General features: G+C 72.1%; 54 protein-coding genes and 5 tRNA genes (1 of these 59 running past the window's edge). 39 read left to right on the forward strand and 20 right to left on the reverse strand.

Annotated features, from left to right (window positions below):
* Positions 1-153: 153 nt before the first annotated feature.
* From ACRWND_RS09720 to ACRWND_RS09775, 12 genes are all read right to left on the reverse strand, one after another.
* Positions 154-1809, reverse strand: a complete 1656-nt coding sequence (locus ACRWND_RS09720; protein WP_431948075.1) for a WD40 repeat domain-containing protein — start codon at positions 1807-1809, stop codon at positions 154-156.
* Positions 1806-2603, reverse strand: coding sequence for a nucleic acid/nucleotide deaminase domain-containing protein (locus tag ACRWND_RS09725; protein ID WP_431948077.1), 798 nt, complete (start codon positions 2601-2603; stop codon positions 1806-1808). The genes ACRWND_RS09720 and ACRWND_RS09725 overlap by 4 nt, the downstream gene beginning before the upstream one ends.
* Entirely contained in the window at positions 2600-3181 is a 582-nt protein-coding gene (locus ACRWND_RS09730; RefSeq protein ID WP_431948079.1) for an SUKH-4 family immunity protein, read from the reverse strand. Before ACRWND_RS09730 ends, ACRWND_RS09725 begins: the two co-directional genes overlap by 4 nt.
* A gap of 35 nt (positions 3182-3216) precedes the next feature.
* Positions 3217-5004, reverse strand: a complete 1788-nt coding sequence (locus ACRWND_RS09735; protein ID WP_431948081.1) for a nucleic acid/nucleotide deaminase domain-containing protein — start codon at positions 5002-5004, stop codon at positions 3217-3219.
* Positions 5005-5138: 134 nt separating this feature from the next.
* On the reverse strand, positions 5139-5717 hold the full coding sequence (locus ACRWND_RS09740) for a GTP-binding protein (protein ID WP_431948083.1): 579 nt from the start codon (positions 5715-5717) through the stop codon (positions 5139-5141).
* Positions 5698-6264, reverse strand: coding sequence for a DUF742 domain-containing protein (locus ACRWND_RS09745; RefSeq protein ID WP_431948085.1), 567 nt, complete (start codon positions 6262-6264; stop codon positions 5698-5700). The genes ACRWND_RS09740 and ACRWND_RS09745 overlap by 20 nt, the downstream gene beginning before the upstream one ends.
* Before the next feature lie 71 nt (positions 6265-6335).
* The gene (locus ACRWND_RS09750) at positions 6336-6749 is read right to left on the reverse strand and encodes a roadblock/LC7 domain-containing protein (RefSeq protein WP_018562059.1); all 414 of its coding nucleotides are present in this window, start codon (positions 6747-6749) and stop codon (positions 6336-6338) included.
* A gap of 9 nt (positions 6750-6758) precedes the next feature.
* Positions 6759-9899 carry a nitrate- and nitrite sensing domain-containing protein gene (locus ACRWND_RS09755; RefSeq protein WP_431948225.1) on the reverse strand — a complete coding sequence of 1047 codons (3141 nt, stop codon included), beginning with the start codon at positions 9897-9899 and terminating at the stop codon, positions 6759-6761.
* Positions 9900-10363: 464 nt separating this feature from the next.
* On the reverse strand, positions 10364-10972 hold the full coding sequence (locus tag ACRWND_RS09760; protein ID WP_431948087.1) for a GTP-binding protein: 609 nt from the start codon (positions 10970-10972) through the stop codon (positions 10364-10366).
* The gene (locus ACRWND_RS09765) at positions 10953-11360 is read right to left on the reverse strand and encodes a DUF742 domain-containing protein (protein WP_431948089.1); all 408 of its coding nucleotides are present in this window, start codon (positions 11358-11360) and stop codon (positions 10953-10955) included. The genes ACRWND_RS09760 and ACRWND_RS09765 overlap by 20 nt, the downstream gene beginning before the upstream one ends.
* Before the next feature lie 73 nt (positions 11361-11433).
* The gene (locus ACRWND_RS09770; protein WP_431948227.1) at positions 11434-11847 is read right to left on the reverse strand and encodes a roadblock/LC7 domain-containing protein; all 414 of its coding nucleotides are present in this window, start codon (positions 11845-11847) and stop codon (positions 11434-11436) included.
* A gap of 9 nt (positions 11848-11856) precedes the next feature.
* Positions 11857-15375, reverse strand: coding sequence for a nitrate- and nitrite sensing domain-containing protein (locus tag ACRWND_RS09775; protein ID WP_431948091.1), 3519 nt, complete (start codon positions 15373-15375; stop codon positions 11857-11859).
* A gap of 558 nt (positions 15376-15933) precedes the next feature.
* Between ACRWND_RS09775 and ACRWND_RS09780 the strand changes: the two genes are divergently transcribed.
* The 11 genes from ACRWND_RS09780 to ACRWND_RS09830 all read left to right on the forward strand — a co-directional run bounded on the left by ACRWND_RS09780 (position 15934) and on the right by ACRWND_RS09830 (position 21489).
* Positions 15934-16122 carry a hypothetical protein gene (locus tag ACRWND_RS09780; protein ID WP_431948093.1) on the forward strand — a complete coding sequence of 63 codons (189 nt, stop codon included), beginning with the start codon at positions 15934-15936 and terminating at the stop codon, positions 16120-16122.
* 104 nt (positions 16123-16226) lie between these two features.
* Positions 16227-17018: a fumarylacetoacetate hydrolase family protein gene (locus tag ACRWND_RS09785; protein ID WP_431948095.1), complete on the forward strand. Its 792-nt coding sequence runs from the start codon at positions 16227-16229 to the stop codon at positions 17016-17018.
* Positions 17011-18495 (forward strand): glutamate--tRNA ligase, encoded by a 1485-nt coding sequence (gene gltX, locus ACRWND_RS09790; RefSeq protein WP_431948097.1) that lies wholly within the window; start codon positions 17011-17013, stop codon positions 18493-18495. Before ACRWND_RS09785 ends, gltX begins: the two co-directional genes overlap by 8 nt.
* 65 nt (positions 18496-18560) lie before the next feature.
* Positions 18561-19520: a pseudouridine synthase gene (locus ACRWND_RS09795; protein ID WP_431948099.1), complete on the forward strand. Its 960-nt coding sequence runs from the start codon at positions 18561-18563 to the stop codon at positions 19518-19520.
* 9 nt (positions 19521-19529) lie between these two features.
* Entirely contained in the window at positions 19530-20249 is a 720-nt protein-coding gene (locus ACRWND_RS09800) for an HAD family hydrolase (RefSeq protein ID WP_431948101.1), read from the forward strand.
* A gap of 87 nt (positions 20250-20336) precedes the next feature.
* Positions 20337-20408: transfer RNA gene (locus tag ACRWND_RS09805), tRNA-Gln, on the forward strand.
* Positions 20409-20425: 17 nt separating this feature from the next.
* Positions 20426-20498: transfer RNA gene (locus ACRWND_RS09810), tRNA-Glu, on the forward strand.
* A 25-nt stretch (positions 20499-20523) separates the two neighbouring features.
* Positions 20524-20596 (forward strand) — tRNA-Glu (locus ACRWND_RS09815).
* A gap of 12 nt (positions 20597-20608) precedes the next feature.
* Positions 20609-20680 (forward strand) — tRNA-Gln (locus tag ACRWND_RS09820).
* 18 nt (positions 20681-20698) lie between these two features.
* Positions 20699-20771: transfer RNA gene (locus ACRWND_RS09825), tRNA-Glu, on the forward strand.
* A gap of 211 nt (positions 20772-20982) precedes the next feature.
* The gene (locus tag ACRWND_RS09830; protein ID WP_431948103.1) at positions 20983-21489 is read left to right on the forward strand and encodes a DUF4188 domain-containing protein; all 507 of its coding nucleotides are present in this window, start codon (positions 20983-20985) and stop codon (positions 21487-21489) included.
* Between the two features lie 16 nt (positions 21490-21505).
* Here the strand turns inward: ACRWND_RS09830 and ndgR are convergent, their stop codons facing one another.
* Positions 21506-22222 carry an IclR family transcriptional regulator NdgR gene (gene ndgR / locus ACRWND_RS09835; protein ID WP_431948105.1) on the reverse strand — a complete coding sequence of 239 codons (717 nt, stop codon included), beginning with the start codon at positions 22220-22222 and terminating at the stop codon, positions 21506-21508.
* 160 nt (positions 22223-22382) lie between these two features.
* Here ndgR and leuC point away from each other — a divergent pair, with 160 nt between their 5' ends.
* From leuC to ACRWND_RS09855, 4 genes are all read left to right on the forward strand, one after another.
* Positions 22383-23804 (forward strand): 3-isopropylmalate dehydratase large subunit, encoded by a 1422-nt coding sequence (gene leuC / locus ACRWND_RS09840; protein WP_431948107.1) that lies wholly within the window; start codon positions 22383-22385, stop codon positions 23802-23804.
* Between the two features lie 5 nt (positions 23805-23809).
* Complete coding sequence (gene leuD / locus ACRWND_RS09845) at positions 23810-24400, forward strand: 3-isopropylmalate dehydratase small subunit (protein WP_431948109.1); 591 nt, start codon at positions 23810-23812, stop codon at positions 24398-24400.
* A gap of 133 nt (positions 24401-24533) precedes the next feature.
* Positions 24534-24767 (forward strand): hypothetical protein, encoded by a 234-nt coding sequence (locus tag ACRWND_RS09850; protein ID WP_431948111.1) that lies wholly within the window; start codon positions 24534-24536, stop codon positions 24765-24767.
* A 123-nt stretch (positions 24768-24890) separates the two neighbouring features.
* Positions 24891-25478: an HU family DNA-binding protein gene (locus tag ACRWND_RS09855; RefSeq protein WP_431948113.1), complete on the forward strand. Its 588-nt coding sequence runs from the start codon at positions 24891-24893 to the stop codon at positions 25476-25478.
* A 66-nt stretch (positions 25479-25544) separates the two neighbouring features.
* On the opposite strand, the gene ACRWND_RS09860 is transcribed toward ACRWND_RS09855, so the two are convergent.
* Both ACRWND_RS09860 and cofC read right to left on the reverse strand, forming a co-directional pair.
* The gene (locus ACRWND_RS09860; RefSeq protein ID WP_431948115.1) at positions 25545-25772 is read right to left on the reverse strand and encodes a hypothetical protein; all 228 of its coding nucleotides are present in this window, start codon (positions 25770-25772) and stop codon (positions 25545-25547) included.
* Positions 25773-25782: 10 nt separating this feature from the next.
* The gene (gene cofC / locus ACRWND_RS09865; RefSeq protein ID WP_431948229.1) at positions 25783-26496 is read right to left on the reverse strand and encodes a 2-phospho-L-lactate guanylyltransferase; all 714 of its coding nucleotides are present in this window, start codon (positions 26494-26496) and stop codon (positions 25783-25785) included.
* 286 nt (positions 26497-26782) lie between these two features.
* Here cofC and ACRWND_RS09870 point away from each other — a divergent pair, with 286 nt between their 5' ends.
* From ACRWND_RS09870 to ACRWND_RS09880, 3 genes are read left to right on the forward strand one after another with little or no spacing between them, the layout of a single operon-like run.
* Positions 26783-27508 carry a lysophospholipid acyltransferase family protein gene (locus ACRWND_RS09870; protein ID WP_431948116.1) on the forward strand — a complete coding sequence of 242 codons (726 nt, stop codon included), beginning with the start codon at positions 26783-26785 and terminating at the stop codon, positions 27506-27508.
* Positions 27505-28506, forward strand: a complete 1002-nt coding sequence (locus tag ACRWND_RS09875; protein WP_431948118.1) for an NAD(P)H-dependent glycerol-3-phosphate dehydrogenase — start codon at positions 27505-27507, stop codon at positions 28504-28506. The genes ACRWND_RS09870 and ACRWND_RS09875 overlap by 4 nt, the downstream gene beginning before the upstream one ends.
* A 27-nt stretch (positions 28507-28533) precedes the next feature.
* Positions 28534-29670: a D-alanine--D-alanine ligase family protein gene (locus ACRWND_RS09880; RefSeq protein ID WP_431948120.1), complete on the forward strand. Its 1137-nt coding sequence runs from the start codon at positions 28534-28536 to the stop codon at positions 29668-29670.
* Between the two features lie 30 nt (positions 29671-29700).
* On the opposite strand, the gene ACRWND_RS09885 is transcribed toward ACRWND_RS09880, so the two are convergent.
* Positions 29701-30189 (reverse strand): DUF3515 domain-containing protein, encoded by a 489-nt coding sequence (locus ACRWND_RS09885; protein ID WP_431948231.1) that lies wholly within the window; start codon positions 30187-30189, stop codon positions 29701-29703.
* 23 nt (positions 30190-30212) lie between these two features.
* Positions 30213-30446 (reverse strand): Lrp/AsnC family transcriptional regulator, encoded by a 234-nt coding sequence (locus tag ACRWND_RS09890; protein WP_018562083.1) that lies wholly within the window; start codon positions 30444-30446, stop codon positions 30213-30215.
* 155 nt (positions 30447-30601) lie between these two features.
* Here ACRWND_RS09890 and ACRWND_RS09895 point away from each other — a divergent pair, with 155 nt between their 5' ends.
* Together ACRWND_RS09895 and thiD are read left to right on the forward strand one after the other, a co-directional pair.
* A complete protein-coding gene (locus ACRWND_RS09895; RefSeq protein ID WP_431948123.1) occupies positions 30602-31561 on the forward strand; it encodes a thiamine-phosphate kinase in 960 nt (319 codons plus the stop codon).
* Between the two features lie 22 nt (positions 31562-31583).
* Positions 31584-32372 carry a bifunctional hydroxymethylpyrimidine kinase/phosphomethylpyrimidine kinase gene (thiD, locus tag ACRWND_RS09900; protein ID WP_431948125.1) on the forward strand — a complete coding sequence of 263 codons (789 nt, stop codon included), beginning with the start codon at positions 31584-31586 and terminating at the stop codon, positions 32370-32372.
* A 127-nt stretch (positions 32373-32499) separates the two neighbouring features.
* On the opposite strand, the gene rpmB is transcribed toward thiD, so the two are convergent.
* Positions 32500-32685 (reverse strand): 50S ribosomal protein L28, encoded by a 186-nt coding sequence (rpmB, locus tag ACRWND_RS09905; RefSeq protein ID WP_014628431.1) that lies wholly within the window; start codon positions 32683-32685, stop codon positions 32500-32502.
* A gap of 267 nt (positions 32686-32952) precedes the next feature.
* On the opposite strand from rpmB, the gene ACRWND_RS09910 reads away from it, so the two are divergent.
* The 14 genes from ACRWND_RS09910 (at position 32953) to smc (ending at position 48321) form a co-directional block, all read left to right on the forward strand.
* Entirely contained in the window at positions 32953-34626 is a 1674-nt protein-coding gene (locus tag ACRWND_RS09910) for a DAK2 domain-containing protein (RefSeq protein WP_431948128.1), read from the forward strand.
* Between the two features lie 588 nt (positions 34627-35214).
* Complete coding sequence (gene recG, locus ACRWND_RS09915) at positions 35215-37413, forward strand: ATP-dependent DNA helicase RecG (protein ID WP_431948130.1); 2199 nt, start codon at positions 35215-35217, stop codon at positions 37411-37413.
* 94 nt (positions 37414-37507) lie between these two features.
* The gene (locus tag ACRWND_RS09920; RefSeq protein ID WP_431948233.1) at positions 37508-38050 is read left to right on the forward strand and encodes a hypothetical protein; all 543 of its coding nucleotides are present in this window, start codon (positions 37508-37510) and stop codon (positions 38048-38050) included.
* Between the two features lie 70 nt (positions 38051-38120).
* Entirely contained in the window at positions 38121-38702 is a 582-nt protein-coding gene (gene rsmD, locus ACRWND_RS09925; protein ID WP_431948132.1) for a 16S rRNA (guanine(966)-N(2))-methyltransferase RsmD, read from the forward strand.
* A gap of 35 nt (positions 38703-38737) precedes the next feature.
* Complete coding sequence (gene coaD, locus ACRWND_RS09930) at positions 38738-39217, forward strand: pantetheine-phosphate adenylyltransferase (RefSeq protein WP_431948235.1); 480 nt, start codon at positions 38738-38740, stop codon at positions 39215-39217.
* Between the two features lie 10 nt (positions 39218-39227).
* On the forward strand, positions 39228-40310 hold the full coding sequence (locus tag ACRWND_RS09935) for an ATP synthase F0 subunit B (protein ID WP_431948134.1): 1083 nt from the start codon (positions 39228-39230) through the stop codon (positions 40308-40310).
* 91 nt (positions 40311-40401) lie between these two features.
* On the forward strand, positions 40402-41025 hold the full coding sequence (locus ACRWND_RS09940; RefSeq protein WP_431948135.1) for a YceD family protein: 624 nt from the start codon (positions 40402-40404) through the stop codon (positions 41023-41025).
* A 2-nt stretch (positions 41026-41027) separates the two neighbouring features.
* Positions 41028-41201, forward strand: a complete 174-nt coding sequence (gene rpmF, locus ACRWND_RS09945) for a 50S ribosomal protein L32 (protein ID WP_026251550.1) — start codon at positions 41028-41030, stop codon at positions 41199-41201.
* Between the two features lie 19 nt (positions 41202-41220).
* Entirely contained in the window at positions 41221-41970 is a 750-nt protein-coding gene (rnc, locus tag ACRWND_RS09950) for a ribonuclease III (protein ID WP_431948138.1), read from the forward strand.
* A 93-nt stretch (positions 41971-42063) separates the two neighbouring features.
* Complete coding sequence (gene mutM / locus ACRWND_RS09955; RefSeq protein ID WP_431948140.1) at positions 42064-42963, forward strand: bifunctional DNA-formamidopyrimidine glycosylase/DNA-(apurinic or apyrimidinic site) lyase; 900 nt, start codon at positions 42064-42066, stop codon at positions 42961-42963.
* A gap of 236 nt (positions 42964-43199) precedes the next feature.
* Entirely contained in the window at positions 43200-43499 is a 300-nt protein-coding gene (locus ACRWND_RS09960) for a hypothetical protein (protein WP_431948142.1), read from the forward strand.
* Positions 43500-43703: 204 nt separating this feature from the next.
* On the forward strand, positions 43704-43985 hold the full coding sequence (locus tag ACRWND_RS09965; protein WP_431948144.1) for an acylphosphatase: 282 nt from the start codon (positions 43704-43706) through the stop codon (positions 43983-43985).
* Between the two features lie 410 nt (positions 43986-44395).
* On the forward strand, positions 44396-44584 hold the full coding sequence (locus tag ACRWND_RS09970; protein ID WP_431948146.1) for a hypothetical protein: 189 nt from the start codon (positions 44396-44398) through the stop codon (positions 44582-44584).
* A 179-nt stretch (positions 44585-44763) separates the two neighbouring features.
* On the forward strand, positions 44764-48321 hold the full coding sequence (gene smc, locus ACRWND_RS09975; protein ID WP_431948148.1) for a chromosome segregation protein SMC: 3558 nt from the start codon (positions 44764-44766) through the stop codon (positions 48319-48321).
* Positions 48322-48376: 55 nt separating this feature from the next.
* Here smc and ACRWND_RS09980 read toward each other — a convergent pair whose 3' ends face one another.
* Positions 48377-49366 (reverse strand): LLM class flavin-dependent oxidoreductase, encoded by a 990-nt coding sequence (locus ACRWND_RS09980; protein ID WP_431948150.1) that lies wholly within the window; start codon positions 49364-49366, stop codon positions 48377-48379.
* Between the two features lie 100 nt (positions 49367-49466).
* Here ACRWND_RS09980 and ftsY point away from each other — a divergent pair, with 100 nt between their 5' ends.
* Positions 49467-50693, forward strand: coding sequence for a signal recognition particle-docking protein FtsY (gene ftsY / locus ACRWND_RS09985; protein WP_431948152.1), 1227 nt, complete (start codon positions 49467-49469; stop codon positions 50691-50693).
* Positions 50694-50776: 83 nt separating this feature from the next.
* On the opposite strand, the gene ACRWND_RS09990 is transcribed toward ftsY, so the two are convergent.
* Positions 50777-51451: a bifunctional DNA primase/polymerase gene (locus tag ACRWND_RS09990; protein WP_431948154.1), complete on the reverse strand. Its 675-nt coding sequence runs from the start codon at positions 51449-51451 to the stop codon at positions 50777-50779.
* A 297-nt stretch (positions 51452-51748) separates the two neighbouring features.
* On the opposite strand from ACRWND_RS09990, the gene nsdA reads away from it, so the two are divergent.
* The 4 genes from nsdA to ACRWND_RS10010 all read left to right on the forward strand — a co-directional run.
* Entirely contained in the window at positions 51749-53197 is a 1449-nt protein-coding gene (nsdA, locus tag ACRWND_RS09995) for a transcriptional repressor NsdA (protein WP_431948156.1), read from the forward strand.
* Between the two features lie 452 nt (positions 53198-53649).
* Positions 53650-55008: an ammonium transporter gene (locus ACRWND_RS10000; RefSeq protein ID WP_431948158.1), complete on the forward strand. Its 1359-nt coding sequence runs from the start codon at positions 53650-53652 to the stop codon at positions 55006-55008.
* Positions 55005-55343: a P-II family nitrogen regulator gene (locus ACRWND_RS10005; protein WP_431948160.1), complete on the forward strand. Its 339-nt coding sequence runs from the start codon at positions 55005-55007 to the stop codon at positions 55341-55343. The genes ACRWND_RS10000 and ACRWND_RS10005 overlap by 4 nt, the downstream gene beginning before the upstream one ends.
* Before the next feature lie 91 nt (positions 55344-55434).
* Positions 55435-56141: the 5' portion of a [protein-PII] uridylyltransferase gene (locus tag ACRWND_RS10010; protein ID WP_431948162.1), read on the forward strand. The gene runs 1771 nt beyond the window's last position; the window shows 707 of its 2478 coding nt (coding positions 1-707); the start codon lies at positions 55435-55437; its stop codon lies off the right edge, out of view.

Genomic DNA, 56141 nt, shown 5'->3' on the forward strand with positions numbered 1-56141 from the left:
CCCCCCCCCCCCCCCCCCCCCCCCCCCCCCCCCCCCCCCCCCCCCCCCCCCGCCGTGTGAAGGGGCGGCACCGTCGCGGCGCGAGTGACGGGCGTCGTGAGGCGCTGCCCCGCGGGGCGGTGGGGCCGTGGGGCGGGAGTGGGGACCGTGCCGTTACGACGCCTCCTGTCGCGTGCGCAGCGCGGCGATCCCCGCCGTTCCGGCGACGAACAGCGTGCCGTCGCCGGCGAGGGCGAGCGCCGCGGCGCGGTGCGGCGGAGTGAGAACCCGGCGCGTCGCCTCGAACAGGTTCCACAGGTGCAGTTCACCGTCGGACCAGGCCGCGGCGACCACGGGTCCCGCGGGGGTGTCGCAGGCCGCGAGAGCGGTGACCACCGCCTCCCGCCGGTCGACGGGTTCGGGCATCGGGTCTGTCCCCGTCTCCCACAGGCGCAGTCTTCCGTCGGCTCCGCCGCTCAGACAGAAGCTCAGGTCGTGCGCGGGCACGTCCAGGAGAGCCAGAGCCGTGACCGGGGCGGGATGCAGTGTGCGACCCGAGGCGCCCCGGTCGGGGGCGTCCACGTCCCACAGATGGACCCGGCCCCCCGCGTCGCCCACGACGACGTGGCGGCCGCATGCGGCGAGGGCGGTGGGCGTGGCGGCGGCCGGGTTGTGGACGTGGGCGATCCGGGAGAAGGCGACTGAGAGGTCACCCGCAGGGTGCAGGAAGTCGTTGCCGTCCAGGAGGAGCATGCTCCCCTCACGCATGACCGCGGCGACCGGCCGCACGGCGGGATCGGCCGGGACGCCCCGGCGGACGCCGCCGGTCGCAGGGTCGAGGAGCCGCAGCCGGCCCACCGGGTCGGCGGTGAGCAACGCGTCGGCGCCCAGGGCCAACGCGGTGACCGGATCGGGTGATGCCCACCGCGCGGTCCAGGAGTGCTCGCGGGCCAGGGGCGCGAGGTAGGCGGCGAGCTTCGGGTCGCCGGCGAGCGCGGCCGCGTGCAGGACGGCGGCCCGTTCGGGGCCGGTGAGGCCCAGGCTGGTGAGGGCGGGAGCGGCGCGGCGCCACACGGCCCGCAGCCCCGGCGGGGCGGGGGTGCGGGGGTCCGCCAGCGCGGCCGTGATCGCGGGAGCGGAACCGTGGACGAGGAAGCCCGGGTCACTGGTGAGCCGGCCGGCGGTGCCCGTTGCCAGGGCGAGGGCGAGAGCCCGGGCACGCACCGCCTCCGGTGCCCGTTCCCAGTCGGGGCTGCCGGCGGGCGCGGCCGGTAGCGAGGCCGCCGGCCAAGCCGACCCCTCGCCGTCCCTCGCCGGTTCCGTCGCGGAGAGGGCGCCTGGGAGCGCCACCTCCCGGAACGGCGCGGGCCAGCCGACGGCGCCGGAGTCCGCCGCTTCCACGATCAACCGTACGTGGGGGAGGCCCAGCAGCGGTGCGAGGAGCCCGCTGACGATCTCCGCGGGAGCCGTCCCGGGCGCCTGGTGCAGGTCGGGGACCGCGAGCAGGACCGGCCGCGCGTCGCGGGCCAGCCTGCGCAGGATGCCCGGTGCGTCGAGCGGGCCGTACCCGAGTTGGCGGCCCATCTCCCAGGCGAAGACCTCGGCCGTGAGCCCCGCGGCGGGAACCAGTGCGTGTACGCGCACCGCGGGATGCGGACCGGAGCCGGTGACGTACCAGGCCAGGACCCTGCTCTTGCCGGTGCCGCGCCCACCGGTGACCAGACAGAGCCGGGGGGCCTCCCCGTCGGACGCCCAGTCGAGCAGCGCGCGCCCGGACGGCAGCAGCGCGTCGTCGAGCAGCGGCCGGGCCGAGTCGCCGGGCGTGGTCACGACTCCGCCTTCCCGCTCAGCCGGCGCAGGCCCTCCGCCCGGGACTCCGCGTCCTCGCCGTACGGGAAGGTGTGGGTGAGCCGCGCGTCCGGGAAGACGTCGCCGAGCCACATCGAGCAGTAGTGCCCGGGCAGGAAACACGCCTCCAGATCGGTGTGGATGGCCGTCACCTGTTCCGGCTCGACCCCGGCCGCCCGCAGGGACGCCCACAGCCGCTCCTCCGGGTGAACGCAGATGCCGCTCGCCTGGGTGAAGATCTTCTTCTCCCCGCCCGCGTCCACGACCTCCATCGCCGCGAACCACCGCACGCTCGCGGTGTCCCGGATGTCGTCGAGCACCAGCGGCCACCAGTTCTCCCGGTCGGCGAACGCCGCTTCGTCCAGCGCGTGCAGCCGCTCCTCCAGCCGGCCGAAGGCCGTCCGGGCCTCGGCGGGGTCGTCCGTCCCGGCGATCGCCCCCAGGGCCAGATCCAGTTCGAGGAGGCCCTCAGCGAAGGCGGCGGCCGAGCCGCCGACGAACCGGGTCGGTTCGTCGTAGCCGAGCAGGACCGCCCGCACGGCGCCCTGCGCGTCCACGCACAGTTCGTAGCCCCTGTCGTCGCCCAGCCGGGTCCAGGTCTCCTGACCGTCCCCCCGGACCTCCGCGCCGACGGCGCGCGCGAATTCGCCCAGCGGGACGGGATCGGCGGTACCGGTGCGGAAGTACGGCCCGACCTGCAAGGGCAGGACGAGCTCTCCCAGCCGGCGCACGCCCTCGGGCCCGAACCGCCCGGAGGCCCTTTCGCCCGTGCTCACCACATGCCTCCCGCGATGTCCTCGATCACCGTGTGCCACAGACCCTCGGAGCGGGCGAAGGGCAGCGGGTCGGCCTCGGAGACCTCCCGGCGCACCTGTGCGGCCGCGCGTCGTACGGCCTCCAGATCCTGGTTCGCGCCGCCCTTGGTGGTGAACTCCGGTCGCCGGGTGGCGAGGACCTGCATCGCGTACGCCATGCCCGCCAGGTCGGTGTGCACGGGCTCGGCCTCGCCGATCTCACCGTGCAGCGCGAGGACACGGCCGGACCCGCCGTCCAGGGCGAGGGCGCTCCAGGCGGCCTCGCCCAGGAAGAACCAGTGGCGCACGGCGTCCGGGCCGAGCCCGAACGCGGCGAGTTCCTCCTCGCCGTACTCGTCGAGCAGGGGGGTGAGCCCGCTGCCGAGGTCGTCGACGACCTCGAACAGAGCGCCTGCGACGAGCGGCAGGCCGATGTCCGCCAGGAAGGTGCGCGTGGGGGTGTGGGAGAGCTCCGGTGCCTGTGCCTGCTCCGGCAGGCGCACCACGGCGTCGGCGCCGAAGGTCCGCACGAGCGTGTCGTGGGTGACGGTGGTGATCATGTCTCCTCTGAGCGGCCGTCGCGGCGGCGGTGACGTCAGCGCCGGTGTCGGCCGAGCCGGTTGGTGTAGTCGTTGAGGGCGTCGTTCCCGCGGGCCTGAGAAGCCTCTCGCTGCTGCTTCAGAGCCTCGGGCGTCGCACCCGTCGCGTTCTCACCGTATTCGAAGCTGTGCGACACCTGGACATCCTCCGGGAGATGGCGTTGGAGCCATTCGCCGCAGTAGTACGGGTACGTCCGGCAGGGCGCGCGCTCGGTGTAGGCCTCGGTCACCCCGCCGCCTGTCCCGCCGCGTATGAGGGGGATGCCCAGCACGCGCTCCGAGTGCCGTGAGTCGGTGCTGTGGCCGACCAGGATGAACTCGTTGTCACCGTCCTTGATCCGGAACGCCGCGTAGTTGCGGTTGCCGTAGTCCCCGAGAGCGTGCCGCGCCATCTGCGTGGCACGGGACAGATCGGTGCTCCCGGCCTCCACCGGCTCGGAGCGCTTGCGGGGTCCCTCCTTGCCGGGGGGAGTGCGGCCCAGCGGGACCGACTTCTTGCGGTGCCCGGGGAGAGGGTTGCCCCCGTCGATGAGCCTGCCGACCAGCGGGTCGTTCGCCGAGTCCGCCTTGGTCCGGGAGATGCCGGTCGGATCGTGGTCGTCGAAGCCGAGCCGGTGCACGGTGCCGTGCTCGTCCACCAGGTACACGGGCGTCTTGTCACCGAGGTTCTGCAGTTGCCCGGCCGAATGGGTCTTGTGCAGGCCGATGAGGTCGGCGGCGGTGCGCTCGTCGTTGTCCTTGTGGTTGCTGTGCATCTGGCGCACGCCGCGCCGCATGTCCCCCGTGATGTGCGACGTCGCGTTGTCCAGGCCGTTGTGCACACCCGTGATGACGGTCTCGATGAACTGTTCGGCGGCCTGCGTCAGTTCCCCGCCCCTGCCCTTCGTCCTCGAGTGGTGCCCCCGGGCGCGGGCAATCTTGTCGCGGCCCCGGGACCTCATCTCCTCGCCGTGGTCGCCGACGGAGGCGTCGAAGTCGTCGTAAGCGCTCTCGTCGTGGCGGATCCGGCTGCCGCCTCCGCCGCCTCCGCCGCCTCCGCCCCCAGCGCCCCCGCCCCCGGCGCTGGCCAGCACGAAGCCGCCGTCCTTGCCGCCGGTCACCTGGTGCTCGGCGTCCTCCACGCCCTGCTGGAAGCCGTCCTTGCCCGCGTCGGCCGCACGGCCGAGGTCCACGCCGTGCTGGACGCCCAGCGCGTTGGCGCCGAGCTGGATGGCCAGGTCGCCCGCCATGTTCCCCAGCGCCGCGTACACCGGGCCCGTCGCCAGGCCGATGACCTGGTCGACCGCCTGCTGGGCGGCCTCCTTGAAGAGGCGCTTGACGATGATCCGGGTCGCCTGCGTGGCGCCCGCCGCGCCGAGTTCGGACAGGCCCAGGGTGAAGGGCGCGGCGGCCTGGGCGGCGATGAGCTCGGTCGCCAGGATGCCGAGCTGGACCACCGCCCCGATCTTGGCGCCCTCGATCACCAGGGCCACCCCGTCGAGCGCGGTCGCACCGAGCCGGCCGGCGTCGGCGAGGTTGCCCAGGTGCGAACCGACCTTGCTCCAGTGCGCGTCGAAGGCATCGATGGCCGGGCCTTCGGTCGCCCCGAGCAGGCCGGCCACGGCCTCGTGCAGACCGCCGCCGCCGTGGTCCACGTCATCGGCGAACTCCCGCAGGGCCGTCGCCATCTCGCGGTAGTCGTCCTCGTCGACGTTCGGCCACATGATGCCGATCAGGTCGAGGAACCAGGCCAGTTCGTCCGGCAGGACCACGCCCATGAGCAACCCCCGTCGACTCCGGCGCACAGAAGCTCTTCTTCCGCCTCCCTTTTATCAAACGCCTTACGGGTAGGGGTGGTTGCATCTCGAAGACGAAGGAAGCGCGAAGGCCCCGCACATGCCGTGCGGGGCCTTTCGCGTCGTATGGGAAGCGGGAACCGCTACCGCAGGCGCGCCATCAGGGCGTGTTCGACGAGCGTGATGAGCGCGCTCTTCGCCTCGGCGCGGTGCCGGGCGTCCGTGGTGAGGATGGGCGCCTCGGGACCGATCTGGAGGGCCTCGCGGACCTCGTCGGGCGTGTACGGCTGGTGGCCGTCGAAGCCGTTGAGGGCGATGACGAAGGGCAGGCCGCTGTTCTCGAAGTAGTCGACCGCGGGGAAGCAGTCGGCCAGTCGGCGGGTGTCGACGAGGACGACGGCGCCGATGGCGCCGCGGACCAGGTCGTCCCACATGAACCAGAAGCGGTCCTGACCCGGCGTACCGAACAGGTAGAGGATCAGGTCCTCGTCCAACGTGATACGGCCGAAGTCCATGGCCACGGTCGTCGTGGTCTTGTCCGGCGCGTGCGTCAGATCGTCGATCCCCGCGGACGCGGAGGTCATCACGGCTTCGGTACGCAGCGGGTTGATCTCCGATACGGCACCGACGAACGTGGTCTTGCCCACGCCGAAGCCGCCCGCCACCACGATCTTCGCCGAGGTGGTTGAGCGAGCTGGACCGCTAGAGCTTGCGAAGTCCACTGAGCACCCTTTCGAGCAGTGTCACGTCTGGCTGTCCGCCCGAGGCACTGTCGCCACCGGGCTGGTGAATGGCGACGAGCCCGGCCTCCGCCAGGTCGGCGACGAGGATTCGGGCGACGCCGAGGGGGATGGAGAGGAGCGCGGAGATCTCCGCGACCGACTTGATCTCCCGGCAGAGAATGCAGATCCGCTGGTGCTCCGGCAACTGGCCCCGCAGCTGCACCGGATCGGCTGTCGTACTGACCAGCGCCTCGATGGCGAGTTGGTAGCGCGGCCGGGTTCGGCCACCGGTCATGGCATAGGGGCGTACCAGACCGGACGGCTGCCTGGCCGGCCCGGTCTGCGCTGTCCGAGGCGGTGGCGCCTGCGGAGGTTCGTACGGCTGGATCCTCGGCTGCCGGTGCGGTGGCATGGGCCTGGGACCGTGATTCCCGCCGCCATGGGAGGCGGGCGGTTCCGGGCTCGGCGCCGAGGGGAAGTCAAACCGCTGGAAGGGCGGCTGCTGTTGGTGATTGCCGTACTGATCTCCGCCTGAGGGCGTTGCCACGGTTCCTCCTCCAGCTGGGTAACGCGTCTGAAAACCCTACGGGTCCCCAGACGCGCCCGCAGGCCTGTCGGTCAGTTGAGCAGGCTGCCCTGCAACTCCGCACGCAGATCAGGAGTCAGCACGTTGCCCGCCCGGTCGACCAACAGGGCCATCTCGTAGCCCACGAGGCCGATGTCGCACTCCGGGTGCGCCAGTACGGCCAGCGAGGAGCCGTCCGAGACGGACATGATGAAGAGGAAGCCGCGCTCCATCTCCACGACGGTCTGGTTCACGTGGCCGCCCTCGAAGATGCGCGAGGCACCCGCGGTCAGCGAGGTCAGACCGGAGGCCACCGCGGCCAGCTGGTCCGCACGGTCCCGCGGGAATCCTTCGGACATAGCCAGCAGCAGGCCGTCGGCAGAGACCACAACCGTATGGGAGACCCCTGGGGTCTGGTCCACGAAACTGGTGATCAACCAGTTCAGGTTCTGTGCCGCCTGGCTCATCGGACTCAACTAACGCTCCTGGTGCTTGGGGCCGAAGCCCTGGCCGTTCGTGTCAGTTCCCGCAGTGCGTCCCTGCTGGACGCCGCGCCGGAGATTGCTCAGCCGGCCGCGGACGTCCTCGGGTGCACGGGAGACCATCGGTCCGCCCTGCGGAGTCTGTTGTGCGGTCCCCGGGACCAGGTTGGCCTTGGGGACCCGCCGGGGCAGGCCGGAGGGGGTGACTCCGCCCGCCTTGGGCTTGCGGGCCTGTTCGGCCCGCTGCCAGTTGTCGTCGTTCGTGGAGTGCCACTCGGTTTCCCCGTCCGACGCCGGCGCGGAGGACGCCGGCTGCGCCGGGAAGCCGTCCGCCGGCTGGGGCTCCGGCTGTGCCGCCGCCCCCGGGCCGGACTGCTGCCGCCCGCGCTCCCGACGCGGCAGGCCCGCGTCGGTCATCGAGGAGTGCAGCGGGCCGGCGGCCGGACCCGGTCGGTCGAAGCCTACGCGCTCCGCGGCCTCGAAGGGGGCGGCAGTGGCGGAATCGGCCCCTCCCGGGGCGGGGAAGGTCTGCGGCCCGGGAGGCTGCGGCACGTCGTCGGCCGACGTCGTCCAGTGCTCCTGGGCATGGCCGTTCTGCTGCTGCCAGTCGCCCTGGGCGTAGCCGTTCTGCGGGGGGTACCCCAGCGCGGCGTAGGCGCCGTCACTGTGGACCTGCTCCTGGAAGCCGGGCCGGGTGCCGTAGCCCTGCTGCTCCTGGTACGGCTGGGCCTGCGGCTCCTGGTAACCCGGTCCGCCGTAGCCCTGCGCGGGGAAGCCTTCGCCCTGCGATCCGTCGCCCTGGAAGGTTCCGTCCCCCTGGAAGGATCCGTCCCCCTGGGAGGGGGTCTCCTGGAACGCCCCCTCGGCGCCCGGCTCCTGGTAGCCGTCCTGGAATCCCTGCTCGCGCGCTTCCCCCTCGAAGGCCGGGTGCTCCGCGGGGCGGTCGCCGGCCGCAGCCTCGAGTTGGGCGCGGCGCTGGTCACGACCGAGTGAGCGGCTGACGGGGTCGAGCGCGCGGGTGTCCTGCGGGGCCTGGGCCCGCTCGTAGCGCGAGTCGTCGAAACCGAGCTCCGCGGCGGTCGGCCCGTAGGCGGCCTCCTGCGGGGCCTCGAGCTCCGGCACGATACGGGAGACCGTGAAGTCGTTCTCCAGCGGCAGCTCCTCGCCGCCGCCTCCGTGGGTGATCGGTTCGGGAAGCATGACCAGCGAGGTCGTGCCGGCCTGCTCACCGGACGGGCGGAGCTGGACGCGGATGCCGTGCCGGTCGGCGAGGCGGCCGACCACGAACAGGCCCATGCGCTTGGAGACCGACGCGTCGACGATCGGCGGGTCGGCCAGCTTGTGGTTGATGTCCGCGAAGTCCTCGGCGGTGAGGCCGATGCCCTTGTCGTGGATCTCGACCATGACGCGGCCGTCGGGCAGCCGGGTGGCGGTGACCCGCACCCTGGTCTGCGGCGAGGAGAACGTGGTGGCGTTCTCCAGCAGCTCCGCCAGCAGGTGCACGAGGTCGGTCACGGCGGTGCCGTGGATCTCGCTCTCCGGGATGCCGACGAGCTCGATGCGCTCGTACGCCTCCACCTCGGAGGCGGCCGCGCGGAGCACGTCGACCAGCGGGACCGGCTGGTTCCAGCGGCGGCCGGGCTCCTCGCCCGCGAGGACGAGGAGGTTCTCGCCGTTGCGCCGCATACGGGTCGCCAGGTGGTCCAGCTGGAAGAGGTTCTGCAGCTGCTCCGGGTCCGCCTCGTTGTTCTCCAGGTCCGTGATCAGCGTCAGCTGGCGCTGGATCAGGCCCTGGTTGCGCCGGGAGAGGTTGGTGAAGATCGCGTTGACGTTGCCGCGGAGCAGGGCCTGCTCCGCCGCGAGCCGCACGGCCTCACGGTGGATCTGGTCGAAGGCGCGGGCGACCTCGCCGATCTCGTCGTTGGAGGTGATCGGGATCGCCTGCACGCGGGTGTCGACCTTGCCCGGGTCGGTGCGCGAGAGCTGGTCGACCAGGCCCGGCAGCCGCTGTTCGGCGACCTCGAAGGCCGAGGTGCGCAGGCGGCGCATGCTGTTGCTCATGGAGCGGGCGACCATCGCGGCCACGATGAAGGCGATGATCAGCGAGATCAGCACGACGGCGGAGTTGACGACGGCGTCGGTACGGGCGCCGGCGGCGATGTCGCTCGAGTCGGTGTACGCCTGGTCGGCCAGGTGCTGCCCGACGTTCTTGTACGCCTCGAAGGCGAGGGTGCTGGCGCCGAACCAGCTCTCCGGGGTCACGCCCTGGGCCTTGAGCTCCGCGGGGCTCTTGCCGGAGGCGATCTGCTTGATCATCTCCTCGAGGGCCGGCGGGGCCTTGAACGGCCGGTCGGCCCGCTTGGCCGCCTCGGCGGCCTGGGTGAGCTGCTCCTTGCCCTTCTGCTGGGCCGCCGCCAGCTCGTCCTGCAGCCGCTGGTGGTCCGCGGGGCTGCCACCGCCGCGGTACTCCTCGAGGGCGACCTGCTGGAGGTAGGCGTACGAGGTGAAGGCGGTGAGCTGGAGCTGCAGCTCACCGGGCGCCAGCTTGCTGCGGTCCTCGACCAGCAGGTGGGTGCCGATGGAGCGGGTCAGCGACTCGGCCGCCTTGGCCAGTTCCAGCGCGTAGAGCGTACGGCCGTAGGAGGCGACGCGGTTGGTGCCGAAGCCCAGCTCGTTCGTGAGCTCCATCAGCGGGTGCTGGACCTCGACGTACTTCTCCTCGGTCTGCACGCCGGGGAGCTGCCGGGTGAAGGCCGTCTCGCGCAGCTTCGACAAAATCTTCTCGCCCGCGCGGATGGTCGCCACGCGGCGCTGCAGCCGGTCGTTCACGGGCAGCTCGGCGACGGCCGCGTCGAACTTCGCGGCGGCCCGGTCGGTGGCGGCACGGGTGGCGACGACGTTCTTGTCCTCGGCGTCACCGGCCAGCAGGGGAACCACGCTGAGGTCGCGTTCATTGAGGACGGCGTTGGCGTAGTCCACGGCGGCGCGCACGGCGTCGGCGGTCCGCACCGCGTCGTCCGCCTGCTGCCATGTCTGGACGGAGCTCTGTACCCGGAAGCCGCCGAAGACCAGGGCGACCAGCACCGGTATGAGGAGGATGACGTTCAGGCGGGTGCCCACCCGCCAGTTGCGCATGGCGAAGCGGTTGCCCGTACTCGCCACCGGCGTCGGGGCGGTGGCGACCTCGGGAGCAGTGTCCTGCGTGTTGCCGTGTCGCGCGGGCGGCGTGAAATTGCCACGCGGATGGTCCGCGGGATCCGGCTCTGCTCGCCTCGTGTTCCTCACTCGACCAACAACCTCTCGGCGACGGCGCCGCGGCGGCACCGTTCCTACTCTCGGGTTTCGACAGATTCCAGCACGTCATGGGGGTGCTCCACAAACGTCCGGAGAGGACTGCGACCCCATGATCACGCGCCGCGTAAAACGGGCATAAGTGTAAAGCGATGGCAATTCACCGGTAAGTTGAGCGCGCAGTGAAGCCGAATGGGCGCGGGCGGTGTTCGGGTTGTTCTGATTCGCGGTCGAAACGTTATGAACAAAAGGACCGGCCATGTCGGAAGACACGGCCGGCCCCTACGCGAAGTGCCGAGCGGGAATGCCTACTTGAGACGAGCCAGCAGCGCGTGTTCGACGAGCGTGATGAGCGCGCTCTTCGCCTCGGCGCGGTGCCGGGCGTCCGTGGTGAGGATGGGCGCCTCGGGACCGATCTGGAGGGCCTCGCGGACCTCGTCGGGCGTGTACGGCTGGTGGCCGTCGAAGCCGTTGAGGGCGATGACGAAGGGCAGGCCGCTGTTCTCGAAGTAGTCGACCGCGGGGAAGCAGTCGGCCAGTCGGCGGGTGTCGACGAGGACGACGGCGCCGATGGCGCCGCGGACCAGGTCGTCCCACATGAACCAGAAGCGGTCCTGACCCGGCGTACCGAACAGGTAGAGGATCAGGTCGTCATCGAGCGTGATACGGCCGAAGTCCATGGCCACGGTGGTCGTGGTCTTGTCGGCCACGTGCGTCAGATCGTCCACACCCGCGGACGCCGAAGTCATCACGGCCTCCGTGCGGAGCGGGTTGATCTCCGAGACCGCTCCGACGAACGTGGTCTTGCCCACGCCGAAGCCACCCGCCACCACGATCTTCGCCGAGGTGGTGGACCGGGCCGCGGGCGGCGCACCGTACGCCGCCTGCTGCCCCGGCCTAGAGCTTGCGAAGTCCACTGAGCACCCTTTCGAGCAGTGTCACATCAGGCTGTCCGCCGGCCTCGCCGCTGCTCGGCTGGTGGATGGCGACCATACCGGCCTCGGCCAGGTCGGCCACCAGGATCCGGGCCACTCCCAGCGGGATCCCCAGCAGCGCCGAGATCTCGGCGACCGACTTGATCTCCATGCACAGGTGGCAGATGCGCTGGTGTTCGGGGAGCAGTCCCTGGAAGGCGCCCGGGTCCGCGGTGGTGCTGACCAGGGCCTCGATGGCGAGCTGGTAGCGCGGCCGGGTCCGACCACCGGTCATGGCGTACGGCCGCACCAGCGGCTGGTCGCCCTCGCTCCCGTACGGCGCGTGGTGAGACGCGCCGTACGGGCCGGGCGAGGCGGGCGGCGGGGTCATGAATCCTCCGGGTAAGAGCGGACGCGTGTCGCGAGTAGTCATGGGGCGTGCATTCGGCCGGGCTCCGCGGAGCTCAGCCCATCAGGCTGCCTTGGAGTTCTGCGCGCAGGTCGGGCGTGAGCACGGCACCCGCTCGGTCGACGAGCAGGGCCATCTCGTAGCCCACGAGGCCGATGTCGCACTCCGGGTGCGCCAGCACGGCCAGCGCGGACCCGTCGGAGATCGTCATCAGGAGGAGGAAGCCGCGCTCCATCTCCACGACGGTCTGGTTCACGTGGCCGCCCTCGAAGATGCGGGACGCGCCCGCGGTCAGCGAGGTCAGACCGGAGGCAACGGCTGCCAGCTGGTCGGCACGGTCCCGGGGGAACCCCTCGGACATGGCCAGCAGCAGGCCGTCGGCGGACACGACAACGGTGTGGGACACCCCGGGGGTGTTGTCCACGAAGTTGGTGATCAACCAGTTCAGATTCTGTGCCGCCTGGCTCATCTGACTCAACTAACGCTCCTGCTGGTGAGTGGTGCCAAAGCCGCGGCCGTCGGTCATTCCCGTACCGGCCTGACGGCCCTGCTGGATACCGCGACGGAGGTTGGTCAGGCGTCCGCGCACGTCGTCGGGGGCCCGGGAAACCTGCGGACCTCCCTGTGGGGCTTGCTGGGGAGCACCGGCTCCCGGGACGAGGTTGGCCTTGGGGACCCGCCGCGGCAGACCCGAAGGAGTGACCCCGCCGGCGGACGGCTCGCGAACCTGGCCGGCGCGCTCCCACACCTCGTCGTTCGGCGAGGACCGCCACGCCGCGGACTCGCGCCGCGGGGGCAGCGGCGGCTGCGCGGGCTGCGCCGACGGCGCGGGCTGCGCCGGCTGTGCGGGGTACTCGGCACGGGCCCGCTGCGGCTGCTGCGGGGCGGGGCGCTGCGGCGACCGGGTGGGCGCGGCGGCGCTCGGGACGTTGCCGTTGTTCTGCTGCGGGATGACCGGGGCGCCCTCGACGTGCACCTGCTGCATGCGCTCGGCACGGCCGGTACGGAACCAGTCCGACTCGAGCGAGTCGAAGATCGGGCTGGTCTCGTCGTTGCGCATCGGGGCCGGAGGCAGCGCCATCGGCTCGCTGGCGGCCGGCAGCGGCTGCCGCTCGCCCTGCGGGGCTGTGGGCCGCTGCCGCGGCGCGGCATCGGGTCCCTGGGCGTACGACCCGGAGTGCCGCGGGCCGGTCGGGGCCGCCGGAGCGGGCTGCCTCGGCTCCGGAGCCCGCGGGGCCTCCGCCGGCTGGGAGTACTGCGGGTACTGCGGGGCCTCCGCGGGCTGCGCGTACTGCGGTGCCTGCGGGTACTGCTGGGCCTGGGGGACATCCGCCGCCTGCGGGTACTGCTGCGCCGCGGGGCGCTGGAAGACGTCGCTGCGGGTGAACTGCTGCTGCGGCGCCTGGCCGCCGTGCTGCGGCATCTGCGGCGCGCCGTACGCCAGCGGGGTGGGCGGCATGGCGCCGAAGTCCGGGCGCTCGAACTGCGCCGTGGTCTCCAGCTCCTCGTGACCGCGCGGCATGTCGGCCTCGGGGCCGTGGGCGGCGCCCATCGGCTGCGGGGCCGCCGGGCGCTGCGGGGGAGCAGCCTGAGGCTGCTGCTGCTGCTGCGGCGGCTGCTGCGGGCGACCCTGGCCGCCGGAAGCCTGCTCGTTGGCCCAGCTCGGGCCCGAGTGCTGCGGGCCGGGGCCCGCGGGTGCGCCGGGGCCTGCCTGACGGCCGCCCTGCCGGCCCCCGCCGGGACCGGAGTTGAGCGCCGGACGCGCCGCGGCGCCGGGCACCTGGTTGCGCGGGCCGCCGCGGTGCATGCCGGCCAGGCCGGTACCGGCCCCGCCGCCCATGCCCGGTGCGGAACTGCCCGGAGCCGCGGCGGGGGCCCCGCCGGGCTGCTGGCCGCGGTTGCCCGCGCCGGGCTGCGGCTTGGCGCCGCCCTGGGTGACGTCCACCGGCAGCATGACCAGCGCGGTGGTGCCGCCCGAGTCGGACGGACGGAGCTGGATCCGGATGCCGTGGCGCAGGGACAGGCGGCCGACCACGAACAGACCCATGCGGCGGGAGACGGAGACGTCCACCGTCGGCGGGTTCGCGAGCCGCTCGTTGATGTCGGCGAGGTCCTCCGGGGAGAGGCCGATGCCGGTGTCGTGGATCTCGATCAGCACGCGGCCGTCGGGCAGCGCGTGGCCGGTGACCCGGACCTTGGTCTGCGGGGAGGAGAACGAGGTCGCGTTCTCCAGCAGCTCTGCGAGCAGGTGGACGAGGTCGTTGACGACGCGGCCGGTGACTTCGACCGCCGGTACCGATGTGAGCTCGATGCGCTCGTACTGCTCCACCTCGGATGCGGCGGCGCGCAGGACGTCGACCAGCGGAACCGGGCGGGTCCAGCGGCGGCCGGGCTCCTCGCCCGCGAGGACGAGGAGGTTTTCGCCGTTCCGGCGCATACGGGTCGCGAGGTGGTCGAGCTTGAAGAGGCTGGACAGCTGGTCCGGGTCGGCCTCGCGGGACTCCAGTTCGGAGATCAGGCTCAGCTGGCGCTGGATCAGGCCCTGGCTGCGGCGCGAGAGGTTGGTGAACATCGCGTTGACGTTCCCTCGCAGCAGCGCCTGCTCGGCGGCGAGACGGACGGCCTCGCTGTGGACCTCGTCGAACGCGCGGGCCACCTGCCCGATCTCGTCGCGGGTGTTGATACCGATCGACTCGACCGAGGTGTCGACGTCCTGCGGGTCGGACTCCGAGAGCTGCTTGACCAGTTCCGGCAGCCGCTTCTGGGCGACTTCCTGGGCGGTGTCCTGCAGCCGGCGCAGCGAGCGGACCATGGACCGGGCGACGACGAAGGCGCCGACGACCGAGATGCCGAGCACGAGGAGGATCAGCGCACCGCTGAGGATCGCTTCCTGCTGGGCCTCGTCACGCAGCGTCAGGGCCTTCTGCTGCATCTGCTGCAGCAGGGTCTGCTCGATCTGCCCCATGACCTGCAGCTTGGTCTTGGCGTCGTCATCCCAGTCCAGATAGGTGCCCTGGAAGTTCTGGATGCTCGACTCGGAGCCGATGATGCGGTCGGCCTGGTCGTCGAACTTGGTGACGATGTCGTTGCCGCCGGTGAGGCCCTTGAGGAGGTCCTTGGCGTTCGACCGGCCGTAGATCTGGGTGAACTGCTTGAGCTCCGTGCCCTCGGCGCGGTTGGCGCCCTGGAGGTAGCGGAAGTCGTTGGGGCTGAGGGTGCGGTCGTTGGCCAGGGCGGCGCTGACGACGGCGCGCTGGATGGAGTCGTACTCCTTGGCGGCCGAGAACGCCGCCAGCGCGCGGGTACTGGTGATCATCTCCGAGTTGCCGGTCGCCTCGGCCAGTTCCTGGGAGAGGTCGATCAGCGACTGGATGAGGTTGTTGTACTCGCTGACGGTCTGTGAGATGTAGCCGTCCTGGTCGTACGCGCGCTCCTGGATGCCGCTCAGGGTGCTGAGCTGCTGGTTGATCGTGCCGATCGAGGCGGCGACGCCCGTGAGGTCCGGCGAGACCTGGTTGGCGGCGTTGACAAAGGCCGTACGCGCCAGCTTGGTCTTCTGCTTGGCGTCGACGATGCCGTCGTCGCCCTCGTTACGGGACTTGCTGGACAGCGGGCCGGCCGAGACGTCCCGCTCCTCCTGGAGTGCGGCGGCCAGCTTGGTCGCCTGCTCCGTGAGGTCGGTCAGCGAGGTCATGGCGTCGAGCTGCTGCACGTTCTCCAGCGAGCTCTGGATGCGGAGCGCACCCAGTGTGGTCGCGGCGACCACCGGCAGCGCGAGCAGCGACACCAGACGGGTGCTGATGCGCCAGTTGCGCATGGCTATTCGGGAGCCGTGCTTCGGGCCGGTGCGCACACCGCTTCCCGGCGTGGTGTCGCTCTGCGCACCCGCGGTTCCGGCGTCTGCGGCTTCCTCCCGGCGGGCGGGTCCGGTATCGGCCCCACCGTGCTGCTCCGGGTCGCCCGCAGCGCCGCCATCCCTCTTGAAACGTCCCTGCACTAGCGTCGCAACCTCTGGACCAGGCGTCCCCCGCACGGGCGGCAGGACGGTGTCGAGTCTTCGGAGTCCCGCCTTCCCGGCGGATACCCATTGGCCGCCGCTCGGCGATCGCACGCTCCCCCCGCGCGCCGGTTTCTGTTGATACGGCGGTCCGGGGAATTTCAGCACAGTGCCGCACGTCCAACAAGGGCGGACAGGTTTTGAGGGGAACCCGTGACTCAACGCGTCCAGTGGATCACACGGCGTTCGCGCGCTTTTGTGAATCTTCGGGCAATCCGGGCTTTCCGGGGGCGAGTTCAAGCCTCGCGCTCGACGCCCGGCTGCTGCCGACCAAGGGTGAAGAGTCCGGATGAGCCGTGATGTCGGATTCCCCGTCATCGGCCAGCCGACCGATTCGCCCTGCTTGTCCCGTCGTTCGTGAGGAAAATCACAGGCCGTCAGTTGTATCGAGCATCCGGATCGGGGAATGGCCGCCGATAGATTGACGTTTGACACAAGCGTGCACTACGTCAACCGCGCCCGCCGGCGCCCGGGACACCACGAGGTTCTGACCGCCCCATGAAGACGACCATGATCATGCGACCCATAGCCAACCCGCGCCGCACCACCCTCGCGCACCTCACGGACGCCGAGGACACGCGGACCGCAGAGGTCGCCCCGGACGTCGAGGAAGCGGAAGCCGTCGTGCTGCCCCGGCAGACCGCCAACCCGCGCCGCACCATCCTGAAGGAACTGCCGACCGCCTGAGAGGCAGCGCGGCCTCCGAGGCGCGGCTCGGCGGCGGGTCCCGCTGGCCACCCCCGGGATAACCTGGAGCGTCAGTCTCCGGCCAGTGAGGTGAGCTGCTTCCCGTGCGCATCGCCAGGTTCTCCATCGACGGCAATGTCGCCTTCGGCGTCGTCGAGGGCGACGAGTCCGTCCCGGACGGACTCGTCCTCGACATCATCAAGGGCATCCCGTTCGCCGAGTACGAGCGCTCCGGCACGAAGGTGCCGCTGAGCAAGGTCCGGCTGCTGCCGCCCGTGCTCCCCAGCAAGGTCGTCGCGATCGGCCGGAACTACGCCGAGCACGCGGCCGAGCTGGGCAACGAGGTGCCGGAGGTCCCGGTCGCCTTCTTCAAGCCCTCCACGTCGGTGATCGGCCCCGGTGACCCGATCGTGTACCCCTCCTTCTCACAGGAGGTGCACTACGAGGCCGAGCTCGCCGTCGTCATCGGCCGGATGTGCCGCGAGGTCCCCCGCGACCGTGTGGCCGAGGTCATCCTCGGCTACACCTGCGCCAACGACGTCACCGCTCGGGACGCCCAGAAGGCGGAGAAGCAGTGGGCGCGCGCCAAGGGCTTCGACTCCTCGTGCCCCATCGGCCCCTGGATCGAGACGGACCTCGACCTCGCCACCGCCAACGACCTCGCCGTCACCGCGACGGTGGGCGGCGAACTGCGCCAGGCCGGCCGCACGAGCCAGATGATCCGCTCCATCGAGGACCTGATCGTCCACATCACCGAGGCCATGACGCTGCTCCCCGGCGACGTCGTCCTCACCGGCACCCCGGCGGGCGTCGGCCCGCTCCACGTCGGCGACGAGGTCGCCGTCACCATCGAAGGCATCGGCACTCTCACCAACAAGGTGATCAAGCGTGACTAGCGCAGCTCCCGTACGCGTACGTTTCTGCCCCTCGCCGACCGGCAACCCCCACGTGGGCCTGGTCCGAACCGCCCTGTTCAACTGGGCCTTCGCCCGCCACCACCAGGGCGCCCTGGTCTTCCGCATCGAGGACACCGACGCCGCGCGCGACTCGGAGGAGTCGTACGAGCAGCTGCTGGAGGCCATGCGCTGGCTCGGCATCGACTGGGACGAGGGTCCCGAGGTCGGCGGCCCGCACGCCCCGTACCGGCAGTCGCAGCGGATGGACGTCTACAAGGACGTCGCCGCGAAGCTGCTGGAGTCCGGCCACGCGTACCAGTGCTACTGCACCACCGAGGAGCTCGACGCGCGACGCGAGGCCGCCCGCGCCGCCGGCCGCCCCTCCGGCTACGACGGCCACTGCCGCGAACTGTCCGCCGAGCAGGTCGACGCCTACGAGCGCGAGGGCCGTGAGCCCATCGTCCGCTTCCGCATGCCCGACGAGACGATCACCTTCACCGACCTAATCCGCGGCGAGCTGACCTTCACCCCGGACAACGTGCCCGACTACGGCATCGTCCGGGCCAACGGCGCCCCGCTGTACACGCTGGTCAACCCGGTCGACGACGCGCTGATGGGCATCACGCACGTGCTGCGCGGCGAGGACCTGCTGTCCTCCACCCCGCGCCAGATCGCGCTCTACCGCGCGCTCGCCGAGATCGGCGTCGGCGGCGGCGCCACCCCCCTCTTCGGCCACCTGCCGTACGTCATGGGCGAGGGCAACAAGAAGCTCTCCAAGCGCGACCCGCAGTCCTCCCTCAACCTCTACCGGGAGCGCGGCTTCCTCCCCGAGGGCCTGCTGAACTACCTGTCGCTGCTCGGCTGGTCGCTCTCCGCCGACCGTGACGTCTTCACCATCGAGGAGATGGTGGCCGCTTTCGACATCGGCGCGGTCAACGCCAACCCGGCGCGCTTCGACCTCAAGAAGGCCGAGGCGATCAACGCCGACCACATCCGCATGCTCGACGTCAAGACGTTCGTGGAGGCCTGCGGCCCGTGGCTGAAGGCCCCGTACGCCCCCTGGGCGCCCGAGGCGTTCGACCAGGCCGCGTTCGAGGCGATCGCGCCGCACGCGCAGACCCGCCTGACCGTGCTCTCGGACATCACCGCCAACGTCGACTTCCTCTTCCTGGAGGAGCCGGTGGAGGACGAGGCGTCGTGGCAGAAGGCCATGAAGGACCCGGCCGCCGCCTCGGCACTGCTCACCACCGCCCGCGAGAACCTGGCGGCCGCCGACTGGAACGCCGAGGCGCTGAAGAACGCCGTCCTCGCCGCCGGGGAGACGCACGGCCTCAAGCTCGGCAAGGCCCAGGCGCCTCTCCGGGTCGCCGTCACCGGCCGCACCGTCGGGCTGCCGCTGTTCGAGTCCCTCGAAGTGCTCGGCCGCGAGCGCACCCTGGCCCGCGTCGACGCCGCCCTGGCGAAGCTGGCCGGCTGACCGCGGCGCCGATCCGCCCCGGACCCCGCCAGGAGCCCGGGGCGGCACGCTTCCCGCGCCACGTCATGCGCCGCCGGACCAGACCACCGAACCCCCCGCTGCCCCAGCGCCGCGGGGTCGACCCTGTGCGTGTGCGCCTGCCCGGCACCGGGAACTGGGCGACGGTCCGCGACCACCTGGTGGAGCGCCTCGGCGCGGCGGTGCCCGCGACGCACGTGGACGCCATGTTCGCGGCGGGGGAGGTGCACGGCGTCGACGGCCCGCTCGCACCCGACGCCGCCTACCGCCCGGGCGGCCACGTCTGGTTCCACCGGGAGCTGCCGGACGAGGTCCCGGTGCCCTTCGCCATCGAGGTGCTCCACCGGGACGACCGGTTGCTCGTCGTCGACAAGCCGCACTTCCTCGCCACCATGCCGCGCGGCGGGCACGTCGTGCAGACGGCGCTGAGCCGGCTGCGCCACGACCTGTCCCTGCCCGAGCTCAGCCCGGCCCACCGGCTCGACCGGCTGACGGCGGGTGTGGTGATGTTCGTGATCCGCCCCGAGCTGCGCGGCGCCTACCAGACGATCTTCCGCGACCGGCTGGTGGGCAAGGAGTACGAGGCCGTGGCCCGGTACGACCCCGACCTGGTGCTTCCCCGCACGGTGGAGAGCCGGATCGTGAAGGAACGCGGCGAGACGGCGGCCCGCGAGGTCCCCGGCGAGCCCAACGCCCGCAGTCATGTGGAGCTGCTCGAGCACCGTGACGGACTGGCCCGTTACCGCCTGCGCCCCGAGACGGGCCGCACCCACCAGCTGCGGGTGCACATGAACGCCCTGGGGGTCCCGATCCTCGGCGATCCCGTCTATCCGTACGTCCTCCCGCCTGCCGCGCCGGGCGACTTCTCCCGCCCGCTGCGGCTGCTCGCCCGGGTGCTGGAGTTCGACGACCCGGTGACGGGCGAACGGCGCCGTTTCGTCAGCCGCCGGACGCTGTTCACCGGCCCGCCGCCGGGACCCGGGCGCCCGCACGGAGCGCCGGGGTAGCGTCGGTGCATGCCGATCCGCGCCGTGCTCTGGGACATCGACGACACGCTCTTCGACTACTCGGGTGCCGAGCGGGCCGGAGCGCTGCGCCATCTCGAGGCCGAGGGACTGCTCGGTGCGTTCGGTGGGGAGGAGCGGGCGCTGCGGACGTGGCGCGAGGCGATGGAGACGCACTACGAACGCTTCGTCCGCGGGGAGCTGACCTTCACCGAGCAGCGCAGGGCGCGGGCCCGGGTCTTCCTGGGGCCGGACGCGCCCGGCGCCGTGGCCGACGCGTGGTTCGCGGCCTACTACGTGCGCTTCGAGGCCGCCTGGGCGGTCTTCCCCGACGTGGTGCCGGCGCTGAACGCCCTCACCCCCGGCTTCCGGCACGGCCTGCTGTCCAACTCCAGCGCCGCCCACCAGGAGCGCAAGCTCACCCGGCTGGGTCTGCGGGACCGCTTCGAATGCCTGGTGTGCTCCCGGGAACTGGGACACGCCAAGCCCGCCCCCCAGGCCTTCCTGGCAGCGTGCGAGGTGCTGGGGCTGCCCCCGCGGGAGGTGGCCTACGTGGGCGACAAGGCCGACACCGACGCGCGCGGAGCGGACGCGGCGGGGCTGTACGGAGTGTGGCTGGACCGTACGGGGTCGGTCCCCGCGCCGGACCTGCGGCGGATCACCGGTCTCGCGCAGCTGCCCGCGCTTCTGGCGGCGGATACTCGTTTTGGAGCCCCGTCACCGATCGGGTAATGTTCTTCCTGCGCCGCTCGGGCGGGCCGAAAGGCCGGCACGGGGCGCGAACCAAACGAAACCCCCCAGCCGGGGGTTGAGTTTTGGTGGGGTATGGTGTAATTGGCAGCACGACTGATTCTGGTTCAGTTAGTCTAGGTTCGAGTCCTGGTACCCCAGCGCAGATCTTCTGCAAAGCCCCCGTTGTGTAGCGGCCTAGCACGCTGCCCTCTCAAGGCAGTAGCGCCGGTTCGAATCCGGTCGGGGGTACTGGTCCCTTCCAGGGATCGCTAGGGCCCCCGTTGTGTAGCGGCCTAGCACGCCGCCCTCTCAAGGCGGTAGCGCCGGTTCGAATCCGGTCGGGGGTACTTGACACACCATGGGGTATGGTGTAATTGGCAGCACGAGTGATTCTGGTTCATTTAGTCTAGGTTCGAGTCCTGGTACCCCAGCGTATTTCCACGAGACTTGCCCCCGTTGTGTAGCGGCCTAGCACGCCGCCCTCTCAAGGCGGTAGCGCCGGTTCGAATCCGGTCGGGGGTACATCGGGGAGAGGCCCTCCGCTTCGGCGGGGGGCCTCTTCTTTTCTCCGACCTCTCCTGGTTCCCCCCGTCTCCGACCGCCGTTCCCCGGCTTCCCCTTCCGCCCGGCGCGCCCCCTACCCGTCACCGAACCGGCGCCGGGACTCCCCGGCCTCGGCGAGGCGGCGCAGGCTCAGCAGCACGGGCTTGCAGAGCACCGTGAGCGTCACGGCATGTCCGCTCCCGTGATTCGGGGCCGCAACACCGCCGCCGCCGAGGGCGTCGTCGTCTTCCTCACCGGTATGCGGATCAACCGCTTCCGGTCCGTGGGCGGCTGGTTCCCGGTGTTCCGGGCCATGCCGCGGATGCTGCGGGAGCTCTCGCGGGACGAGGGGAGCGGCTTTCTGGGGTACCGGCTGCTGTTCGGCGGGCCCCGGGTGATCTATGTCGTCCAGTACTGGAGGTCCACGGAGCAGCTCTTCGCCTACGCCTCCCGCGAGGACGGGCAGCACCGGCCCGCGTGGGCGGCGTTCAACCGCCGTGCGCGGACCGGCAAGGCAGGGGTCGGGCTCTGGCACGAGACGTACGCCGCGCCGGCGGGCGCCCATGAGTCCGTCTCCGTCGACATGCCCGCCTTCGGCCTGGGCGCCGCGACGGGGGTCGTCCCGGTGGGCCGCCGCGGCGAGACGGCGGCCCAGCGGCTCGCAGCCGGAGGGGAGTCGTCCGAGCCGTCCGCCTGACGGCGGTGGTGCGGGCTCAGCCGCTGCGGCGCAGCGCCTCGGACAGCCGGTTGGCGGCGTCCACGACGGCCTGTGCGTGCATGCGCCCGGGGTGGCGGGTCAGCCGCTCGATCGGGCCGGAGACGGACACCGCGGCCACCACTCGGTTGGACGGGCCGCGGACGGGGGCCGAGACGGAGGCGACGCCGGGTTCGCGCTCGCCGATCGACTGCGCCCAGCCGCGGCGCCGTACACCGGAGAGCGCGGTGGCGGTGAAGCGGGCCCCCTGCAGCCCGCGGTGGAGCCGCTCCGGTTCCTCCCAGGCGAGCAGCACCTGGGCGGCGGAGCCGGCCTTCATCGGCAGCGTGGAGCCGACCGGGACGGTGTCCCGCAGCCCGGACAGCCGCTCGGCGGCGGCCACGCAGATGCGCATGTCGCCCTGGCGGCGGTAGAGCTGGGCGCTCTCTCCGGTCATGTCGCGCAGATGTGTGAGCACCGGGCCGGCCGTGGCGAGCAGGCGGTCCTCGCCCGCCGCGGCGGCGAGTTCAGACAGCCGCGGACCGAGGATGAAGCGTCCCTGCATGTCGCGGGCCACCATCCGGTGGTGCTCGAGAGCGACGGCGAGACGGTGTGCGGTCGGGCGCGCGAGACCCGTGGCGCCCACGAGCCCGGCCAGGGTGGCCGGGCCGGACTCCAGTGCGCTGAGCACCAGAGCTGCCTTGTCGAGAACGCCGACGCCACTACTGTTGTCCATGCAACGATACTCGCGTCTCACTCTGTGAAACGCAAGTTCAATTTTCCGGTGGACGCGGCACGCTGGAACGCACAGGCCGCTGCGGCCACTCCCCACAAGGGCGCGGACACGCAGGGCAACGACGAACAGGCCGGCAGAGCGGCCGGTCGGAGGGAATGCGATGGCAAGGACACTCGCGGAAAAGGTCTGGGAGGATCACGTCGTACGGCGCGCCGAGGGCGAGCCCGACCTCCTCTTCATCGACCTGCACCTGCTCCACGAGGTCACCAGCCCGCAGGCCTTCGACGGCCTGCGGATGAACGGCCGACGGGTCCGCAGGCTGGACCTCACCATCGCGACCGAGGACCACAACACCCCCACCCTCGACATCGACAAGCCGATCGCCGACCCGGTCTCGCGCACACAGCTGGAGACGCTGCGCAAGAACTGCGCCGAGTTCGGGGTGCGGCTGCATCCGCTGGGCGACGTCGAGCAGGGTGTGGTGCACGTCGTGGGTCCGCAGCTGGGCCTGACCCAGCCGGGCATGACGGTCGTCTGCGGCGACAGCCACACCTCCACCCACGGCGCCTTCGGCGCGCTGGCGTTCGGCATCGGCACCAGCCAGGTCGAGCACGTGCTGGCCACCCAGACCCTGCCGCTGGCCCCGTTCAAGACCATGGCGATCACCGTCGACGGCGAACTGCCCGAAGGCGTCACCGCCAAGGACCTGATCCTGGCGATCATCGCCAGGATCGGCACCGGCGGCGGTCAGGGCTATGTCATCGAGTACCGCGGCTCGGCCATCGAGAAGCTGTCGATGGAGGCCCGGATGACCATCTGCAACATGTCGATCGAGGCGGGTGCCCGGGCCGGGATGATCGCCCCCGACCGCACCACCTTCGAGTACCTGCGGGGCCGTCCGCACGCCCCGCAGGGTGAGGACTGGGACGCCGCGGTCGCGTACTGGGAGACGCTGAGGACCGACGAGGACGCCGTCTTCGACCACGAGGTCGTCATCGACGCCGCCTCCCTGTCCCCGTTCGTCACCTGGGGCACCAACCCCGGCCAGGGAGCCCCGTTGAGCGCCTCCGTGCCGGACCCGGCCGAATTCGAGGACCCCAGCGACCGCCTGGCCGCCGAGAAGGCCCTGGAGTACATGGCCCTGGAGCCCGGCACACCGCTGCGCCAGGTGAAGGTCGACACCGTCTTCGTCGGCTCCTGCACCAACGGCCGCATCGAGGACCTGCGCTCCGCCGCCTCCGTCGTCAAGGGCCGCAAGGTCGCCGACGGCGTGCGGATGCTGGTCGTGCCCGGCTCGGTCCGGGTCGCGCTGCAGGCCGTGGAGGAGGGTCTGGACACGGTCTTCAAGGAGGCCGGTGCCGAGTGGCGCCACGCGGGCTGCTCGATGTGCCTGGGCATGAACCCCGACCAACTGGCCCCCGGTGAGCGCTCCGCGTCCACCTCCAACCGCAACTTCGAGGGACGGCAGGGCAAGGGCGGCCGTACCCACCTGGTGTCGCCGCAGGTCGCGGCCGCGACCGCGGTCACCGGCCACCTCTCGTCCCCCGCCGATCTGCCCGGCGCCGCCGCCCTGGAGGCCTGAGAACGATGGAAGCTTTCACCACGCACACCGGTCGCGCCGTGCCGCTGCGCCGCAGCAACGCCGACACGGACCAGATCATCCCGGCGCACTGGCTGAAGAAGGTCACCCGCAACGGCTTCGAGGACGGTCTGTTCGAGGCCTGGCGCAAGGACCCCGAGTTCGTCCTCAACCGGCCCGAGCGCCAGGGTGCGACCGTCCTGGTCGCCGGCCCCGACTTCGGCACCGGCTCCTCGCGCGAGCACGCGGTGTGGGCGCTGCAGAACTACGGTTTCAAGGCCGTCATCTCCTCCCGTTTCGCGGACATCTTCCGCGGCAACTCGTTGAAGAACGGCCTGCTCACCGTGATCCTGCCGCAGGAGACGGTCGAGAGGCTCTGGCAACTGACCGAGGCCGACCCGACGGCCGAGATCACCGTGGACCTCCAGACCCGCGAGGTCCGCGCCGAGGGGATCACCGCCCCCTTCGAGCTGGACGACAACGCCCGCTGGCGGCTGCTCAACGGCCTCGACGACATCAGCCTCACCCTGCAGTACGAGGCCGAGATCGCCGCCTACGAGGCCGAACGCCCCTCCTACAAGCCGCGCACCCTGGTCTGAGCGGTTCGGCCGCCCTCGCTGCCACCCGCCGCCCACCCCCGCAGCGCCCCCCGCCCCCACCCGGGCGGGGGGCGCTGCGGCGTGTTCGGGCCCACACCTCGTGACAACTCACCGCAGATGACACAATCGGCACATGGAACACGATGGCCAACTCGAGCTGTACGGGTTCCTCGCTGCCAGGTTGAAGCAGGCCCACACCCGGGTGGCGGGTCTGCAAGTGCCGGAGGACGTCAGGATGCAGTTGACCCGGCGGCTGCTCGTCATCACCGCGGCCGCGAAGCATGATCTCGCTGGTGCGGCAAGGCGTCTGGAGGAACTCATGAGGGACCTCGACGAAGGCCGATTCCCCGATCAAAGGCCTTCCTGAGCCCCGAGTTCGTTGCGGCACAAGGGTGATTCGCCCGTTTCGTATTTGATTTGCGGTATATATCCGCCTAGCGTGCGAAAAAGCCCGAACTTCATCGCCGGGCAAGTTTCCGAAGGGGAAGACGTGAACAAGGCGCAGCTCGTTGAAGCGATTGCCGACAAGCTCGGCGGCCGTCAGCAGGCCGCGGACGCGGTCGACGCCGTCCTGGACGCGATCGTCCGCGCGACGGTGAGCGGGGACCGTGTCTCGGTCACCGGCTTCGGCTCGTTCGAGAAGGTGGAGCGTCCCGCCCGCTACGCCCGCAACCCCCAGACCGGGGAGCGGGTCCGGGTCAAGAAGACCTCCGTTCCGCGCTTCCGCGCCGGTCAGGGCTTCAAGGACCTGGTCAGCGGGTCGAAGAAGCTCCCGAAGGCCGGAGAGGTCTCCGTCAAGAAGGCGCCGAAGGGCAGCCTGAGCGGAGGCGTCACCGCCAAGGCCACCACCAAGAAGGCCGCCGCCAAGAAGACGACGGCGAAGAAGGCCACCGCCGGCAAGGCGGCGGCGAAGAAGACCACCGCGGCCAAGACCACGGCGAAGAAGGCCACCGCGGCCAAGACCACGGCGAAGAAGGCGACCGCCAAGAAGACCACCGCGAAGACCGCCCCCGCCAAGAAGGCGCCGGCCAAGTCGGCGGCCCGCAAGACCGCCACCAAGCGGACCGCGAACCGGTGAGGACGGCGCGGACCCGCACACGCTGACGGGCCGGGTACCCCTGACGCAGGGGCACCCGGCCCGCGGTCATGCGCCCGGGGCCCCCGGATCGGCAAAGGTCTGCAGCGTCACGAACACCACCCGGCGCTCTTCGCCGCTGCCATGGGTGCGGATCCGCACCCGCTGACCGGGCCGCAGCAGTCGCAGCCCACCGGCGTCGAACGCCGCCGCGTCGAACGGCAGCGGGGTCCCGTCGTCCAGCAGCACGCTGCCGGCGCGGGTCTCGGGGTCGTAGGTGTACGCGGTGGCCTGCATGAGCCTCAGCCTATCGGCCGCCGCAGCCCCGGGCGGGTGAGCCCGCGGCCGGGCGCCCGGTGGGCCCGGTGCCGGTGTCCCCGTCCCGCGGGACGGTCCGAAGCCCGGACCGCAGCAGTGCCCGCGTGTGCGGCCCGGCCCCCAGCAGCAGGGCGGCGGCCAGGTCCTCGCCCGTATCCACGTCCCGGCGCACGGAGTCGACATCCGCCAGGACGATCTCGTGGGCGCCGGAGGCCCGGTGGCGGGCCCGCGACCGCCCCCCGAAGGCCGGTGCGAGATCGGCGCCGCCGGTGGCCGCCAGCAGCGTGGTGCCGATCCCGGCCGCGTCGGCCAGGAACGACCGTCCCGGGTGCCGCGCCGCCGCGCTGAGCACAGCCGCCAGTTCGGCGGGCCGCAGGGCCGGGAGATCGGCGTTGAGGGCCGCCACGGCCGCCGCGGGGTCCTGCCGTCGGACCGCTTCGGCGCCGTGGCGCAGCGCGGCGTTGAGACCGGCCGCCGGGGAGTCCGCCAGAACACGCGCCCCGAGGGCCGTCAGCGAGGCCCCGGCGAGCGGATCGTCGGTGACGACCGTCACGTGCCGTACGACCGGGCAGGCCAGAGCGGCGGCCACGGTGTCCTGGGCGAAGGCCAGGGCCAGCCCGCGCCGGCCGGGGCCGACGGCCTCGGCGAGGCGGCTCTTGGCGGTGGCCAGGGGCTTGAGCGGGACGACGAGCGACCATTCCACGGGTGGTGACACCGAACTATTGTGCTCGGGTCCGCCGGTCCCACCGCCACCCGGCGCGGGCCCTGCTTCCCGGCGGGCCGCCCACGGGTGCGCGATCCGGCGGGCGCCCGCCGGGGCCTTCAGGCCGGGCGATGCCGCCGGGCCCCACCCCGAGGGTCTTTCACCCTGGCGTTACGGTGGCCTACCGGCGAGACTTGTGCGGCCGCACCGGGCGCACGGTGCCGCCGACCACAGCAGGCCGCGGTCCGGTCATCCCGGGCCGGCGGCGGAACGAGGAGGAGTTCTGGTGTCCCGCCGCAGAATCGGCTTCTGGTACCGGCTCGCAGCCGCCATCGCCAAACCGCCGCTCGTCCTCCTCTTCAAGCGGGACTGGCGAGGAATGGAGCACATTCCGGCCCAGGGCGGATTCATCACGGCGGTCAACCACAACTCGTACCTCGACCCGTTGTCGTACGCGCATTTCCAGTACAACACCGGCCGGGTCCCCCGCTTCCTGGCGAAGGCGCCGCTGTTCAAGCCCGCCTTCGTCGGCGCGGTCCTGCGCGGCACCGGCCAGATCCCCGTCTACCGGGAGAGCACCGACGCCGCCAACGCCTTCCGCGCCGCGGTCGACGCCATCAACTCCGGAGAGTGCGTCGCCTTCTACCCCGAGGGCACACTGACCCGCGACCCCGACCTGTGGCCGATGGTCGGCAAGACCGGCGTCGCCCGCGTCGCGCTGATGACCAAGGCGCCCGTGATCCCGGTCGCCCAGTGGGGCGCCAACGAGGTCATGCCGCCGTACGCCAAGGAGAAGAAGGTGCGCCTCTTCCCGCGCCGGACCCTGCGGGTCGTCGCCGGGCCGCCGGTGGACCTGTCGGCCTTCTACGGCCAAGAGGCCAGCGCCGAGGTGCTCAGGGACGCCACCGACACCATCATGGCCGCGGTCAGCGAACTGCTCGGTGAACTGCGCGGCCAGAACCCGCCCGCCGAGCGCTTCGACCCCCGCAAGCAGAAGGGAACCGCCAAGTGACGACGCGCTGTGCGGTCTACGGCCCGGGCTCCTGGGGCACCGCCTTCGCGATGGTGCTCGCGGACGCGGGCGCCGAGGTGACCATGTGGGGGCGCAGCCCGGAGGTGGTCGAGGCCGTCAACACCACCCGCAGCAACCCGTACTACCTGCCCGGTGTCGAGCTGCCCGCGACGATCACCGCCACCACCGACCCCGCCGAGGCCGCCCGGGGCGCGGAGTTCGTGATCCTCTCCGTGCCGGCGCAGACGCTGCGCGGCAACCTGGCCGCGTGGCAGTCGCTGCTGCCTCGCGACGCCGTGCTGGTCAGCCTGATGAAGGGCGTCGAGCTCGGCACGGCCAAGCGGATGAGCGAGGTCATCGAGGAGGTGGCCAAGGCGGGCCCGGAGCGCGTCGCCGTGCTGTCCGGCCCCAACCTGGCCAAGGAGATCGCCGCTCGGCAGCCCGCCGCCTCCGTGGTCGCCTGCCGCGACGAGGCTGTCGCCAAGCGGCTGCAGGCCGCCAGCCACACCGCGTACTTCCGGCCGTACACCAACACCGACGTGGTGGGCTGCGAACTGGGCGGCGCGGTGAAGAACGTGATCGGGTTGGCCGTGGGCATCGCCGACGGCATGGGCCTGGGCGACAACACCAAGGGCTCGCTGATCACGCGCGGACTGGCCGAGACCACCCGGCTCGGCATCGCGCTCGGCGCCGACCCGCTGACCTTCTCCGGTCTGGCGGGGCTGGGCGACCTCGTCGCGACCTGCTCCTCGCCGCTGTCGCGCAACCACACCTTCGGCTTCAACCTGGGCAAGGGCATGACGCTGGAGGAGACCATCGCCGTCACCCGGCAGACCGCCGAGGGCGTCAAGTCCTGCGAGTCGGTGCTCGACCTGGCCCGCCGGCACGGCGTCGACATGCCCATCGCCGAGACCGTCGTCGACATCGTGCACAACGGGAAGCAGCCCGCCGTCGCGGTCAAGGAGCTGATGTCGCGGTCCGCCAAGTCGGAGCGCTGACGTCCGGAACGGTAAGGTCGACGCGACATGAGCAATCAGCCTTCTTCCCGCAAGCCGCGCGTCGCCGTCGTCTTCGGCGGACGCAGCTCCGAGCACGCCATCTCGGTGGTCACCGCAGGCGCCGTGCTGCGCGCCATCGACCGCGACAAGTACGACGTGCTGCCGATCGGCATCACCACCGACGGCCGTTGGGCGCTGACCGCCGACGACCCGTCCCGGATGGCGATCGCCGACCGCGCGCTGCCGAACGTCGCGCAGCTCACCGAGTCCTGCGACGGCACGGTGCTGCTGCCGGTCGACCCGGCCAGCCGCGAGGTCGTCTACAGCGAGCCCGGCTCGGTGCCCAAGGCTCTGGGCGACGTCGACGTCGTCTTCCCCATGCTGCACGGACCGTACGGCGAGGACGGCACCCTCCAGGGCCTGCTGGAACTGTCCGGCGTGCCCTACGTCGGCTCCGGTGTGCTCTCCTCCGCCGTCGGCATGGACAAGGAGTACATGAAGCGGGTCTTCACCTCCTTCGGCCTGCCCGTCGGTCCGTACGTCGTGGTCCGCCCCCGGGAGTGGGAGAACGACCCGGCCGCGGCCCGCGCGAAGGTCGTGGACTTCGCCGCCGCGCACGGCTGGCCGGTCTTCGTGAAGCCCGCCCGTGCCGGGTCCTCCATGGGCATCAGCAAGGTGGACGACCTCGCCGGCCTGGACGCGGCGATTGAGGAGGCCCGCCGGCACGACCCCAAGGTGCTCGTGGAGTCGCTGCTGCGCGGCCGTGAGATCGAATGCGGTGTCCTGGAGTTCGAGGACGGGCCGCGCGCCTCCGTCCCCGCGGAGATCCCGCCGGTCACGGCTCACGACTTCTACGACTTCGAGGCGAAGTACATCGACTCCGCGGAGGGCGTCGTGCCCGCTCCGCTGACCCCCGAGCAGACCGCCGAGGTGCAGCGGCTCGCTGTGGCCGCCTTCGACGCGGCCTCCTGCGAGGGCCTGGTCCGCGCGGACTTCTTCCTGCAGGACGACGGCGAGTTCGTGATCAACGAGATCAACACCATGCCGGGCTTCACGCCGATCTCCATGTACCCGCGCATGTGGCAGGAGAGCGGCGTCGGCTACGCGGAACTGGTGGACCGGCTGATCCAGGCCGCGCTGCGGCGCCCCACCGGCCTGCGCTGATCCCGCCCGGCCGGGACCGAGCCCCCTACGTCAGAGTTCGGAGGGGATCGTCGTCCGCACGGCGTGCCCGAGGTCGGTCAGCGGATTGACCTCGGGTTGGTACCGGGCGGGTACGGTCACCTCGACGAAGGCCTTGCGCCCGGTCGTCGTGAAGCGGTAGCCGTCGCCGGTCGGCTCGATGAGCCAGCTCACGCCGTTGACCTCCACCACGTCCGCGGTGGGGTTGTACACCGGATTGCCCGGGGTGAGCATCTCGGGACGCGGTACGCCGCAGCGCAGCACCACCGTAGGATCCCCCCATCCGGTGGTGAGGTCGGACACCGGGCTCAGCGACCGCTTCGACAGGCCGTCGACCTTCTCCGGCAGCGCGTCGTGGAGGGCGCCGCACAGCCGGGCGGCGGAGGCGGAGGGCGACGGCACGGCGACGCCGCCCGCGTCGCCGGAGGCGGAGATCCAGACCGCCGCCGCGGACAAGCACGCGACGGCGGACACGGAGACGAGCGCGACCCGGCGGTACATCACCCGGCGAGCCTACAGGGGGCCTACAGATGGACGACCGGACACGTCAGGGTGCGGGTGATCCCCTCCACCTGCTGCACCTTCGCCACCACGAGTCGACCCAGGTCGTCGACCGTGTCGGCCTGGGCACGCACGATCACGTCGTACGGGCCGGTGACGTCCTCGGCCTGGATGACCCCGGAAATCTTGGAGATCACCTCCGCTACCGCCGAGGCCTTTCCCACCTCGGTCTGAATCAGAATGTACGCCTGTACCACGGAACCTCCAGGGCGGCTACGAGGATCATGTGGGAGGGAACGTCACGGTACCGCGTTGCCGCACGCGGCGGGGAGACCCGCGCGGTACCGGCCGTGCCGAAGCCGCCGCACACGCGCACACAGAAGGGGACCGGCCAGGTGAAGGGGACAGTCAGATGAAGGGCACCGTGGGCGAACTGGGGGAGTTCGGGCTCATCAGGGAGTTGACGGCCCGGCTCACCACCAGCCCGGCCGTCCGGCTCGGACCGGGTGACGACGCCGCCGTGGTCGCCGCCCCCGACCGGCGGGTCGTGGCCACCACCGACGCGCTCGTGGAGGGCCGGCACTTCCGCCGCGACTGGTCCACCGCCTACGACGTGGGCCGCAAGGCCGCCGCGCAGAACCTCGCCGACATCGCAGCCATGGGAGCCGTGCCGACCGCGGTGCTGCTCGCCCTGGTCGTGCCGGCCGACCTGCCGGTGACCTGGCCGGTCGAGCTGATGGACGGCATCCGCGACGAGTGCCAGGTGGCCGGCGCGGCCGTGGTCGGCGGCGACGTCGTGCGCGGCGACACGATCATGCTCTCCATCACCGCACTGGGCGACCTCGGCGACCGCGAACCCATCACCCGATCCGGTGCCCGACCCGGTGACATCGTCGCCGTCACCGGCTGGCTGGGCTGGTCCGCGGCCGGACTCGCGGTCCTCTCCCGGGGCTTCCGCTCGCCGCGCGCCTTCGTCGAGGCGCACCGCCGCCCCGAACCTCCGTACCACGCGGGCCCCGCCGCCGCGGAACTCGGCGCGACGGCCATGACCGACGTCAGCGACGGGCTCGTCGCCGACCTCGGCCACATCGCGGCCGCCAGCGGCGTCGCCATAGACCTGTCCTCCGCGGACATCGACATCCCCGCGCAGATGGCCGACATCGGCCAGGCCGTCGGAGTCGACCCGCTGCACTGGGTGCTTACCGGGGGAGAGGACCACGCGATAGTCGCCGCCTTCCCCCCGGACACGAAACTGCCCGCCCGTTGGCGGGTCATCGGCCGGGTGGCGAAGGCCACCACGGCGCCCCAGGTCACCGTGGACGGCGCACCCTGGGACACGGCGGGCGGCTGGGACCACTTCCGGGCCGAGTAGAGGCGGCGACTAGATTCGCCGTATGACGATCCCACCGCGCGTGCTCACCGTCGCCGGCTCCGACTCCGGCGGCGGCGCCGGCATCCAGGCCGACCTGAAGACCATGCTGGCACTCGGCGTTCACGGGATGAGCGTGGTCACGGCCGTCACGGCGCAGAACTCGCTGGGCGTGCAGGGAGCCTGGGAACTGCCCGCGGAGGCCGTACGGGCCCAGTTCCGCAGCGTCGTGGACGACATCGGCGTGCAGGCCGTGAAGACCGGGATGCTCTCCTCGGCCGCGCTCGTCACCGCCGTCGCGGAACTCCTCGCCCCGCTCGACGTCCCCGTGGTCGTCGACCCCGTCGGCGTCTCCAAGCACGGCGACCCGCTGCTCGCCGCCGACGCCGCGGACGCGGTGCGGACCCGGCTGCTGCCGCTGGCCACCGTCGCCACGCCCAACCTGGACGAGGTGCGCCAGATCACAGGAGTCCTCGTGGACGGCGAGCCGGCCATGCGCGAGGCCGCGGCCGCCGTCCTCACGTGCGGTCCCCGCTGGGTCCTGATCAAGGGCGGGCACCTGAGCGGCGACGCCGTCGACCTGCTCACCGACGGCAGCACCGAGCACTGGCTGCGTGCCCCGCGCCATGACAACCGCCACACCCACGGCACCGGCTGCACCCTGGCGTCCGCCCTCGCCTCGTTCCTGGCGCGCGGGCTGGACGTCCCGGAGGCGGCCGACGCCGCCAAGGAGTACGTCACCGGCGCCATCGCCGCGGGCTTCCCCCTGGGCGGAGGCATCGGCCCCGTGGACCACGCCTGGCGGCAGCGCTGAGGGACGCCCGGCGGGTTCCCGGCAGGTTCGCCGCGGACAGGGGGCGCGGACACAGCAGAAAGCCGGTCCACCACCAGGGGTGGACCGGCTCCGGTAGCCGCAAGGCTGCGCTACGACGTCCTATGCGTCAGCGCGCGACCTTGCCGGCCTTGATGCACGAGGTGCAGACGTTGAGGCGCTTCGGCGTCCGACCGACCACGGCACGCACCGTCTGGATGTTGGGGTTCCAACGACGGCGGGTACGGCGGTGCGAGTGCGAGATGTTGTTGCCGAAGCCCGGCCCCTTGCCGCAGACGTCGCAGTTGGCAGCCACGGGTCACTCCAAAGACTTCAGATGCGCTAACGGATGAATCCCGGCGGCGCCGACGCCCGTCCAAATCATGGATGCGCGACCACTGGTGCCGAGGGATGGCCCGGGACAGCCCCGGGCAACCGGAGCAGCATACTACGTCCGCTCCTGTCCCTCGAAATTACCATGGTCAGCGGTACGGGCGGTCGCCCGGGGGAGCCCGGCCCTCAGTACGCTGCGTGCGGACACCTCCCCACCCCAGGTCCCCGGCCGCCCCGCAGGAGGAAACACGTGCCGCCGACGCTCGACCCGCCCGCGGTGCGCGCATGGTGCCGGCTGTCCCTTCAGGCACTGGGGCGGGCACGCGAGGAGATCGACGCGATCAACGTCTACCCGGTGGCCGACGGCGACACCGGCACGAACCTCTTCCTGACGGTGGAATCCGCCGCCCAGTCCGTGGACGCGGTCTTCGAGGGCCACGCCGCCTCGGGCAGCACACCGGACCTCACCTCCTGCATGCGTTCCATGGCGCACGGGGCGCTCATCGGGGCGCGCGGGAACTCCGGGACGATCCTGGCCCAACTGCTGCGCGGCATGGCCGAGGTCCTTGCCGAGGACGCCGGCGACCTGCGGCCCGCCCTGCGCCGGGCCGCCGAGTCCGCGTACCAGGCGGTCGCGCACCCGGTCGAGGGCACGATGCTGACCGTCGCCACGGCGGCCGCGGAGGCCGCCTCCGCGGCGAGCGGCGACGTCCGCGAGGTGTCCCGCGCCGCGTACGAGGCGGCGCGCCGCGCGCTGGCGGCGACCCCGCGGCAACTGGCCGTCCTCGGCGACGCCGGTGTCGTCGACGCCGGCGGGCGCGGCCTGGTGGCCGTCCTGGGCGCCCTCGCGGACGCGGTCTCGGGCCAGGCCCCGATGGGCCCGCTCGACGACGCCCTGCGGGTGCCGCTGCCCAGGAGCGCCGCCGCCCCGGTCATGCCGTACGGCTGCGCGACCGCCCGGGGGAGTGCGGAAGGCGGTGACCCGCACGCGGTGCCCGGCGGGCCGGGCTTCGAGGTCGTCTACCTCCTGGAGGCGCCCGACCGCGCCGTCCCCGAACTGCGCGCCCGCCTGGACCGGCTCGGCGACTCCCTGGTGGTCGTCGGCGGGGACGGGTTGTGGAACGTGCACGTCCACGTCGACGACGTGGGCGCCGCCATCGAGGCCGGCATCGAGGCCGGACGTCCGTACCGGATCAAGGTGACGCACTTCGGGGATCAGACGCGGACGCAGCGCGGGGCGGACGCCGAGCGGGGGGAACGCGCGCTGCGCGCCGTCGTCGCCGTGGTGCGCGGCGACGGCCTCGCCGGGCTCTGCGCCCGGGCCGGCGCCACCGTGGTGGCCGTCCGGCCCGGGGAACGGCCCGCGAGCGGAGACATCGCGGAGGCCGTCCGCCGCGCGCACGCCCACGAGGTCGTGCTCCTGCCCAACGACGCCGAACTGCTGCACACGGTGGGCGCCGCGGCCGAACAGGCCCGGGCGGAGGGCGTCCGCGTGGCCCTCATCCCCACCCGTTCCCCGGTGCAGGGCATCGCGGCCCTCGCCGTCCACGAGCCCACCCGGCGCTTCGACGAGGACGTCGTCGCCATGACCGCCGCGGCCGGCGCCACACGCTGGGCCGAGCTCGCCGTCGCGCAGGCCCGGTCCTGGACGATGGCCGGCGTCTGCCAGGCCGGTGACGTCCTCGGCCTCATCGACGGGGACGTCGCGGTGATCGGCGGCAACCTCGTCGAGACCGGCACCATCGTCCTGGACCGCATGCTCGCGGCGGGCGGGGAGATGGTCACGCTGGTCATCGGGGCCGGCGCGCCGGCGGATCTGGCGGACCGGCTCGAAGCGCACGTCCGAGACTGCCACCTCGCGGTGGACACGGTCGTGTACGAGGGGGGACAGGAGACGTGCCCCCTGCTCATCGGGGTCGAGTAGGGGTGCGTTGCGGGGGGCGGGTGCTGTTCCCCGCCCTCCCGCGCGGCGCGTTCAGCGGCCGCCTCGCGAGTCTCTTGGGGGCCGGGGCGGGGCCTTGGGGCTGGACGTCCTGGACTGGCGTGTCCACGTGCGTGCGGGCGGCACTTCTCGCACCCGGACACGGCACACGAACATGCCGCACCGTCCAGAACATCCACCCCCAGCCTTCGGCCGTACCCCACCTCCCCGCCTCTCCGTATCGCCAGGCTGCTGACCGGCTGTAGGGGTCGGTAGCGCGACGTCCGCCACCCCGCACCGCAGCCCCACCCCACGTTCGCCGAGCGGCGGACGTCCAGCGGGGTCCATGGAGGCAACCGTGGACACCGGACCGCCCCTCACCCGCCGGCCCCGTCCCGGACTATGCGGTCCGGAATGCCCACCCCCAAGTCCCCGCACCCGGCCCACCGCGCACAGTGCGCCGCCCCGCCCGACCATTCGGGGCGCCGGGAGGGAGGGCGGTGGCGAACAACCGCAACACGAACACACCCGCACACGCAGACGCGGACACGCGCCCCCACATTGTCCGTGGCGTGCGCGAAGATGGACGCGATGTCCGCTGCCCTTGACGAACCGCTCACGAAATCCGTCGGCGGCCGCACCGCGAAGGTGTTCGCCGACCACCTCGGCCTGCGCACGGTCGGCGACCTGCTGCACCACTATCCCCGCCGCTACGCCGAACGCGGCGAGCTGACCCGCCTGTCCGACCTCCCGCTGGACGAGCACGTCACCGTCGTCGCCCGCGTCGCCAAGGCGACGAAGAAGACGTACGGCGCGGGCAAGGCGCGGCTGGAGGTGGTCGTCACGGACGGCAGCGGCTCGCTGACGCTGGTCTTCTTCGGCCGAGGCGTGTTCAAGCCGGAGCACGACCTCCTGCCGGGCCGCCGGGGCATGTTCGCCGGCAAGGTGTCCGTGTTCAACCGGGTGCTTCAGCTGGCTCACCCCGAGTACCAGTTGCTGGACGCCGAGGACGGCGAGGACGCCGTGGACGCCTTCGCGAACCGGCTGATCCCGATCTACCCGGCGTGCAAGCAGGTCAACTCGTGGACGATCGCGAAGACGGTCGACACCGTGCTGACCTCGCTGGGCGCCACGCAGTGGTCCGGCACGGGGGAGCCGCTGCCTGCCGCGCTGCGTGAGTCGCGCGGGCTCGCCCCGCTGCCGGAGGCGCTGGAGAAGATCCACCGCCCCCGCTCCAAGGCCGACATCATGGTCGCCAGGGAACGCCTCAAGTGGGACGAGGCGTTCGTGCTGCAGGTCGCCCTCGCGCGGCGCCGGGCGGCGGACGACGCGCTGCCCGCCGTGCCGCGCGTGCCGGCAAAGGACGGCCTGCTGACGGCGTTCGACGCGCGGCTGCCGTTCACGCTCACCGAGGGCCAGCAGAAGGTGTCGGCGGAGATCTTCGCGGACCTGGCCACGGACCACCCGATGCACCGGCTGCTGCAGGGCGAGGTGGGTTCCGGCAAGACGATGGTGGCGCTGCGCGCCATGCTCGGTGTGGTCGACGCCGGAGGCCAGGCCGCGATGCTGGCGCCGACGGAGGTCCTGGCGCAGCAGCACCACCGGTCGATCACGCAGATGATGGGCGACCTCGCCGAGGGCGGCATGCTCGGCGGCTCGGACCTGGGCACGAAGGTCGTGCTGCTGACCGGCTCGATGGGGGCCGCCGCCCGCCGGCAGGCGCTGCTGGACCTGGTGACCGGTGAAGCCGGGATCGTCGTGGGCACGCATGCGCTGATCGAGGACAAGGTGCAGTTCCACGACCTGGGCCTGGTGGTGGTGGACGAGCAGCACCGCTTCGGAGTCGAGCAGCGCGACGCACTGCGGGGCAAGGCCAAGCAGCCGCCGCACCTGCTGGTGATGACGGCGACGCCGATCCCGCGGACCGTCGCGATGACGGTCTTCGGCGACCTGGAGACCTCCGTGCTGGACCAGCTGCCGGCCGGGCGTTCGCCCATCGCCACCCATGTCGTGCCGGCCAAGGACAAGCCCCACTTCCTGGCACGCGCCTGGGAGCGGGTGCGCGAGGAGGTGGGCAACGGGCATCAGGCGTATGTGGTGTGCCCGCGGATCGGCGACTCGGACGACGAGGCGGACGCGCCGAAGAAGAAGGCCGCGCAGGGCGAGGCGGAGCGGCGACCGCCGCTGGCAGTTCTGGAGATCGCGGAGCAGTTGGCCAAGGGGCCGCTGGCGGGGCTGCGGGTGGAGGTGCTGCACGGGCGGATGCAGCCGGAGGCGAAGGACGACGTGATGCGCCGCTTCGCCGCCGGCGAGGTCGACGTGCTCGTGGCGACCACGGTGATCGAGGTCGGCGTCAACGTGCCCAACGCCACCGCCATGGTGATCATGGACGCGGACCGTTTCGGCGTCTCCCAGCTGCACCAGCTGCGCGGCCGGGTGGGCCGGGGTTCGGCGGCCGGTCTGTGCCTGCTGGTGTCGGAGATGCCGGAGGCGACCTCGGCCCGCGCCCGGCTGGACGCCGTGGCCGGGACGCTGGACGGCTTCGAGTTGTCGCGCATCGATCTCGAACAGCGGCGGGAGGGCGACGTGCTGGGGCAGGCCCAGTCCGGGACGCGCTCGTCGCTGCGGGTGCTGACGGTGATCGACGACGAGGAGGTGATCGCGGCCGCTCGCGAGGAGGCCACGGCACTGGTCGCGGCGGACCCCGAACTGGCGGGCCAGCCGGATCTGCGCAGCGCCCTGGAGAGCCTGGTCGACGCGGACCGCGAGCAGTACCTGGACAAGGGCTGACGACCCGTCATTGTCAGTGCCCCCTGGGAGAATGGACACAGTCCGCGCCGATCCGCTCGGGAAAGGCGTCTTCGGACCCTTGGGGGCTGATTTCATGTCGTTCCGCCATCTCAACGAACTGCCGCTCGGCGAGAAGGTCTTCCGGATCGAACTGTCCAGCGACGACGACTCCACCGTCACCCTGACCCTGGCCGGCTGGTCCGAGGACGACCCGGACACCCTCCTCGCCTCCGGCTCCCTGACGCTGCCGTTGACCGACGTTCCGTCCCTGCGTATCGCCCTCAACCGCGCCCTGCGCGCTCTCGCGCTCGTGGCCGACGTCTCCGAGCCCATCCCCGACCGCGACGTGCTGCGCGAACTGTTCCCGGGGCACGGCGCGCCCTGGGTGCCGCAGCACGAGGAGGAGCTGGTCCGCCGGTTCCACGACGGCGAGTCCATCGCCCGCATAGCCGCCCGCTTCGGCCGCACCCCCGACTCCGTCCGGACGAAGCTGCGTGAACTCGGTCACGACCCGCGCCACCCCGAGCACTGCCCGCCCGACGGGTGCCTGTCCTGGTCGCGTTACGCCTCGCCGGCGCTCGTCGGGGCGGCGGAGCCGCCCCTGCCGGGGGCCGGGGGTGAGCGAGGCAGGGACTGACCTACGTATCGTGGGGGAGCGGCGTCCCGCAGGCGCCGCTCCGCCCGCCCACGAGACGAATGAGTCGCAGATGACCCGCGTGATCGCCGGATCCGCCGGTGGCCGCCGCCTGGCCGTGCCGCCGGGCAACGGAACCCGACCCACCTCGGACCGGGCAAAGGAGGGGCTGTTCTCCACCTGGGAGTCGCTGCGCGGCGCCCTGCACGGGGCGCGGGTCATCGATCTGTACGGAGGATCGGGCGCCGTCGGCCTGGAGGCGCTGTCGCGCGGCGCGGCGCACGTGCTGCTGGTCGAGGCCGACGCGCGGGCAGCCCGGGTCATCCGGGAGAACGTGCGCGTCCTCAGGCTGCCCGGGGCCGAGGTGCGGGTCGGCAAAGCCGAGAAGGTGATCGCGGAAGAGCCCCCGGCAAAGCCGTATGACCTGGTGTTCCTGGACCCGCCGTACGCGGTCACCGACGACGAGGTGCGCGAGATCCTGCTCACACTCCGCACCCGGGGCTGGCTTGACGCGGACGCCGTCGCCACCGTGGAGAGGAGCACCCGCGGCGGGGAGTTCCGCTGGCCCGAGGGGTACGAAGGGATCAGGGCCCGCCGGTACGGCGAAGGGACGCTTTGGTACGGTCGCGCCGCCGACGTCACCGACGTGTCATGAACCACCCGCAGAGCCCTCAGAGCGAGGAGTCACCGTTGCGCCGCGCCGTCTGTCCAGGGTCCTTCGACCCCGTCACCAATGGGCACCTCGACATTATCGCCCGGGCCTCGCGCCTGTACGACGAGGTCTATGTGGCCGTGATGATCAACAAGTCCAAGAAGGGCCTCTTCTCGATCGAGGAGCGCATCGCCCTCATCGAGGAGGTCACCGCCGAGTACGGCAACGTGCGCGTCGAGTCCTTCCACGGCCTGCTGGTCGACTTCTGCAAGCAGCGCGACATCCCCGCCATCGTCAAGGGCCTGCGGGCGGTCAGCGACTTCGACTACGAACTGCAGATGGCCCAGATGAACAACGGTCTGTCCGGCGTGGAGACCCTGTTCGTCCCCACGAACCCCACCTACAGCTTCCTGTCCTCCAGCCTGGTCAAGGAGGTGGCGCAATGGGGCGGCGACGTCGCGCACTTGGTGCCCCCCGTCGTGCTGGAGGCGCTCAAGAACAAGCTCGCGCGGCAGTAGAGTCGGCGACGTGGACGTCCAGAAGAAGCTCGATGAGATCGTGGCCGCCGTGGAGGCCGCCCGGTCCATGCCGATGTCGGCCTCCTGCGTGGTCAACCGAGCCGAGCTGCTCGCCATGCTCGACGACGTGCGGTCGGCGCTGCCCGACTCGCTCTCCCAGGCCCAGCAGCTGCTGGGCGGCCGGGAGCAGATGGTCGAGGAGGCCCGGGCCGAGGCCGGCCGGATCATCGAGGCCGCGCACGCGGAACGCGGTTCGCTGATCTCCGACACGGAGATCGCCCGCCGCTCCCAGCAGGAGGCCGAGCGCATCGTCACGGAGGCGCAGCGCGAGGCCGCCGAGATCCGGGCCGAGGCCGACGACTACGTCGACAGCAAGCTCGCCAACTTCGAGGTCGTGCTGACCAAGACCATCGGCTCGGTGGACCGCGGCCGCGAGAAGCTGCTGGGCCACGGCCCGGCCCTCGACGAGAACGGCTACCCGTACGAGGACGACGACGCGCCGGAGCGCAGCGCCGACCCGGAGACGCTGCGCCGCCGCGCCGACCAGTACGTGGACGCCAAGCTGAGCGCCTTCGAGGCGGTCCTCAGCAAGACCCTGGAGGCCGTCGGACGGGGCCGCCTCAAGCTCACCGGCCACCGCCCCATCGACGAACTGGGCGCCCACCTGGGCCACGACGCGGACGCCGAGGGCCAGGCCCCCGGCCAGTCCGACGCCGAGTACCTCGCGGGACTGGCCGCCCCCGCAGCCCCGGGCGACTACCAGTACGACCCGAACGCCGTGCGCCAGCCCGACTACGGCTACCAGCGGCACGACCCGTACCAGCAGGAGCAGGTAGCGCAGCAGGATCCGTACCAGCAGCAGGGCCAGTACGCCGACCCCTACGCGGCGCAGCCGCAGCAGGCCTACTACGACCCGAACTACGGCTGGCAGCAGCCGCAGCAGTCCGGCTACGAGCAGCAGCACCAGCAGTACGCACCGCAGCAGCACCAGCAGGGTCAGGGCGCCGCGCTGGACGAGACGAGCTTCTTCGACACCAGCATGATCGACCTCAACCGGCTGCGTGAGCTGGAGCAGGAGCGCGGTTTGGGCTGAGGCCGGGGGGCGGGTATCCTGATCCCTCAGCCGTGTGATCCCCGGCGATTTGGCGTGCCCGCCGCCGTACCGACGGGCACGCGCCGAACCGATGAAAGCAGGAGCCCTGAACACCCGCCTCGACCACCGCAACCCGCTCGTGTTCGACACGCATGAGCTGGGTCGTCGTCCTGGGGCGATGAAGAAGGTCTCCCGCTCGGTGCCCGCCCCCAAGGACATGGGCATCGAGGTCATCGGTGTCCGCGAGGGCACGGAGATCACGCTGGACCTCCGCCTGGAGTCGGTGATGGAAGGGGTGCTCGTCACGGGCACCGCCCGCGCACCGCTCTCGGGGGAGTGCGTAAGGTGTCTGGAGCCGATCGAGCGCGAGCTCGAGACGGACTTCCAGGAGTTGTACTCCTACCCCGACGCCGACACCCGGACCGGTGGGCACCATGCCTCCGACGCCGGTGACGACGCCGAGGAGGAGGACACACTCTTCCTCGAGGGCGACCTGCTCGACCTCGAGTCCGTGCTGCGGGACGCGGTGGTTCTCGAACTGCCGCTGCAGCCGGTGTGCCAGGACGACTGTCCCGGTCTGTGCTCCGATTGCGGGGCGCGGCTGGCGGACGACCCGGACCACCACCACGAGGTCACCGACATCCGTTGGGCGGCCCTGCAGGAAATCCAGCTGAGCGGCGCCGAGGACGGCGTCGACGAGAACCAGGAGAAGTAGCCGTGGCTGTTCCCAAGCGGAAGATGTCGCGCAGCAACACGCGCCACCGCCGTTCGCAGTGGAAGGCTGCGCCCGTGAGCCTGGTGGCGTGCGAGCGTTGCCACGAGCCGAAGCAGCAGCACATCGCGTGCCCGAGCTGCGGCACCTACAACCGTCGTCAGGTCCTCGAGGTCTGATCGGCGGGTGAGGGGCTCCATGTCGTCAGACGGCGCAACGTCGACGGACGCCGGTAAGGCAGCCTCGTCCCCCGCGGTTCTGGAAGGGCGGCTCGGGTACACACTCGAACCCGCCCTTCTGGCGCGTGCGCTGACCCATCGCTCGTACGCGTACGAGAACGGCGGTCTGCCCACCAACGAGCGCCTGGAGTTCCTCGGGGATTCCGTGCTCGGCCTGGTGGTCACGGACACGCTCTACCGCACCCACCCGGACCTGCCGGAGGGCACGCTCGCCAAGCTGCGGGCCGCGGTGGTCAACTCGCGCGCTCTCGCCGGCGTCGGCCGGGGCCTCGACCTGGGCAGCTTCATCCGCCTCGGCCGCGGCGAGGAGGGCACGGGCGGCCGGGACAAGGCGTCGATCCTCGCGGACACCCTCGAGGCGGTGATCGGCGCGGTCTACCTGGACCAGGGTCTGGACGCCGCGTCGGAGCTGGTGCACCGGCTCTTCGATCCGCTGATCGAGAAGTCGTCCAACCTCGGGGCGGGCCTGGACTGGAAGACCAGCCTCCAGGAACTCACCGCGGGCGAGGGACTCGGTGTCCCGGAGTACGTGGTCTCCGAGACCGGACCCGACCACGAGAAGACCTTCACGGCTGCCGCCCGCGTCGGTGGTGTCGAGTACGGCACCGGCACCGGCCGCAGCAAGAAGGAAGCAGAGCAGCAGGCCGCCGAGGCCGCTTGGCGCGGCATCCGCGCCAAGCGCGACGCGAACGGCACTGTCGCGAGCTGAAACCGTCAGGCCCGTCCGGCAAGGCCCGAAGCCGACCGGACGGGCCTTGCGGTTCCCCGGGCGGGGAACCGCCGTCCGAGAGGAGCGCACGGCGTGCCGGAGCTGCCCGAGGTCGAAGTCGTACGCCGCGGCCTGGACCGCTGGGTGAGCGGTCGCACGGTCGCAAGCGCCGAGGTGCTGCACGCCCGGTCCGTGCGCCGCCACCTCGCGGGCGGAGCGGACTTCGCCGCCCGGCTGGAGGCGCAGACCCTCGGTCCAGCCCTGCGCCGCGGCAAGTACCTGTGGCTGCCGCTCCAGGACTCCCCGCTGACCCTCCTCGGCCACCTCGGCATGAGCGGTCAGCTGCTCGTCCAGCCCGAGGACGCACCCGCCGAGACCCACCTGCGGATCCGGATCCGCTTCGCGGACGACCTCGGCACGGAGCTGCGCTTCGTCGATCAGCGCACCTTCGGCGGCCTGTCGCTGCACGAGTGCGTGCCCGGCGATCCCGAGCGGCTGCCGCTCCCCCTGTCCCACATCGCCCGCGACCCGCTCGACCCCCGCTTCGACGACGCGGCCTTCCACGCCGCGCTGCGCCGCCGGCGCACCACGATCAAGCGGGCGCTGCTGGACCAGTCGCTGATCAGCGGGGTCGGCAACATCTACGCCGACGAGGCCCTGTGGCGCACCAGGCTGCACTACGAGCGGCCGACCGTGACCCTGACCCGGCCGGTCACCGCCGAACTGCTCACCCACATCCGCGAGGTCATGACCGACGCCCTCGCCGTCGGCGGCACGAGCTTCGACAGCCTGTACGTCAACGTCAACGGGGAGTCCGGCTACTTCGACCGCTCCTTGGACGCCTACGGCCGCGAGGACGAACCCTGCCGCCGCTGCGGCTCACCGATACGCCGCCGCCCCTGGATGAACCGGTCGAGCTACTTCTGCCCGCGCTGCCAGCGACCGCCCCGCGGCCCCGTCGGCGTGTCCGCGCCCGTCGCCCGCCCGTCGTAGTCCGGCTTCACGCCAGGCGCACTTCCTTCACCGCAGGCCCCTCACGAGTCCCGCAGGCCCCGGCAGGTGCCCAGCATCGACCTGGCTCATCGGCGGGCGGCTGCGCCCCCGGACGTCCCCGGCACGGCCGGGCCACCAGACCAGGGTCGGCTGCCCTCGAACACGACGACGGCCGCGCTCAGGGGGCGGGCGACCCCCCAGGGTGTCCCTGGTCACTGGCCTGCTTGGATCAACGCATGACTTCCAGCAGCACCACGGGGCAGACAGGCGGCACACTGGATCTTGCGGTCTGGTTCGGTGGAATGTCCGTGGCCTTCTGGTGCTGCTGTCCGCTGTGGTTGCTGGTCTGGGTCTTCGCCCTTCCGATGGGGATAGCCGGCCTGGCACGAGGCGTCATCGAATACCGGGCGGCGGCACGTGCACAGGCGAGTAGATCTCGAGCCGTGGCCGGGATCGTGCTCGGCCTCATAGGAAGCGGAGCTGCGGTCGCGTACATGATCCTCGTCGTCGCTGCTCCGTATGACGGAATGCTGTGAACCGTCAACGGTGATCATTTCCGGATTCCGTCGAGAACGAGTTCCGGCACGTGCGATGTCGCCGGTCCGGCTCGGGCTGCGGCGGATGTACGGCCGGTCGACGTCTCTCGCCCGAACGGGTGCGTCCTGTTGCGGCGCGACGGTGGCGCATGACGGGCGGGGCCGGTGTGAAGCCCGGGAAGTCGGCGCGTTAGCGTGCTCCCCATGAAGGACGACGTCCGGCTCACGGCCTGGGTGCGGGGGCGCGTGCACCAGGTGGGTTTCCGTTGGTGGACACGAGCGACCGCGCTGGAGATCGGCGGTCTGGACGGTTATGTGAGCAATCTCTCGGACGGCCGTGTGCAGGTCGTGGCCGAGGGCGACCAGTCGCACTGCGACCGCCTGCTCGACTGGCTGCGGGCCGGCGACACGCCCGGACGCGTCGACGGCGTCACCGAGATCTGGGGCGAGCCGCGCGGCGGCTACGAGGGCTTCGCGATCCGCTGAGGCACCGCCCGTCACGGGGCCCCTTCCCCGCAGGTGAGCGACGCGGCGGCAGATCATCGGCAATCCCACCTGGCAAGAGCGGCAAGGAGGTTGCCATTTCGCGCGTCGCATGCAAGGCTGCGGACATCGAGGACGCGGCGATCTTCGGGGAGCGGTTGACGGCCCCGTCCTCCATGCCACGCGGGGCGCGGCGCCCTTCTCCGCGCCGTGTTTTCTTAGGCGCGCCTGACGGCCGGGTTGTGATCGTGTTGACCGTCCCATCATTTGGTGAGACGCTTGAAGCCCCGCGCACCGCGGCTGTACGTATGGAAAAGAGCAGCTGCGGCGCACACGGCGCGGGTGCCTCTAACCCCTCACAAACGATCCGAACCGCTCCCCGGTCGGTCACTCAGCGTGGAGGACCATCCATCATGGCAAAGGCGCTTCTCGGTTACGTCGGCGGCCCCGACCCTCGACTCCTCGCCGAGATGCGAAGGCTGCAGCAGCGTGTCCAGGACCTGGAAACCGAGCTCGTACGGATCCAGGCCGAGAACGATGCGCTGGCCGCCGCCTCGCGCGAGCTCGTCGACGTACCTCACGCGGAGCCGGTTCTCGCCTGATCCGGCCTTTCGGCCGGTCAAGTGGAAACGACTCCGTTTGGGAATGTGCAAGGGACGCCCCGGCGTCCCTTCGTCGTTTGACCGCCCCGTTGTCGCCCTCCCATGATCTCCGCCCTTGCATTGCATGTGCCCCCCGCATTCCTCGGTGAAACCGGGAGCGGAAGGTAGAGTCCAGCGGCGTGCACCTGAAGAGCCTGACCCTGCGCGGGTTCAAGTCATTCGCCTCGGCGACGACGCTGCGGTTCGAGCCCGGCATCACCTGCGTCGTCGGCCCGAACGGTTCCGGCAAGTCCAACGTCGTGGACGCGCTGTCCTGGGTCATGGGCGAACAGGGTGCCAAGTCGCTGCGCGGCGGCAAGATGGAGGACGTCATCTTCGCCGGCACGACGGGACGGCCGCCGCTCGGCCGCGCCGAGGTGTCACTCACGATCGACAACGGCGACGGCGCGCTGCCGATCGAATACGCCGAGGTCACCATCACGCGGATCATGTTCCGCAACGGCGGCAGCGAATACCAGATCAACGGCGACACCTGCCGGTTGCTGGACATCCAGGAACTGCTCTCCGATTCCGGTATCGGCCGCGAAATGCACGTGATCGTCGGTCAGGGCCAGCTGGATTCGGTTCTGCACGCCGATCCGACGGGCCGCCGCGCCTTCATCGAGGAGGCGGCCGGCGTCCTCAAGCACCGCAAGCGCAAGGAGAAGGCGCTGCGCAAGCTGGACGCCATGCAGGCCAACCTGGCCCGCGTCCAGGACCTGACGGGTGAGTTGCGCCGTCAGCTCAAGCCGCTGGGACGGCAGGCCCAGGTGGCCCGCCGGGCGGTGGCCATCCAGGCCGACCTGCGCGACGCCCGGTTGCGGCTGCTCGCCGACGACCTGGTCACGCTGCGGGAGGCGCTACGCGCCGAGGTCGCCGACGAGGCCGCGCTCAAGGAGCGCCGCGACGCCGTCGAGACGGACCTGGCGGCCGCCGTGCGGCGGGAGGCGCTGCTGGAGGAGCAGGTCAGAGCGCTCACCCCGCGGCTCGCCGACGCCCGGGCCACCTGGTACGGACTGTCGCAGCTGGCCGAGCGGGTCCGCGGCACCATCGGACTGGCCGAGCAGCGGGTACGCCATGCCACGGCGCAGCCCGCCGAGGAGCGGCGCGGCCGCGACCCGGAGGACATGGAACGCGAGGCCGCCCGCATCCGCGCCCAGGAGGCGGAGCTCACGGACGCGCTGGAAGCGGCCCAGCGGGCCCTGGACGACACGGTCCGGCACCGCGCCGAGCTGGAGCGACGCCTCGCGGAGGAGGACAAGGCCCTCAAAGTCGCCGCCCGCGCCATCGCCGACCGCCGTGAGGGCCTCGCCCGGCTGCAGGGCCAGGTCAACGCCGCGCGCTCCCGGGCCGCGTCCGCCGAGGCGGAGATCGGCCGGCTGGCCGCCGCCCGCGACGAGGCGCGTGAGCGCGCCGAGTCCGCCCAGGAGGAGTACGAGGAACTCCGGGCCCGGGTCGAGGATCTGGACGCCGACGACCTCGACCTGGACGAGCGCCTCGCGGCCGCCGAGGACGAGCAGACGCGCGCCGACGAGGCCCATTCCGCCGCCCGCGAGGCCGCCACCGCCGCCGAGCGCCGGCGGGCCGCCGTCGCCGCGCGTCACGACGCCCTCGCCCTCGGCCTGCGCCGCAAGGACGGCACCGGTGCGCTGCTCGCCGCCGGCGACCGTCTGGCCGGGCTGCTCGGCCCCGCCGCCGAACTCCTCACCGTCGCTCCGGGCCACGAGGTGCCGGTCGCCGCGGCGCTGGGCGCCGCCGCCGACGCCGTGGCCGTGACCGGACCGTCAGCCGCCGCCGAGGCCCTGCGGCTGCTGCGCAAGGACGACGCGGGCCGCGCCGCACTGCTCCTCGCCGGTGGCACCGCCCCGCAGCAGAGCGCCGAGGCGCCGCCGGGCGCGCGGGCGGCCGCCTCGCTGGTCACCGGCCCGGACGAACTGCTTCCCGCTGTGCGCCGCCTGTTGCGGGACTACGTCGTCGTGGACAGCCTCGCCGACGCCGAGGCGCTGGTCGCCGCCCGTCCGCTGCTGATCGCGGTGACCGGGGAAGGCGACGTCCTCGGCGCGCATTTCGCTCACGGCGGTTCGGCCGGAGCCCCCAGCCTGCTGGAGGTCCAGGCGGCCGTCGACGAGGCCGCCGCGGAGATGGAGGCCCTGGCCGGGCGCTGCGAGGCGCTCGCGGAGGAGCAGGCGGCGGCCGAGGAGCGCAGGGCCGCGGCCACCCGGGTGGTCGACGGGCTGACGCAGCGTCGACGGGCGGCGGAGAAGGAGAAGTCGGCAGTGGCGCAGCAGCTGGGCCGGCTCGGTGGACAGGCCCGTGCCGCGGCGGGGGAGGCGGAACGCGCCGCCGCCGCCGTGGGCCGGGCAGAGGAGTCGCTGGCGGCCGCGAGAGAGGAGCTCGAGGAGCTCTCCATCCGGCTGGGCGAGGCGGAGGCCGCTCCCGCCGACGAGGAGCCGGACACATCCGCACGGGACCGGCTGGCCGCCGACGGGGCCAACGCACGCCAGACCGAGATGGAGGCGCGGCTCCAGGTCCGTACGCACGAGGAGCGGGTCAAGGGCCTGGCCGGCCGCGCCGACGGGCTGGACCGCGCCGCCCGCGCCGAGCGCGAGGCCCGGGCCCGCGCCGCCCGTCGCAAGGCGCGCCTGGAGTACGAGGCGCAGGTCGCCTCCGCGGTGCTGAAGGGCGCGCAGGGCCTGCTGGCCCATGCCCAGGTCTCGCTGGGGCGCGCGGACGAGGAGCGGGGCGCGGCCGAGCGCGCCAAGGCCGAGCGCGAGGCGGAACTGGACACCGCGCGCCGCCTGGGCCGGGAGCTGAAGTCCGAGCTGGACCGGCTGACCGACTCCGTCCACAAGGGCGAGGTGCTGGGCGCCGAGAAGCGCCTGCGGATCGAACAGCTGGAGGGCCGGGCGCTGGAGGAGTACGGCGTCGAGCCCGAGGGCCTGGTGGCGGAGTACGGAGCCGACCAGCTCGTGCCGCCGTCGCCCCCCGCCGAGGGCGAGGTGCTGCCGGAGGACCCCGAGCACCCGCGCAACAGGCCGCGGCCCTACCACCGGGCGGAGCAGGAGAAGCGGCTGAAGGCGGCGGAGAAGGCGTACCAGCAGCTGGGCAAGGTCAACCCGCTGGCGCTGGAGGAGTTCGCGGCGCTGGAGGAACGGCACCAGTTCCTCTCGGAGCAGCTGGAGGACCTGAGGAAGACCCGGGCCGACCTGCTCCAGGTGGTCAAGGAGGTCGACGAGCGCGTCGAGCAGGTCTTCACCGCCGCCTACCACGACACGGCGCGCGAGTTCGAGGGCGTGTTCTCCCGGCTCTTCCCCGGTGGCGAGGGCCGACTGATCCTCACCGACCCCGAGAACATGCTCACCACCGGGGTGGAGGTGGAGGCCCGTCCGCCCGGCAAGAAGGTCAAGCGGCTGTCGCTGCTGTCGGGAGGGGAGCGCTCGCTGACCGCGGTGGCGCTGCTGGTGTCGATCTTCAAGGCCCGGCCGAGCCCGTTCTACGTGATGGACGAGGTCGAGGCCGCTCTGGACGACACCAACCTGCAGCGGCTCATCGGCATCATGCGGGAGCTGCAGGAGAGCTCGCAGCTGATCGTCATCACCCACCAGAAGCGGACCATGGAGGTCGCCGACGCGCTGTACGGCGTCTCCATGCAGGGCGACGGCGTGTCGAAGGTCATCAGCCAGCGACTCAAGGCCTGAGGCCGGCAGCGCCCGGCACGGCGTCCGGGGACGCTCAAGGCCCCCGGCCGTGCGGTCAGCCCGCCAGGCGCGGCAGCACCCGCTCCGCGAACAGCCGCAGACTCCGCCATCCCTCCTCGACCGGCATCCCCCCGCACAGCGGGTGCAGCACGAGGGCGGCGGCCGGGTCGGAGGTCGTCTCCGCGTAGGTGACGCACTCGTCGGGGGTGAGCACGCGGTAGAGGCCCTCGTGGCGCAGTTCCTCCGGGCAGGCCGCGGTGGAGAGCACCGCGGAGCGGTTGCCGGCCGACTGCCAGGAGGCGTAGGCGGCGGCCTCGTGGAACAGGTGCCGGCCGTACTCGGCCCAGGTGCGGTCCGGGTCCTCGGACAGGTGCAGCAGCGGCAGCCGCGGCGGGGGCATCAGGCACCAGCCCTCGGTACCGTGCTCGGCGAGCTGCCGCAGGTAGTACGTCTCCAGCTCCGGCAGGTGGGCGCTGGGGAAGAAGGGGAGGCCGAACCGCGCCGCCCGGCGTGCCGCGGCCCGCGAGCTGCCCCCGACGAGCAGCAGCGGGTGCGGGGAGCTCCGAGGTCGGGGCGTGACCCGGACGGTGCGGCCGCGGAAGGCGAAGGGCTCACCGGTCCAGGCCTTCAGGAGCGTGTCCAGCAGTTCGTCCTGCAGGGCGCCGCGCCTGCGCCAGTCGACCCCGTGGGCCGCGTACTCCTCGGGCCGGTAGCCGATGCCGGCGACGGTGACCAGCCGTCCCTCGCCGACGTGGTCGAGCACCGCGAGGTCCTCGGCCAGCCGCAGCGGGTCGTACAGCGGCCCGATCAGCGCGGAGACGGTGACGGTGATCCGGCGGGTCGCGCCGAGGACGGCCCCCGCGAAGGGGAGGGGCGAGGGCAGCCAGCCGTCGGGGGAGCCGTGGTGCTCCTCGGTCTGGACAGTGGCGACGCCGTGCTCGTCGGCGTAGGCCGCCATCTCCAGGGCCGCGCGATAGCGGTGCGCCGGCGCCCCTGACGAGGCCGCGGGGCCGGCGAGGTTGAAGCGCAGGACGGTGGCGGGCATACCCCGACGTTACCTGATGGAACGTCAGGTCGACGGAGTCGGGGAGGCCCGCCGGGTGGTACCCGGGAGGGCGGGCCGCGTGACCGATACTGGACGGGTTATGGAAACCGTCATTCTTGCCGTAGTCATCGCCCTGGTCGTGATCCTCGCGGCCGGCGGGCTGGTGGTGGGCAGCCGCCGCAGGAAGCAGCTGCCCCCCGCGCCTCCCGCCGAGCAGCCGACGATCACCGCGCCTCCCGCCGAACCGCACGTCGGCGAGGAGGCCGAGGCCCCGCGGGACGAGCCCCGCCGGACCATCGAAGAGGTCGAGCTCCCCGAGTCCGAGGACGCCTCCGCAGGCGGCGTCCTGGTCGAGGAGCGTCCGGCCGCCCCCGAGATCGAGCGGCCCGAGCCCGCCGCAGGCCGCCTGGTGCGGCTGCGCTCCCGGCTCTCCCGTTCGCAGAACGCGCTCGGCAAGGGGCTGCTCACGCTGCTCTCGCGCGAGCACCTCGACGAGGACACCTGGGAGGAGGTCGAGGACACCCTGCTCACCGCGGACGTCGGCGTCGCCCCCACCCAGGAGCTGGTGGAGCGGCTGCGCACCCGGGTGAAGGTGCTCGGCACCCGCACCCCCACCGACCTGCGGCAGCTGCTGCGCGAGGAACTGCTGACCCTGGTCGGCACCGACCTGGACCGCTCGCTGCGCACCGACGGCGTGCCGAACGCGGACGGGGCCGACCAGCCGGCGGTGCTGATGGTCGTCGGGGTCAACGGCACCGGCAAGACCACCACCTCCGGGAAGCTCGCCCGTGTCCTGGTGGCCGACGGCCGCAGCGTCGTGCTCGGCGCCGCCGACACCTTCCGGGCCGCGGCCGCGGACCAGCTGCAGACCTGGGGCGAGCGGGTGGGCGCCCGCACCGTGCGCGGGCCCGAGGGCGGCGACCCGGCGTCGGTCGCCTTCGACGCGGTCAAGGAGGGCATCGCCGAGGGCGCGGACGTCGTCCTCATCGACACCGCGGGACGGCTGCACACCAAGACGGGCCTGATGGACGAGCTCGGCAAGGTCAAGCGCGTCGTGGAGAAGCACGGCCCGGTGAACGAGGTCCTGTTGGTCCTGGACGCCACCACGGGCCAGAACGGCCTGGTGCAGGCCCGGGTCTTCGCCGAGGTGGTCGACATCACCGGCATCGTGCTCACCAAGCTCGACGGCACCGCCAAGGGCGGCATCGTCGTCGCCGTCCAGCGCGAGCTGGGCGTCCCCGTCAAGCTGATCGGCCTGGGCGAGGGACCGGACGACCTCGCGCCGTTCGAGCCCGAGGCCTTCGTGGACGCGTTGATCGGCGCGTAACCGGCGGCCGCCGGCACCCGCGCCCCGTTGCACAGGACATGACAAGGGGCGCACTCCCGGGAGTGCGCCCCTTGCTCGTGGCCTCACGCGTGCGCGCGGTCCCGTTGGCAGACGTACGCCAGTGTGCCGAGCAGCAGCCGGGCCTCCGGGGGCCGGCGGGCGGCGTCGAGAGCCGGCGGCCGCAGCCAGCGGACCGGGCCCAGTCCGCCGAGGTCGGAGGGCGGGGCGGTCACATGGTCGCCCGGCCCCAGGCAGCGCAGGTCGAGGTCGGCGTCGTCCCAGCCCATGCGGTACAGCAGGTGCGGGAGCTCGGCGGCGGCCCCCGGCGCGACGAAGAACTGCGCCCGGCCGTCCGGGGTGGCGACGACCGGACCGAGCCGCAGCCCCATCCGCTCCAGACGCACCAGAGCGCGCACGCCGGATCGTTCCGCCACGTCGATCACGTCGAAGGCGCGCCCCACGGGAAGCATCAGCGCCGCGCCCGGCACACGCTCCCAGGCGGCCACGGCCTCCTCGAGGGTGGCCCCGGCCGGCACCTCGCCGGCGAACTCCAGCACATGGGCGCCCGGCGCCCGGCACTCCGGGTCGCCGCAGGAGCACTGACCGCCCCCGCGGGTGGCGCGCGCGCCGGGCGCCACGGCCCAACCGCACAGCCCGGTGTACTCCGCCACGGTGGTGCACGCCGAGGCGTGCGTCCGGCGGCGCGCGCCGGAGCGGATGTGACGCATCTCCCGCATGCTGCCGATCGTGAAGCCCATGACACCCCCAACGGGTCGCCGTCGCCGATGGTTACGCCCCTGCCTGATCGGCATGTGTCAAGTGAATCGCGCCCCGCGCGCATCGAGTTCATTCATTGGGGTGGCGAATGGTGGCGTTTTCGCTGAAGGCGTCGCCGGACGGGTGATCGTAGGATTACTTTCGGTTCACAAGCCCCGGGAGTGTGCGCGGTCCGGCGGGTATGCCGGAGGCAAGACCCGTAGGACACTGAGGCACATGGGGCCAAGGCAACAGCCCTCATCCCCGGAGGTGTTGGGCGACGGAATGGGGGCGTCACGGTGGGCGGCACACAGGACAAGCAGCCCAACGCGCAGTTGACCTCTTGGTTTGTGCGCAGCGGCTGGTCCAAGGGCGAACTCGCCCGTCAGGTGAACCGCAGAGCGCGCCAGATGGGCGCACTGCACGTCAGCACGGACACCTCACGGGTGCGCCGCTGGCTGGACGGCGAGCAGCCGCGCGAGCCGATCCCGCGCATCCTGTCCGAGCTGTTCTCCGAGCGCTTCGGCACCGTCGTCCCGGTGGAGGACCTGGGGCTGCGCCCCACCCAGCAGCCGCCCGCGTCGACCGGGGTGGACCTGCCGTGGGCGGGGCCGCAGACCGTCCAGCTGATCCACGAGTTCTCCCGCAGCGACCTGATGCTGGGCCGCCGCGGCTTCCTCGGGACCTCCCTGGCGCTGGCCGCCGGCCCCGCACTGGTCGAGCCCATGCAGCGCTGGCTGGTGCCCACCTCCGGGTCAGGGGCCGACGTCCCCCCGCCGCGCGAGCCCGGCGCCAGGGTCCGGCTCTCCGAGCCCGAGCTGCAGCTGCTGGAGGCCACCACGGTGATGTTCCGGCAGTGGGACAACCAGTGCGGCGGCGGTCTGCGCCGCAAGGCCGTGGTGGGTCAGCTGCACGAGGTCACCGACCTGCTCCAGGAGTCCCACCCGCAGTCCGTGGCCAAGCGGCTCTACCGCGTCACCGCCGAGCTCGCGGCGCTCGCCGGCTGGATGTCGTACGACGTCGGCCTGCACCCCACGGCGCAGAAGTACCTGGTCCTGGCCCTGCACGCGGCCAAGGAGGCCGAGGACCGCCCGCTGGGCGCCTTCGTCCTGTCCAGCATGAGCCGCCAGATGATCCACCTGGACCGGCCGGACGACGCACTGGAACTCATCCACCTGGCGCAGTACGGCAGCAGGGACAGCGCGAGCGCCACCACCCAGGCGATGCTCTACGCGGTGGAAGCCCGCGCCTACGCCAACATGGGCCAGGTCGGCAAGTGCCATCGCGCCGTGCGCATGGCCGAGGAGTCCTACGCTGACTCCCGGCCCGCCGAGGACCCGGACTGGATCAGCTTCTTCAACGAGGCGGAGCTCAACGCCGAGAACGCCCACTCCTACCGCGACCTGGCGTATGTGGCCGGCCGCAGCCCCACGTACGCGTCGCTCGCCCACCCGGTGATGCAGGAGGCCGTCAGGCTGTTCGCGAAGGACACCGTCCACCAGCGCGCCTACGCCCTCAACCTGATCGGCATGGCCACCGTGCACCTGCTGCAGCGCAGCCCGGAGGAGGCCGCCCACCTCACCGTCCAGGCGATCGACGTCGCCAAGAACGTGCGCTCCGAGCGGGTGAACACCCGTATCCGCAAGACCGCCGACACCGCTCTGCGCGACTTCGGCGAGGTCGCCGAGGTCGCCCAGCTCAGCGAGCGGCTGGCGGCCGACCTTTCCGAGGTCGCCGCGACCGCCTGAGCGGGCGGTCCGCACCCCCGCACGCCGGCCGCGGCCGGCCATCCCGACAGCCCGACTCGGCTCCCCCATGCCAGGTCAACCGGGTGGCCCGCCGCGGCCGGTCCTCGTCACCGGACCGGCGCCTCGTCGCGCCGCGCCGATGCGTGCCTGTGCGCGCCGATGTGCGCCGGCGTGTCCCTTCGCCGGCGTGGCGAGGTTTGCACACCCCGGCACACGCGGCACGTATACAGCTCGTCGACCGGCCCGAGGGGCGACCGAGTCGTGACGGCGTCGTCATGGGCGGCGCCCAGCGGGGCCGCGGTTCACCGTGACGTAACACGGACGACTTCTTCGTCACGGTCACGAAACACCCAATGGCGTCGACGGTAACCCGATTGGGACAACCTCAAGGCGAAAACCGGCCCATCGAGCCCGCTTCCCGTACGGGCCGTTCGGATGACGAGGAGACGCCGATGGCAGCAGGCTTCATGACGCTTGCCGCAGACAAGCCCACGCTCGACAGCGGTAGCACGGCGTTCATGCTGCTGAGTGCAGCGCTGGTGCTCGTGATGACCCCCGGCCTCGCCTTCTTCTACGGCGGCATGGTGCGGGTCAAGAGCGTGCTGAACATGCTGATGATGAGCTTCATCGCCATCGCCATCGTCACCGTGTTGTGGACGCTCTACGGCTTCAGCGTCGCATTCGACTCCGGGAACGCGTTCTTCGGCGGCTTCGACTGGGCCGGCATGCGCAACATCGGGATCAACCAGCTGTGGGACGGCTACACCATCCCGGTCTACGTCTTCGCGGTCTTCCAGCTGATGTTCGCGATCATCACACCCGCCCTCATCAGCGGCGCCCTGGCGGACCGGGTGAAGTTCACCGCCTGGACCCTGTTCGTGGCGCTGTGGGCCACGGTCGTGTACTTCCCGGTCGCCCACATGGTCTGGGCGTCCGACGGCTTCCTCTTCACCCGCGGCGTGATCGACTTCGCCGGCGGTACGGCGGTGCACATCAACGCCGGTGCCGCCGCGCTCGGCGTGATCCTCGTCATCCGCAAGCGCGTGGGCTTCAAGAAGGACCCGTTCCGGCCGCACAACCTGCCGCTGGTCATGCTCGGCGCGGCTCTGCTGTGGTTCGGCTGGTTCGGCTTCAACGCCGGCTCCTGGCTCGCCTCGGACGGCGTCGCCGCCGTGGCCTTCACCAACACCCAGGTCGCCACGGCCGCCGCGATGCTGGGCTGGCTCGCCTACGAGAAGATCAAGCACGGCTCCTTCACCACCCTGGGCGCCGCCTCCGGCGCGGTCGCCGGCCTGGTCGCCATCACCCCGGCCTGCGGCTCGGTCAGCCCGCTCGGCGCCATCGCCGTCGGTGTCATCGCGGGTGTGGCCTGCGCCGCCGCCGTCGGCCTGAAGTTCAAGTTCGGCTACGACGACTCCCTCGACGTGGTCGGCGTCCACATGGTCGGCGGCATCGTCGGCTCCCTGCTCATCGGCTTCTTCGCCACCGGCGGGGTCGGCCAGACCGCCAAGGGCGTCTTCTACGGCGGCGGCTTCGACCAGCTGTGGAAGCAATTCCTGGGCGTCGGCGTGGTGCTGGCCTACTCGCTGGTCGCCTCGGCGATCCTTGCCAAGCTCATCGACCTGGTGATCGGATTCACCGTCAGTGAGGACACCGAGGTCGCGGGCATCGACCAGGCCGAGCACGCGGAGACCGGCTACGACTTCGCGGGTGTGGCCGGCGCGGTCCGCTCCGCCCTTTCCTCCCTGGACAGCAGCAGCGGTGCCGGCACCGAGGCGGCCGGCGCCCCGTCGAAGAAGGTGGACGCGTGAAGCTCATCACCGCGGTCGTGAAGCCGCACCGGCTGGACGAGATCAAGGAGGCCCTGCAGGCCTTCGGCGTCCAGGGCCTGACGGTCACCGAGGCCAGCGGCTACGGCCGTCAGCGGGGCCACACCGAGGTCTACCGTGGTGCGGAGTACACCGTCGACCTCGTGCCCAAGATCCGCATCGAGGTGCTCGTCGAGGACGGCGACGCCGAGCAGGTGATCGATGTGATCGTCAAGGCGGCCCGCACCGGCAAGATCGGTGACGGCAAGGTCTGGAGCCTTCCGGTCGAGACCGCCGTACGGGTCAGGACCGGGGAGCGCGGCCCGGACGCACTCTGAGGACGCGGGGGCGCGGCCGGGACTCCGGCCGCGCCCCTTCGCATCACCGAACCCGAGCGGTTCCACCGCACAGCCCGCGACTGGAGACAGTGTGACGGAGAACGTCGACGCGAAAGCCCGCGACGGACACGCCCCCGCGGGCTACGCGGCGGCCCGGCTGGCCCTCCTGAACGGCGGAGGCCCGGCCGGGCCGCCGCGGCGCAAGGCGCTGGCGGGCCTCACCGACACCTGGCTCGCCGACCTCGCCCGCGGGGCGGCCGAGCGGACCGGGACGACCGGCTGGTCCCTGGTCGCCGTCGGCGGCTACGGCCGCGGCGAGCTCTCCCCGCGCAGCGACCTCGACCTGCTGCTGCTCCACGACGGCTCCGCCGGGCCCGGGGCCATCGCGGGCCTCGCCGACGGCATCTGGTACCCGGTCTGGGACCTGGGCGTCGCCCTCGACCACTCCGTCCGCACCCCCGTCGAGGCCCGCAAGACCGCGACCGAGGACCTCAAGGTGCACCTCGGCCTGCTCGATGCCCGCCACCTCGCGGGCGACGTCGCCCTCACCGCCTCCCTGCGCTCCGCCGTCCTCGCCGACTGGCGCAACCAGGCCCCCAAACGGCTGCCCGCACTCCATGAGCTCTGCCTGGAACGCGCCGAACGCCACGGCGAGCTCTCCTACCTGCTCGAGCCCGACCTCAAGGAGGCGCGCGGCGGGTTGCGCGACGCCACCGCACTGCGCGCCGTCGCCGCCTCCTGGCTCGCCGACGCGCCCCGCGAGGGCCTGGAGGGGGCGCACACCCGGCTGCTCGACGC

This window comes from Actinacidiphila sp. bgisy167, assembly GCF_965342175.1.
Lineage (GTDB): Bacteria > Actinomycetota > Actinomycetes > Streptomycetales > Streptomycetaceae > Actinacidiphila.

Excerpts from the sequence above, each read along its gene's own strand:
- ACRWND_RS09920 (WP_431948233.1), top strand. The coding sequence starts at position 37,508 with ATGTCGTTCCGCCATCTCAACGAACTGCCGCTCGGCGAGAAGGTCTTC.
- ACRWND_RS09940 (WP_431948135.1), top strand. The coding sequence starts at position 40,402 with ATGAAAGCAGGAGCCCTGAACACCCGCCTCGACCACCGCAACCCGCTC.
- ACRWND_RS09965 (WP_431948144.1), top strand. The coding sequence starts at position 43,704 with ATGAAGGACGACGTCCGGCTCACGGCCTGGGTGCGGGGGCGCGTGCAC.
- leuC (WP_431948107.1), top strand. The coding sequence starts at position 22,383 with ATGGCAAGGACACTCGCGGAAAAGGTCTGGGAGGATCACGTCGTACGG.
- ACRWND_RS09860 (WP_431948115.1), bottom strand. The coding sequence starts at position 25,772 with ATGCAGGCCACCGCGTACACCTACGACCCCGAGACCCGCGCCGGCAGC.
- ACRWND_RS09990 (WP_431948154.1), bottom strand. The coding sequence starts at position 51,451 with ATGGGCTTCACGATCGGCAGCATGCGGGAGATGCGTCACATCCGCTCC.
- ACRWND_RS09800 (WP_431948101.1), top strand. The coding sequence starts at position 19,530 with ATGCCGATCCGCGCCGTGCTCTGGGACATCGACGACACGCTCTTCGAC.
- leuD (WP_431948109.1), top strand. The coding sequence starts at position 23,810 with ATGGAAGCTTTCACCACGCACACCGGTCGCGCCGTGCCGCTGCGCCGC.
- ACRWND_RS09880 (WP_431948120.1), top strand. The coding sequence starts at position 28,534 with ATGAGCAATCAGCCTTCTTCCCGCAAGCCGCGCGTCGCCGTCGTCTTC.
- ftsY (WP_431948152.1), top strand. The coding sequence starts at position 49,467 with ATGGAAACCGTCATTCTTGCCGTAGTCATCGCCCTGGTCGTGATCCTC.
- ACRWND_RS09970 (WP_431948146.1), top strand. The coding sequence starts at position 44,396 with ATGGCAAAGGCGCTTCTCGGTTACGTCGGCGGCCCCGACCCTCGACTC.
- rnc (WP_431948138.1), top strand. The coding sequence starts at position 41,221 with ATGTCGTCAGACGGCGCAACGTCGACGGACGCCGGTAAGGCAGCCTCG.
- ACRWND_RS10000 (WP_431948158.1), top strand. The coding sequence starts at position 53,650 with ATGGCAGCAGGCTTCATGACGCTTGCCGCAGACAAGCCCACGCTCGAC.
- ndgR (WP_431948105.1), bottom strand. The coding sequence starts at position 22,222 with ATGGACAACAGTAGTGGCGTCGGCGTTCTCGACAAGGCAGCTCTGGTG.
- ACRWND_RS09780 (WP_431948093.1), top strand. The coding sequence starts at position 15,934 with ATGAAGACGACCATGATCATGCGACCCATAGCCAACCCGCGCCGCACC.
- ACRWND_RS09850 (WP_431948111.1), top strand. The coding sequence starts at position 24,534 with ATGGAACACGATGGCCAACTCGAGCTGTACGGGTTCCTCGCTGCCAGG.
- rsmD (WP_431948132.1), top strand. The coding sequence starts at position 38,121 with ATGACCCGCGTGATCGCCGGATCCGCCGGTGGCCGCCGCCTGGCCGTG.
- ACRWND_RS09730 (WP_431948079.1), bottom strand. The coding sequence starts at position 3,181 with ATGATCACCACCGTCACCCACGACACGCTCGTGCGGACCTTCGGCGCC.
- ACRWND_RS09765 (WP_431948089.1), bottom strand. The coding sequence starts at position 11,360 with ATGACCCCGCCGCCCGCCTCGCCCGGCCCGTACGGCGCGTCTCACCAC.
- thiD (WP_431948125.1), top strand. The coding sequence starts at position 31,584 with ATGACGATCCCACCGCGCGTGCTCACCGTCGCCGGCTCCGACTCCGGC.
- ACRWND_RS09980 (WP_431948150.1), bottom strand. The coding sequence starts at position 49,366 with ATGCCCGCCACCGTCCTGCGCTTCAACCTCGCCGGCCCCGCGGCCTCG.
- ACRWND_RS09750 (WP_018562059.1), bottom strand. The coding sequence starts at position 6,749 with ATGAGCCAGGCGGCACAGAACCTGAACTGGTTGATCACCAGTTTCGTG.
- ACRWND_RS09895 (WP_431948123.1), top strand. The coding sequence starts at position 30,602 with ATGAAGGGCACCGTGGGCGAACTGGGGGAGTTCGGGCTCATCAGGGAG.
- ACRWND_RS09795 (WP_431948099.1), top strand. The coding sequence starts at position 18,561 with ATGCGCCGCCGGACCAGACCACCGAACCCCCCGCTGCCCCAGCGCCGC.
- ACRWND_RS09960 (WP_431948142.1), top strand. The coding sequence starts at position 43,200 with ATGACTTCCAGCAGCACCACGGGGCAGACAGGCGGCACACTGGATCTT.
- ACRWND_RS09770 (WP_431948227.1), bottom strand. The coding sequence starts at position 11,847 with ATGAGCCAGGCGGCACAGAATCTGAACTGGTTGATCACCAACTTCGTG.
- ACRWND_RS09830 (WP_431948103.1), top strand. The coding sequence starts at position 20,983 with ATGTCCGCTCCCGTGATTCGGGGCCGCAACACCGCCGCCGCCGAGGGC.
- ACRWND_RS09885 (WP_431948231.1), bottom strand. The coding sequence starts at position 30,189 with ATGTACCGCCGGGTCGCGCTCGTCTCCGTGTCCGCCGTCGCGTGCTTG.
- recG (WP_431948130.1), top strand. The coding sequence starts at position 35,215 with ATGTCCGCTGCCCTTGACGAACCGCTCACGAAATCCGTCGGCGGCCGC.
- ACRWND_RS09755 (WP_431948225.1), bottom strand. The coding sequence starts at position 9,899 with ATGCGCAACTGGCGGGTGGGCACCCGCCTGAACGTCATCCTCCTCATA.